We start from the raw sequence: 56070 nt of genomic DNA on the forward strand, positions 1-56070 counted from the left end.
GGTCGATCCGCCCCTCCTCCAGGGCGGCGAGGACGGCGGGGCGGGAGGCGAGGTTCTCAGCGTGGTTGATCAGGGTGCTGGCCTTGCGCGAAGAAATCGAGAGCAACGCGCCGACCTCATCGCCGAGGTAGGGGTATTCGGCGAAATCCGTGCTGACCACCAATTCGGCGAGACGGCGCGCCAGGACCGCGTGCGCGTGATTCACCGCGCGGTAGGCGTCCTCGATTGCGTCGAGGGTCTCATCCGGGGTCATATTCTTATTCTATCCGCCGAAAAATGGTGATCATGGCTCTAAAGGATGAAATGGGGGATCGGTTCTTTCGCTGTCGGTGAACGTGGCTCTATCGCCAAAGTCAGGTGGCGCTCAGAGGGCGTCCCATTCGGTTTCCGGCGCGCGGCGGCCGTGGACACCTCGGCTATCGCGGAGGACGCCCGAAGAGCACGTTCGAGGCCCGCGCCGAGGCCCGAACGAGACAGACTCCGAGGGTCAGTCCATGGCGTCGATCAGGTGCCGCATGGTGTTCTTCGCGAGTGCGGGCCTGATCCGGCCCGCCTCGAAGTCGATGACCGCCTGGAGCGGCATGGTGGCGGCCTGGGCCAGCTGGGCCTGGGTCCAGCCACGGGTTTCCCGGACGTCACGGACGAGCCTGGCGAAGTAGCTCACCTCGTAGGGCAGCAGCGCCTCTGCTTCTGCTTGTCTCGCCATGGTCGTCACAGTAGCCGCCGTGAGTGAGCGAGCTGTTGCAAGTGACTGGCAGGAGTTCCTAGGGTCGTCGGGTGCTCACTGGTCGCTGGCTGCCCGCCACCGTCGTCGTTTCCGCCCTAGCGCTCTCCTCGTGCACGACACCGTCGGCCCCCGACCGGCAGACCGGTCCGGACCGCACCAACATGGTGCTGGCAGACGGCTATGAGCCCGAGACGCTCAACCCGTTGCTCGGTTTCGGTGAGGAGGGTGCGTCCAAGCTCTTCGACGGTCTTGTCGAGCACCGCGCCGACCGCAGTGTGCGGGCCGCGCTCGCCGCCGAGGTGCCGATGCCGTCGCCCGATGGCAAGACCTGGACGGTGAAGCTTCGGACCGACGTGAAGTTCCACGACGGGACGACGTTCGGTTCCGAGGACGTCGTCGCGACCTACCGCGCCGTGCTCGACCCCGCCTTCGCCTCCACGGTGCGCGCCAACTACTCGATGGTGACCGCTGTCGACGCCGATGGGCCGAGCACCGTCCGGTTCACGCTGGCCTATCCCTACGCCCCGTTCGCGCACCGCCTGGTGCTGGGGATCCTGCCGAGCGAGGCGCTGGCGCAGCCAGGCCCGCTCGAGCGTTCTCCGTTCAACACCAAGCCCGTTGGCACCGGCCCGTACAAGCTCACCGAGTGGCGCAAGGGCGAGCGCATGGTGATGGAGGCCAACGACGACTACTTCCTCGGTGCCCCCAAGGTCCGCAAGCTGACCGTGGTGTTCGCGACCGACGACAACACGCGGGCGCAGCGGATGCGGGCGGGTGAGTTCGACGGCACGTCGCTGCCGCCGTTGTACGCCAACGGAATGTCCGACGTGAAGAACGTCCAGGTCATCAAGCACTCCAGCGCCGACTACCGGACCGTCGTGATGCCGATGGCCAACCCGGTGACCGGCGACCGCGCCGTGCGGCTCGCGCTGAACTACGCGATGAACCGGCAGGGCATGATCGACGCGTTGCTCGGCGGCCGGGGCAAGCCCGCGTCCACGCCGATCCCGCAGGCGCTCCCGGAGTTCGTCGAGCCGAGCGCGCAGTTCCGCTACGACAAGGCCGAGGCCGCGCGCGTCCTGGAGCAGGCCGGATGGGTCCTCGGTGGCGACGGCGTGCGGGCGCGTGGCGAGCAGCGGGCGGTCTTCACGCTGATGTACCCGGCGGGGGACTCGGTGCGCAAGGACCTCGCGCAGGCGTTCGCCTCCGATGCCAAGGCCGTCGGGGTCGAGGTCAAGCTGGAGGGGCTCGGCTGGGAGGCCATCGAGCCGAGGATGGGCGCCGACGCGCTGGTGCTCGGCGGCGGCAACCCCTTCGACCCCGATCTCAAGGCGTACCCGCTGCTGCACTCCTCCTTCGCCGCCAACGGTTTCAACAACCCCGGCTCCTACCGCAACCAGCAGGTCGACGCGGCGCTGGACGCCGGGCGCCGGGAGACCGACCCGGCGCAGCGCGTCGCCTACTACCGCCAGTTCCAGCGCGCGTACGCCGCCGATCCCGGCATGGTGTTCCTGGTCTTCCTCGACCACACCTACGTCGTGCGCGACGGCTGGACCGGCTACCAGGAGGTCGTCGATCCGCACACCCACGGCCTGACCTGGGGTCCGTGGTGGAACGTGCAGACCTGGGTGCCGCGCGGGTGAGCCGGGCGCGCGGCATCGGCTCACTGGCGTTGCGGCGCTTGCTGTTCTCGGTTCCAGTGCTCGCCGCGGTCGCCGTCGGGGTGTTCCTGCTCGGCGCGGCATCGCCGTTCGACCCGATCCACCAGTACTACGGCGTGCAGATCTTCAACGCCTCCGCCGAGGAGATCGCACAGGCCAGGGAGTCCTTGGGGCTCAACGACTCCCTGATCGTCCAGTTCGGACGGTGGGCGGGCGACCTGCTGTCCGGCGACCTCGGCGTGAGCCGGTCGTTCCGCCAGCCGGTGGCACAGGTGATCGGCGAACGCCTTCCGTGGACCCTGCTGCTGGTGACCGTGGGGCTGGTGCTCGCGGTGCTGATCGCGCTGGTGCTCGGTGTGCTGGCGGCGTGGCGACAGGGCGGGTGGATCGACCGCTGCGTCACGGCCGTCGGCCACGCTCTGGAAGGCATCCCGCCGTTCGTGCTCGCGCTCGGAGCGATCGCGCTGTTCTCGTTGGCACTCGGGTGGTTCCCGGTCGCCGGCCTCACCGATGCGGGCGCGGAGGCGACGTTCGGCCAGGTGACGCGACACCTCGTGCTGCCGGCCCTGGTGCTGGCGGTCTCCCAGACGCCGTGGCTGGTGCTGCACGTGCGCCAGTCGTTGCTGACCGCACTGGCCGAGGACCACGTGACCGGAGCGCGTGCGCGTGGGTTGGCAGAACACGTCGTCGTGCTGCGGCACGCGCTCCCGACGGCGTTGCTGCCGTTCGTGACCCTTGTCGGAGCACGTGTTCCGGAGTTGGTCACCGGTGCTGTGCTGGTGGAAGAGGTCTTCTCGTGGCCGGGTGTGGCCAGCGCCGTGGTCCGTGCCGCGCTCGCGGTGGACTTCCCGCTGATGGTGATGCTGTCGCTGCTGGCGACCGCGGCCGTTCTCCTCGGCTCGCTGGTCGCTGACGTCGCGGCCGCTGCGCTCGACCCGAGAGTGGGCGTCGATGGTTGATCACAAGCCCCACGAGCAGTGGCGGCCCGTCGGGGGAGTTCGAGCGGGGGCACGACGGGGCGCCGGGGCCAGGGGACGGCTGGTCGGCGGGGCGGTCGCGCTCACGATTCTGGTGCTGGCGGCGGTGTTGTTGCCGTGGCTCGGCGGGTTGGACGAGAGTCTGATCGACTACGGGTCCGTCCGGCTCGCTCCTTCGCTGGAGCACCCCTTCGGCACCGACGCCGCCGGACGTGACCTGCTGCTGCGGGTGTTCGCGGGGTTACGGGTGTCGTTGCTGGTCGCGGCGTCGTGTGCGGTGATCTCGACGGTGCTCGGTGTGGTCATCGGTGGGTTGTCCGGGGCTGTCGGCGGGTGGCCGGACCGGCTGGTCATGCGGTTCGTGGACACGATGAACTCCGTGCCGCACCTGTTGCTCGGCATCGTGATCGTGGCTCTGTACCGGGGAAATCTGACCGCGGTCGTCGCCTCGATCGCGTTGACGCACTGGACCACCGTCGCCCGGATCGTGCGCGCCGAGGTGCTCTCGTTGCGTGAGCGGCCGTTCATCGACGCGGCGATCTCCGGCGGCGCGAGCCGGTGGCGGGTGCTGCACCGGCACCTGGTTCCCGCCGTCGTGCCGCAGGCCGCCATGTCAGCCGTCCTGTTGCTGCCGCACGCGGTGTGGCACGAGACCGCGCTGAGCTTCCTGGGGCTCGGGCTGCCGCCGCACCTGGCCAGCATCGGCAACATCCTCGCCGAGTCGCGGGTGGCGGTGCTGACCGGGGCGTGGTGGGTCGTGGCGTTCCCCTCGGTCGTGCTGATCGCGACGACCCTCGCCGTGTCGGGGTTGGCCTCGGTGTGGCGTGATCGGCTCGTGCCGCGCAGGAGATCGGAGTTGGCGCTGTGACCGAGCTCGACGTTCGCGGGCTCTCCGTCCGCTTCCGGTTGCGGGGAGCCGAGGTCCGGGCCGTGACCGATGCCTCCTTCCGCCTGCGGCCGGGGCGGTTGCTCGCCCTGGTGGGGGAGAGCGGGTGCGGGAAGTCGGTGCTCGCGTCCGCGCTGCTGGGCCTGCTGCCGGGCAACGCGGAGGTGCGCGGGCAGGCGGAGCTGGACGGGCTGGACCTGCTCGCCGCCGACGAGAAGACGTTGTCCACCAAGGTGCGCGGCCGGTTGGTCGGGCTCGTGCCGCAGTCGGCGGCCACGCACCTGACACCCGTTCGCACAGCTCGCAGCCAGCTCGCCGAGGCGGTCCGGGCGCTCAAGCCGGAGCAGGACGTCGACGAGCTGGCCGAGCGGGTCGGGCTGCCGCCGAAGATGCTCGACCTGTACCCGCACGAGCTCTCCGGAGGGACGGCGCAACGGGTGGCGATCGCGATGGCGCTCGCAGGGGATCCGCCGATCATCCTGGCGGACGAACCGACCAGCGGGCTCGACCGCCCGTTGGTGGAACGAACTGTGGACCTGCTCGCGGCACTGGCCGATGAGGGGAGAGCGGTGCTGCTGATCACGCACGACCTCGCGGCCGCGCGGCGGTCGGCGACGGACCTCGCGGTGATGTACGCGAGCAGGCTCGTCGAGCTCGGCCCCGCGCCCGATGTCTTCGCTGATCCTTTCCACCCGTACACCACGGGGCTGCTGGGAGCCCTGCCGGAAGGCGGGTTCCGTCCCATCCCTGGTCACCCGCCGGAGCTGACCAACCTGCCGGACGGGTGCGCCTTCCGGCCGCGTTGCCCGGTTTCCGACTCGTGCGGCGGTGATCCGGAACTGGTTCGCCACGGCGACCGCCTCGTCGCTTGTCGGCGGCCGTGCTGAGCGGCACCGGCCTGGTCGCCGGTTACCGCGGGGGCACCCCGGTTGTGTCCGATGTGGACATCGCGGTCGAACGTGGTGCGGTGCTCGGTCTCGCGGGGCCCAGCGGCTGTGGGAAGTCGACGCTGGCCAAGGTGCTGACGTTGCTGCACCAACCGTGGGCCGGGCGCGTCGAGCTCGACGGCGTCGCGGTGCGGCGGTTCCGGCATGCGGCGCCGCGCGCGCACCGGACCGCCGTCGGCGTGGTGTTCCAGCAGCCGAGGCTGTCGGTCGATCCGCGCTTCACGCTCCGCGAGATCATCGTGGAACCCTTGGCGGCCAACGGTGTGTCGCGTGACGAAGCGGAGCTCGCCGAGCTGGTCGGGCTCACCCATGACCTGCTCGGCCGTCGTCCGCACGAAGTGAGTGACGGGCAGTTGCAGCGGGCGTGCCTGGCGCGAGCGCTGGCGCTGCGGCCGAGGTACCTGGTGTGCGACGAGATGACCGCGATGCTGGACGCGTCCACGACCGCCGCACTGGTCGGCGTTGTGCTGGAGCAGGTTCGTGAGTCGGATGTCGGTGTTCTCGCGATCAGCCATGACGAGTCGCTGCTCGGTGTGTGGGCCGACCGCGTGCACCGGCTGGGGTGACGTCGAGCTTGACGAGCCGGGAGCTGGGAGCCCGTGCCACCGAGGCGGAGATCCACCGGCCGCGCGGGAGCGGACCGGATCGCTGGCTGTTTCGGCGGCCGATGATCTCCTACCGTGGAGGAACGTCCGACAACGGAGGTAGCTGGTGATCGACTTCGACGCCGTCCGCACCGACACGCCCGGTGCCAGGGAACGGGTCTTCCTCGACAGTGCGGGCTCCTCCCTCCCGCCGGAACCGGTGCTCCGCGAGACCATCGCCCACCTGCGCCGCGAGTCCGAGGTCGGCGGGTACCGCGCCGCCGCCGAGCGCGCCGACGACCTGGACAAGGGCTACGCGGTCGCGGCGGGCTTCCTCGGCTGCGCACCGGAGGAGGTCGCCTTCACGGAGAGCGCCACCCGCTCCTGGCTCAACGCCTTCACCGCGGTCCCGCTCACCGAGGGCGACCGCGTGCTGATCAGCGAGGCGGAGTACGGCAGCAACGCCATCGCGGTCTACCACCGCGCCCGTGCGGTCGGCGCACAGGTCGACGTGGTGCCCTCCGACGAGACCGGCACGCTGGACGTGGCCGCACTGCGCGAGCTGCTGGACGAGCGCGTGCGGCTGGTGTCGCTGGTGCACGCGCCGACCAACAGCGGCCTGGTGAACCCCGTGCGCGAGGTGGTCGAAGCCGCACACGACGCGGGCGCGCTCGTGCTGCTCGACGCGTGCCAGGCGGCGGGACAGCTGCGGGTGAACGCCGAGGAGTCCGGAGCCGACCTGATCTCGTTGACCGGTCGCAAATGGCTGCGCGGACCGCGGGGCACCGGCATTCTCGTGGTGCGCGAGGAGGCCGCGAGACGCTTGCGCCCCGTGCAGATCGACCAGCACAGCGCCACCTGGACGATGCCGGACCAGGTGCGGCTGCGGTCGGACGCGCGCGTGCACGAGCTGTGGGAGTTCTCCGTCGCCGACCGCCTCGGGCTGATCGCCGCGCTGCGCTATGCCGACGACCTCGGCATAGACGCGATCGAGCAGGCGGTGCGCGAGCGCGCGGAGACACTTCGTGCGGGCTTGGCCGGGATCGACCGGGTGCGGGTGCACGACCTCGGACGGGTGCGCAGCGGCATCGTGAGCTTCACCGTGGACGGTGTCGCGGCCGACTCGGTGAAGAACGCCTTGCGCGAGCGGCGGGTTACCGTCTCGGCCAGCGGGGCGCACGGCGCGTTGCTGGACATGAGCAAGCGCGGGCTGACGGAGTTCGTCCGCGCTTCGCCGCACTACTTCGTCAGCCCCGAGCAGCTCGACGAGTTCCTCACCGTCGTCGCTGACATCGCCGCGACGTAGGCGTAGACCGCCTCCCGCTGGTAGCCGTCGTCGGCGAACTCGGCCAGCTCGACGTAGAGCTTCGCGTCGACCGGCCAGAACCGCTGGAGGGCTTCGTGCTGGGCGGCGGCGATGGTGCGGGCGCGCGGGTCGTGCGGCGGGATCCCGGCTATCCGCAGCGCGGCGAAACCCTTTGCCAGAGCGGCGAAACGCCGCTGGAGCTCGCCGAGTTCGGGTGGCCAGTTCGGCAGGTTCGGCGGTGGCGGTCCGAACCGGTTGATCAGCTCCCGGTGCCGCCCGAGGTCGTCCAGCGCGGAGTCCACTGCTTCGAGCCGTTCCAGGAGCAGCTCGACGGCCTCGGCGCGACGGGTCAGACGGTCGCGTTCGCGCAGCAGGGACTCCAGGTGGGCGCTGAGGCCGCCCGCCATGTCGGGTCGGCCGTCGAGGATGTCCGAGATCGCGTTCAGCCCGACGTCGAGCTCGCGGAGCAACAGGATCTGCCACAGCCGCCGCAGCGCCGCCTCGTCGTAGTAGCGGCGGCCACCCGCGCTCGTCCGGGACGGGCGCAGCAGACCGATCGCGTCGTAGTGCCGGAGCATCCGGGTGCTCGCTCCGGTGAGCGCGGCCACCTGCTCGATAGGACGATCCACTGTGGACACTCCTCGTTCGGGGAACACGGCGTGACGGTGGGCGTTGACACCGTGTCAGCCGCAACCTCCGGACAGGAGAACGGCCGCCCCCCGGGGCGGAGCGGCCGCTCTCCCTCTTTCCCAGCGGGTCTAGCAGGTCTTGCCGATGACCCTCGGCACGCAGTCCGCGTAGGACAGCAGCAGGTCGACGGCCTTGTCGTTGCGCGCGGTCTCGCGCTCGATCACGGTGTCCTTCGGGTAGAAACCGCCGACGCCGCCCTCGGACGGGTACATCTCGAAGGTGTAGGTCCAGATCTTGTGCTGGCCCCACAGCCAGTCGGTGATGTCGCCGTCGGTGACGTAGAGGTCGCTGCCCTGCTGGGGCGTGTAGCCGTTGGTCTGCGCCATCTGGCGGCCCAGCGTGGAGAACGTCTTCTGCTCGTCGGCGTTGAGGCCGGGAGCCGTGTCGTCCTTGGTGTAGCCGAAGGGCCACAGCACCAGTTCCGAGTACGTGTGGAAGTCGATGTTGGCGGTGATCCGCTGCTTGCCGCCGACCACCCTGGAGTTCACGAAGTCACGGACGCGCTGGGTCTCCGGGGCGGAGAAGGCCGACGGGCCGCGGTAGGTCTCGCTGCCCGAACTGCCGGAGGAACCGCCGCAGCAGCCCCACTTGTAGCCGAAGTTGCGGTTGATGTCGGTGGACTGGGTCTGGCGGTTCTTGCGCCAGCTGCGGAACTGGCCGGTGGCGATGTCGTACTCCGCGCCGTCGGGGTTGACGCTCGGCACGACCCAGATCACCCGCGAGTCCACCACCTTCTTGATCGCGGGGTCGGTCGCGTAGCCGGTGGTGAAGCGCTTCACGATGCGCAGGCACATCTCCACGGTCAGGTGCTCACGCGCGTGGATGTTGCAGTTGAACAGCACCTCCGGCTCGTTCTCGTCGGTGCCGACGTTGTCGCTGATCTTGATCGCCCAGATCTCGCGGCCCTCGTGGCTCTTGCCGATGCTGGAGACCTTGGCGATGTTCGGGAAGTCCGACTCGGCCTTGCGCAGCTCCGCGGTCATCTCCGCGTAGTTGTGATAGCCCTTGTAGCCGGCGGGGAAGTCGTTGGTGGTGACGTCGCGCCCAGGGGTCAGCTTCGCCAGCTCCTGCTGGAGATCGCCTTGGTGCTTGAGTTCGAACCCCTTGTCGCGCAACAACTTTGCCTGCTCGGGAGTGGCGGAGACCGTCATCCGTCTGCCGTGCACGGAGAAGACGTCCACCCCGGTCGCCGCGACCGAGCCGCGCAGCTCGGTCGTCGCGGCGGTGATGTCGTAGATGTCCTGCTTGACGGTCGTCGTCTCGCCCGGTGCCCGCTGTGCCGTCGCGCCCGCGGTGACTCCGCTCGGCAACAACAACGCGATGCAGACTCCGGCCGTCGCCATGATCAGGCCACGACGCTTGCGCATGGATACCTCCGAAAGGTGCAGGGTCGATCGGAGAGTGGTCCTTGCCGAATTGGCTCGCAAGACGAATACCCCGGACGGGTCCGATACTTTCGTAGGGCGACCCGTGTGAAACGGACGGATCGCCCTACGAAGCAACGGTTCTACGAGCAGGTGCCGCCGACGATCCTCGGCACGCAGTCCGCGTAGGTCAGCATCAGCTCGACCGCCTTGTCGTTGCGGGTGGTCTCCCGGTCGATCACCTCGTCCGGCGGGTAGAAGCCGTACTGGCCGCCGAACATCTCGAAGGTGTAGCTCCAGATCTTGTGCTGGCCCCACATCCAGTCCCGCACGCCACCGTCGGTGATGTAGAGGTCGCTGGCCTGCTGGGGCTTGTAGCTGTTGCTGGCCGCCATCTGCGTGCCGAGCTCCTTGAAGGCGCGCAGGTTCTCGGAGTTCAGGTCAGGCGTGGTGTCGTCCTTGGTGTAGCCGTAGGGCCACATCACCAGCTCACCGTAGGTGTGCCAGTCGATGTGCGTGGTGATCTGCTGCTTGCCGCCGACGACCCGCGAGTTGACGAAGTCGCTGATCGCCTTGGTCTCCGGTGCGGAGAACGGGGTGGCGCCGCGGTAGGTCTCACTGCCCGGACTGGACGAGGAGCCGCCGCAGCAGCCCCACTTGTGACCCCAGTTGCGGTTGAGGTCCGTGCCCACCCGGGTCGTCCCCGTGTTGGGCTGCCGGTTGAGCCGCCAGCTCTTGTAGGTCCCGGTGGCGATGTCGAACTCGATGCCGTCCGGGTTGGCCATCGGCAGGACCCAGATCTCCCTGGTGTCCATGAACTTCTTGATCGCGGGGTCGGTGGCGTAGCCGGTGGTGAAGCGCTGCACGATGCGGCGCAGGCACATCTCCGCGGACAGGTGCTCGCGGGCGTGCTGGTTGCAGGTGAAGATCGTCTCCGGCTCGTTCTCGTCGGTCTCGACGTTGTTGCTGAGCTTGACCAGCCAGATGTCCTTGCCCTCGTGGCTCTTGCCGACGCTGGACAGCTTCGCCAGGTTCGGGAAGTCCCTGGCGGTCTTCTGCAGCTCGGCGGTCAGCTCGGCGTAGTTGTGGTAGCCCGCGTCGGCAGGGGGGAAGTCCCTCGGCGTGACGTCCGGACCACTGCGCTCGGCGAGCTGGCGGGCGCGGTCGTCGAGCGCGGTGAGCCGATAGCCCTTGTCGCGCAGGGCTTTGGCCTCACCGGGCAGCGCGGAGACGGTCATCTCCGCGTGGTCGACGCCGAGCACGTCCACGCCGGAGGCGACGACCTCGGTGCGCGCGTCGGTGCCGACGACGTTGTCAACGGAGTACACGGTCTCCGCTTCGGGTAGCTGGGCCAGGCCGTAGGTGGGGACGATCACGGCGAGGCAGGCGCCTACCGCTACGGCTCGCAGGCCGAGACGGATGGCCATGGGGACCTCCAGGGGGTTCACAGGGACAAGGGCGTTCCCACCCGCGCGGGTGGGAACGCCCTTGGTGCTGCTGAGGGGTCAGCAGGTCTTGCCGATCACCCTGGGCACGCAGTCGGCGTACTCCAGGAGCAGGTTGACGGCCTTGTCGTTGCGCGAGGTCTCCCGCTCAATCACGGTGTCCCTCGGGTAGAAGCCGCCGCTCCACGCGTCCTTCGGGTACATCTCGAAGGTGTAGCTCCAGATCTTGTGCACGCCCCACATCCAGTCGTTGATGCCACCGTCTGTGATGTAGAGGTCACTGCTCTGCTGGGGCGTGTACCCGTTGGTCTGGGCCATCTGGCGGCCCAGGGTGGAGAAGGTGCGCGCCTGGTCGGCGTCCAGGCCCGGCGCGGTGTCGGCGTTGGTGTAGCCGTAGGGCCACAGCACCAGCTCGGAGTAGGTGTGCCAGTCGATGTGCGAGGTGATCTGCTGCTTGCCGCCGACGACCCGCGAGTTGACGAAGTCCCGCACCCGCTGGGTCTCCGGCGCGGAGAACGGCGACGGGCCGCGGTAGGTCTCGCTGCCGGTGCTCCCGGAGGAGCCGCCGCAGCAGCCCCACTTGAAGTCCCAGTTGCGGTTGAGGTCGGTGCCGGCGCCCTGGCGGTTCTTGCGCCAGCTGCGGAACTGGCCGCTGGCGATGTCGTACTCCGAACCGTCCGGGTTGACGTTGGCGACGACCCAGATCTCCCGCGAGTCGACGTAGCGCTTGACCGCGGCGTCGGTGGCGTAGGTGGAGGTGAGCCGCTGCACGATGCGCAGGCACATCTCGATGGTCAGGTGCTCCCGGGCGTGCTGCCCGCAGGTGAACAGCACCTCCGGCTCGTTCTCGTCGGTCCCCACGTTGTCGCTGATCTTGACGACGGTGAGGTCGCGGCCCTCGTGGCTCTTGCCGATGCTGGAGATCTTCGCCAGGGCCGGGTAGGCGGCGACGGTCTTGTTCAGCTCGGCGTTGAGCTCGGCGAGGTTGTGGTAGCCCGCGTATCCGGAGGGGAAGTCACGCGTGCCGGGTTCGTTGGGCAGGGGGAGGTCGCCTGGGAGCCGCGAGTGGAACTCGACCTGGAATCCCTTGGCGCGCAGGGCCGTGATCTCGGCAGGGGTCCCGATCACGGTCATCGCGGAGCCGTCGAACCCGAGGACGTCGATCCCCGTGTCGGCCACCGCGGTGCGTTGCTCGGCCGTCGCGGTCCCGTGCACCTGGTACACGGCCCGGCCGCCGGCCTCGGACGGCTTCTCCGACACCGGTGCAGGGCCGGTGGGGGTCGCCGTCGCGATCGCGGGGACCGAGGCCGCCAGCGCCACGCAGGCGCCGAAGGCCACGGCGAGCATTCCCCGCTTCGTGAACGCCCTCGCGTTCCTTGTCAACATCTTGCCTCCGAACGTTGACGGAGTGTGACCAGTGCAGCGTGGCTCAGTTCACTGAGAGTCGACAAGACATAACTTCGGAGCAATAGATTCCTCCTATGAGCTGTAGACCGTTCGGGTTGTGAAATAGACAGAACGCACACCTATCTCGGTTCTGCTCCAAGAGGGCGAACGCCTAGGCTGGGACCAGCGAAAACCAGCCGACCCAAGGACAGCCCTCTCATGCTCAGTCGCATCGACCTCCGTGGTCGTGTCCCGTCCGCCGCCGAGCTGCGCGCCACGCTGCCGCGCGCCGAGGTCGACGTGGACGCCGTGCTGCATCAGGTGCGACCGGTGGTGGACGCGGTGCGCGAGCGCGGCGTCGACGCCGTCCTGGAGTTCGCCGAGCGCTTCGACAAGGTCCGCCCGGAGCGGGTCCGGGTGCCCGAGGCCGAGCTCAGGCGTGCCCTCGCCGAGCTGGACCCCGCTGTGCGCGAGGCACTGGAGACCTCCATCACCCGCGCCCGCCAGGTGCACGCCGACCAGCGCCGCACGGACACCACCACCCGCGTCGTACCCGGTGGCACCGTCACCGAGCGGTGGGTGCCGGTCGCCCGCGTCGGCCTCTACGCGCCGGGCGGGCTCGCGGTCTACCCCTCCAGCGTCGTGATGAACGTGGTGCCCGCGCAGACGGCGGGCGTGGAGTCGCTGGTGGTGTGCTCGCCGCCGCAGGCCGCATTCGGGGGCCTGCCGCACCCGACCGTGCTCGCCGCGTGCGCGCTGCTGGAGGTCACCGAGGTGTGGGCCGTGGGCGGGGCGCAGGCCGTTGCGCTGCTCGCGTACGGCGGAGTGGACACCGACGGCGTCGCACTGGACCCGGTGGACACCGTGACTGGTCCGGGCAACGTCTACCTGACCGCCGCCAAGCGACTGCTGCGCGGCCTGATCGGCATCGACTCCGAGGCAGGTCCCACCGAGATCGCGATCCTCGCCGACCACACCGCCGACCCGGTGCACGTTGCGGCCGACCTGGTCAGCCAGGCCGAGCACGATCCGCAGGCCGCCAGCGTCCTGGTGACCACCTCGCCGGAGCTGGCCGACGCGGTCGACGCGCAGCTCGTCGCACAGGTCGCGGCGACCAAGCACAGCGAGCGGGTGCGCACCGCGCTCAGCGGCAAGCAGTCCGGCTGCATCCTGGTGTCCACAGTGGACGAGGGGCTGCGGGTGGTCGACACCTACGCCGCCGAGCACCTGGAGATCCAGACGGTGGACGCCTCCGCCGTCGCCGCCCGCGTGCGCTCCGCCGGGGCGATCTTCGTCGGCCCGTACTCGCCGGTCTCGCTCGGCGACTACTGCGCGGGCTCCAACCACGTGCTGCCGACCGGCGGCTGCGCGCGGCACTCCTCCGGGCTGAGCGTGCAGACCTTCCTGCGCGGCATCCACGTCGTGGAGTACACCCGCGAGGCGCTCGCGGACGTGGCCGGACAGGTGGTCGCCCTGGCCAACGCCGAGGACCTGCCCGCGCACGGGCAGGCGATCACGGCCCGCTTCGGCGGTGCGTCGTGAGCGCGCCCCTGGGAGCCGAGTTCGGCCTCGAAGGGCTGCCGCTGCGCGAGGACCTTCGCGGGCGCTCGCCCTACGGTGCGCCGCAGCTGGACGTCGCGGTCCGGCTCAACACCAACGAGAACCCGTACCCGCCGCCGCCGGAGCTGGTCGCGGACGTGGCCGAGGCGACGCGCGAGGCCGCCCAGGCGTTGCACCGCTACCCGGACCGGGACGCGGTGGAGCTGCGCACGGCGCTCGCGGAGTACCTGACCAAGGCGACCGGGGTGCGGCTCGCGCCGCAGAACCTGTGGGCCGCCAACGGTTCCAACGAGATCCTGCAGCAGGTCCTGCAGGCGTTCGGCGGTCCGGGCCGCGTCGCGGTCGGCTTCGAGCCTTCGTACTCGATGCACCCGATCATCGCCGCGGGCACCCGCACCGAGTGGCTCTCCGCGCCGCGCAGGCCGGACTTCTCGCTGGACGCCGACGCCGCCGTCGCGCTGATCACCGAGCGCAGGCCCGACGTGGTCTTCCTGACCAGCCCGAACAACCCGACCGGCCAGTCCATCCCGACCGAGGACCTGCGCAGGCTGGTCTCGGCGGCTCCTGGCATGGTCGTGGTGGACGAGGCGTACGCGGAGTTCTCCGCGCAGCCCAGCGCCGTCGAGCTGATCGGCTCCGCCGAGCTGGGCGGGCGGCTGGTCGTCTCGCGCACGATGAGCAAGGCCTTCGCCTTCGCGGGGGGAAGGCTGGGCTACCTGGCAGCGGCGCCCGCCGTGGTGGACGCGCTCCAGCTGGTGCGGCTGCCCTACCACCTGTCCGCGCTGACCCAGGCCGCCGCGCTGGCCTCGCTGCGGCACGCCGACGCCACGCTCGGCTCGGTCGCCAAGCTCGCCGCCGAACGGGACCGTGTGGTGGAGTCCCTGACGGGCATGGGTTTCACCGTGGTGCCCAGCGACGCCAACTTCGTCCTCTTCGGACGGTTCGGCGACGCGGCAACGGCATGGAAGTCCTATTTGGACCGTGGAGTGCTGATCCGGGAGATCGGCATCGCGGGCCACCTCCGGGTGACCATCGGGGTCCCCGAGGAGAACGACGCCTTCCTGGCCGCCAGCAAGGACGTCGCGGCTACGGAGGTAATGCGGTGAACCGGATCGCGAAGGTGGAGCGCACGACCAAGGAGTCCTCGATCCTGGTCGAGCTGGACCTCGACGGCGCTGGCAAGGTCGACATCAGCACGGGAGTGCCGTTCTTCGACCACATGCTGACCGCGCTCGGCGCGCACGCGTCCTTCGACCTGGTCGTACGCGCGACCGGCGACGTGGAGATCGACGCGCACCACACCGTCGAGGACACCGCGATCGTGCTCGGCCAAGCGCTGCGCGAGGCGATCGGCGACGCCGCGGGCATCCGCCGCTTCGGTGACGCGTGGATCCCGATGGACGAGACCCTCGCGCACGCGGCCGTGGATGTCTCCGGCCGCCCGTACTGCGTGCACACCGGGGAGCCCGACCTGCTGGCCGCCTACACCATCGGCAACAACTACCCGTCGGTGCTCAACCGGCACGTCTTCGAGTCGCTCGCCTTCCACGCGAAGATCGCGCTGCACGTGCGGGTGATCCACGGCCGCGATCCGCACCACATCACCGAGGCGCAGTACAAGGCCATCGCGCGGGCGTTGCGGGCCGCGGTCGAGCGGGACCCCAGAGTCACCGGCATCCCCTCCACCAAGGGTGTGCTGTAGCAACGGCTAACCTGCGCGGCATGGACTGGATCTACATCGCGCTGCTCGCCGTCGCTGGGTTCCTCATCGGTGGCGCGTACACGCTGTGGAAGTCGATGAAGCTGGTCGCCATCCTGCTCGTGGTGGGCGCGGTGCTCGCCGGAGCGGGCGCCGTCGCCTGGTGGCTGTCGACGCCCTAGCTCCGCTTGAGGTAGCGGGGTGGCACCGATGCCGTGAGCCAGACGCCGTTGGCGCTGCGCCGGAACTCGTGGCCGTCGGCCGCCATCGCGGCGGCGTCGACCACCAGGACCACCGCGGCGCCACGGCGTCTGCCGACCCGGTTCGCGGTCTCGGTGTCCGCGGACAGGTGCACGTCGTGCCGGTTCATCGGCCGCAGTCCCTCGCGCAGGATCGCGGGCAGGAACCGCTCGACCGTGCCGTGGTAGAGCACGGCGGGCGGCTCGGCAGGCTCCAGGCCGAGGTCGACGGCGACGCTGTGGCCCTGGCTCGCGCGGATGCGGGTTCCCGTTGCATCGAAAGCGAATCGACGCTTGTCGTTGCCCGCGACAACGGCCTCCAGTTCCTCGCGGGAGATGCGCAGCGCCGCGAGCAGATCAGCGACCGCCACCCAGCCCGCAGCGTCCAGGGTGATGCCGATCTCCTCGGGAGCGTGTCGCAGGTGACGTGCCATCCGCTTGGACACGCTCACCATTCGTGCGTGGTTCATACGCCCAAGTGGAGCACTCAACCCACCCCCCGCCAAGGTCTTTGTCCGGCGCCGCGCTGCCGTGTGCGCACGTTGGCCGACGTGGTCAGGGTTTTCGCGTTTTGTAGGCTTAACGCGAAATGGGAGCGCTCTATCGAGCAACAAGGTGACAAAACGCGAAAACGCCGACCACGCCAGGCCACGTCGGCGTGTGCACGGGGGTGGCGCGCCACCTCGGGGCATCGGGACGACTTGCAGGACAGCGGCTAGTCGCGTCCGCCCTCGGCGGCGGCCTTGAGCCTGGGGGCTCCCGGGCCGTGTCTGGCCTGCTGGTCGTCCTCGTTGTACAGACCGCAGAGCTTCATCGACAGGCAGCCGCAGCCGATGCACGTCGCCAGTCGCTGGCGCAGCCGCTGGAGCGCGTCGATGCGGATCTCCAGCTCCTTGTCCCAGCTGCGGGACAGTCGCGTCCAGTCCGCCTTGGTCGGCGTGCGGTTGTCCGGCAGCGTCGCCAGCGCGTCGCGCACGTCCTCCAGGGAGAGACCCACGCGCTGCGCGGATCGGATGAACGCCAACCGGCGCAACACCGAACGCGAGTACCGTCGCTGGTTTCCAGCGGTGCGCTCCGAGCTGATCAGGCCTTTCTCCTCGTAGAACCGCAACGACGTGTGCGGGACGCCGCTGCGCGCGGCGACGTCGCCGATAGTCAGCCATCTGGGCAGTTCCGCCATGATCTGCAGACCCTAGCCTTGACCTCTAGTTAAGTCGAGGTTACAGCCTTGGATCATGACACAGGGGACAGTGACCACGGACTGGTCAGGGCTACCGGCCCTGTTCCGGAGGATGACCGGGGACGAGAAGCACGAGTGGGCGGCGACCTCCACCCTGCCCGCGCTCTGGACGCTCTACGACAAGGTGCTCGACGTCTCGCCTGACCGCGTCGACGACCCGGACCGCGACCGCTTCCTGCTCTCCAAGGGGCACGGGCCGATGGCCTTCTACGCGGTGCTCGCCGCGAAGGGCTTCCTCGATCCGTCCACTTTGGACGACTGGACGGAGTTCGGCTCGCCGCTCGGCCAGCACCCCGACCGGGTCCTGGTGCCGGGGGCGGAGATCGGCAGCGGCTCGCTCGGCCACGGCCTCGCGCTCGGCGTCGGCCAGGCACTCGGCCTGCGCGCCCAGGGCAGGACCCGCCCGCGCGTGTTCGTGCTCGTCGGCGACGGGGAGCTCGACGAGGGCAGCAACCACGAGGCGATCGCGCTCGCGGGCAGGCTCGGCCTGGACCGGCTGACCGTGGTCGCCATCGACAACGGCTCGGCCAGCCACGGCTGGCCCGGTGGCATGGCCACCCGTTTCGCGGTCGAGGGCTGGGACACCGTCTCGGTCGACGGCCGCGACCAGGAGGCGCTGTACCGCGCGTTCACCGAGGAGCACCCCGGCCGCCCGCGCGCCGTGGTCGCCGTGATCAGGAGTGAGGGAGTCGAATGACCGCCGCGGACTTCCAGGGCAAGACTGCCCTGGCGCTCAAGGCCACTGACGTCACCATGCGCGAGGCCTTCGTCGAGACGGTCAGCGCCGCCATGGACACCGATCCCCGGATCGCCGTGGTGACCGCGGACATCTCGGCGGGCAACTTCGGCGCGGCCCGCGCCAGGCACCCGTCCCGCGTGATCAACGTGGGCATCCGGGAGCAGGCGATGATCGGCGTCGCCGGAGGGCTCGCGCTGACCGGGCTGAGGCCGGTGGCGCACAGCTACACGCCGTTCCTGATCGAGCGGCCCTTCGAGCAGATCAAGCTCGACCTCGGCCACCAGGACGCGGGAGCGGTCCTGGTCAGCATCGGCGGCTCTTACGACGACCCGGTCTGGGGCCGCACCCACCAGGCCCCCGGCGACGTGGCGCTGATCGACACGCTTCCCGGCTGGACGATCCACGTGCCGGGCCACCAGGACGAGGTCCGCGAGCTGCTGACCGCGGCTCTGGCCACCGACGACTGCGTGTACCTCCGCCTGTCCACCCGCCGCAACGCGCGGGCGTATCCCACGGGTGCGGGCTTCACCACGGTCCGCTCCGGGAGCAGGGGAGTCGTCGTGGCTGTCGGACCGACCCTGGACGCGGTGCTCGCCGCGACGTCCACAGTGGACGTGACGGTGCTCTACGCGGCCACCGTGCGCCCGTTCGACCACGCCGGGCTGCGCGCCGCGGTGGGCGCGAACCCGAACGTGGTCCTGGTGGAGCCCTACCTCCAGGGCACCTCTGCGCACGAGGTCGCCACCGCGCTGGCCGACACCCCGCACCGGCTGCTGGCCCTCGGTGTGCGTCGCGACAGCGAAGTCCGAGCCTACGGAACGGCGGAGCAGCACGACGTCGTCCACGGCCTCGACCCGGCCGGACTCGCCGAGTCGATAGCCCGCTTCATGCGGTGAGGGAGCTCAGGCGGGGCGATCACTAGCAGACGGAGACGAGCTCGCCGTTCTTCTTCTTGGCGTAGATGGTCGCGCTGTCGCCGCTCATGCTCAGGTGAACGCGGTACTTTCCCTTACCGTGGCACGCGAAGTTAAAACCCACGTTCTTGTTGCTGGCCGGGCTCTTGGCGAGCTTATCAACCTCTTTCCACTTTCCGGTTAGTGAATTCCTTTTGGCGAGCTTGGCGGTGACCTTGCAGCCGCCTTGCACCGTTGCGAGGACCGAGAGGGGGCGGGTCGCGCCGGTCTCGTTGATCGTCGAGGAAGTGGAGCTGAAACTGCACTTCGCGCGCACTGTGGACGCGGAGGCGGCCGGGGCGCTCACCGTGGCGGTGATCAGTGCCGCGAGGGCGACAGCCGACAGAGCTCTGCGCATTCTCGGACCCCTTTTCGGGTATGTCGATGAGGTGGGGGCGAGAGTAGCAAAAAGTCCTCTTATGTCGAATACGAACCATATTTTCGCCGAAGAACTTGGGCCTCCTGGCGCGAAATGGTGCCGCGTGTTGCCATGACGGATCGTGAGGTGTGCCGGGGAACGGGTTCGCGGATGGGCGGGGGTGCCGACTAACCTGGGGGCGTGTCCCGCGTCGTCGTGCTCGACTATGGCTCCGGCAACCTCCGCTCCGCCGAACGCGCTCTGCGTCGCGTCGGCGCCGACGTCGAGGTGACCGCCGACCATCGCGCCGCGCTCGCGGCGGACGGGCTGGTGGTCCCGGGGGTCGGCGCCTTCGGCGCGTGCATGGCCGGCCTGCGCTCCGTGCAGGGACCGCGCATCATCGGCGAGCGGCTGGCCGGCGGGCGTCCCGTGCTCGGGATCTGCGTGGGGATGCAGGCGCTGTTCGAGCGCGGCGTCGAGCACGGCGTCACCGACTCCGGCTGCGGCGAGTGGCCCGGCACCGTCGAACGGCTGCACGCCGATGTGTTGCCGCACATGGGGTGGAACACCGTCCGCGCACCGGAGGGCTCGGCGTTCTTCGCAGGGCTCGACGCCGACACGCGGTTCTACTTCGTGCACTCGTTCGGCGTGCGGAAGTGGGAGCTGGAGGCCGACGGCGCCTTCACGCCGCCGCTGGTGACCTGGGCCAACCACGGTGAGGACTTCGTCGCCGCCGTGGAAAACGGGCCGTTGTGGGCCACCCAGTTCCACCCGGAGAAGTCCGGCGACGCAGGCGCGCACATCCTGCGGAACTGGCTGAACTCGCTCTAGCCAGCCGGTTCGCATGATCATCCGTTTCAACGCATAAGGTATCCCCGTGACTTTCACGCTGTTCCCGGCCGTCGACGTGGTCGAAGGCAAGGCCGTCCGCCTCGTCCAGGGCGAGGCGGGGACCGAGACCTCCTACGGCACACCGCTGGACGCCGCGCTCGCGTGGCAGGACGGCGGTGCCGAGTGGATCCATCTCGTCGACCTGGACGCGGCGTTCGGCCGTGGGGACAACCGGGCGCTGCTGGCCGACATGATCGGCAAGCTCGACGTGAAGGTGGAGCTCTCCGGCGGCATCCGCGACGACGCCTCGCTGGAGGCCGCGCTGGCCACCGGCTGTGCGCGGGTGAACCTGGGCACCGCCGCTCTGGAGAACCCCGAGTGGTGCGCGAAAGTCCTTGCCGCGCACGGGGAACAGGTCGCCGTGGGCCTCGATGTCCGTATCACCGATGCCGGGCACCGCCTCAAGGGGCGCGGGTGGACCTCCGACGGCGGTGATCTGTGGGAGGTGCTGGAGCGCCTGGAGCGCGACGGCTGCACCCGCTACGTGGTCACCGACGTGTCCAAGGACGGCACGCTCCAAGGCCCGAACGTCGAGCTGCTGCGCGAGATCTGCTCCCGCACGGACAAGCCGGTGATCGCATCCGGCGGAGTGTCCAGTGTGGACGACCTGCGGGCGCTCGCCGAGCTGGCCCCGCTCGGCCTTGAGGGTTCCATCGTCGGCAAGGCGCTCTACGCGGGCGCGTTCACGCTTCCCGAGGCCCTCGCCGCCGTCCGCTAGCCCGTGTCCTGCGCGTAGCGACACCACCTCACCCGGGGCCCGCACCCGGGCTCCTCTCATTTCGCGCTATGGGAACTTAACGCGATTTGGGAGCGCTCCCTTGCGCATTAAGGTGACAAAACGCGAAAACCTCGGCGGGGGTGCGGGGGTGGCGCCTCGGGGGATCGGGGCGACTTGCGGGGTCGGCGCTAGCCCTTGCCCTGCTCCCGCAGGAAGATCTCCTTCAGCTCGGCGTGGATCCGGGTTTCGACCTCCTTGCGGGAGGCGCCCAGCCCGGCGACGACCTTCGCGGCGGTCCCCGCCTCCTCGCGCAGCAGCGCCAGCAGGATGTGCTCGGTGTCGATGTGCTTGCTGCTGTGCCGCAAGGACTCCCGCAGGGTGAGCTGGATGACCTTCTTGGCACTCGCGGTGAACGGGATGTGCTCGGGGATGTCCTTCTGCGGCGGGGAGAGCACCGCTTCGACCGCCGCGCGGATCGCCCGCTCGCCCGCGCCCTCGGCGGCCAGCGCCCGCGCCGCGAGCGCCTCCGGCGCGTGCAGCAGGCCGAGCAGGATGTGCTCGGTGCCGATCTCCGGGTTGCCCGCGGACCTGGCCTCCTCCTGCGCGGAGACGAGGACCTTGCGGGCGTCGTCGGTGTAGCGGGCGAAGCTGTCCATGGTCATCTTGTCCATGTCCTTGGGCACGAAGCGCTTCTGCGCCGCCTGCTTGGACACGCCCATGCTCTGGCCGATCTCCGTCCAGGACGCGCCGCCCTTGCGCGCCTGGTCGACGAAGTGGCCGATCAGGTGGTCGGCGAGCTCGCCGAGGCGTTCGCCGGTGAGCACGGCGACGCTGAGGTGGTCCAGCGGCGTCCCGTCCGGGTACTGGGTCTTGACGTAGTCGATCAGGTCGTCGAGTCGGACCGGCGTTGGTGTCATGCGTCAACTGTAGGTTGACGATCCGCGAATCGTCAACCGCAAGTTGACGCTGGCTGTGTCCGCTGCTACGCCTCGCCGGGCCGGAGCGCGATGCCGACCGTTCCGGCCCGCCCCCTGCGCAGCAGGCTGCCCCACAGCACGACCCGCCCGGAGAACGGGAACTTCCTGGCCACCAGTCGCCGCGCGCGCTCGGTGCCGGCCGCGTCCAGCAGGCGCGCGCGGCCCAGAACCGGTGCGCCAGTGGGATTCCCGCGCACATCACAGGGAGCGAGCTCGACGGTGTCGTTGTTGCGGATCCGCTTGACCTTGCCGGAGTCGACCGGGGTCCACACCACCAGCTCGTCGCCGTCGCGCATCACCCACACCGGCGTCGGCACGGGGGTCCCGTCACGGCGGAAGGTGGTCAGCAGCACGTACTTGCCCGAGGAGAGCCGATCGACGTCGTGAGGCACCCGCCACACGCTAGACCTGCGGCGAAATGAGCGCGCGGTGGCACCGTAGGCTTTGCACGTGACGGTTGCGGTGCGAGTGATCCCTTGTCTGGACGTCGACAACGGGCGCGTGGTGAAAGGCGTCAACTTCACCAACCTCGTCGACGCGGGCGATCCCGTCGAGCTGGCGCGGACCTACGACGCCGAGGGCGCCGACGAGCTGACCTTCCTGGACATCACGGCCTCCTCCGGCAGCAGGGAGACCACCTACGACGTCGTGCGCCGCACGGCCGAGCAGGTGTTCATCCCGCTCACGGTCGGCGGCGGCGTGCGCGAGGTCGACGACGTGGACAAGCTGCTGCGGGCGGGCGCGGACAAGGTCAGCCTGAACACGGCGGCCATCGCGCGCCCGGAACTGCTGCACGAGGCGTCGCAGCGGTTCGGCGCGCAGTGCATCGTCCTCTCCGTGGACGCGCGGCGGGTGCCGGAGGGCGCTCAGCCCACCGCGTCCGGCTTCGAGGTCACCACGCACGGCGGCCGGCGCGGCACCGGGATCTGCGCGGTGGAGTGGGCGGCTCGCGGTCAGGAGCTCGGGGTCGGCGAGATCCTGTTGAACTCCATGGACGCCGACGGCACCAAGGCCGGGTTCGACCTGGAGCTGTTGCGGCTGGTGCGCGCCGCCGTGACAGTGCCGCTGATCGCCAGCGGAGGAGCGGGCGCGGTCGAGCACTTCCCGCCCGCCATCGACGCGGGGGCCAACGCCGTCCTCGCGGCCAGCGTGTTCCACTTTGGACAGTTGCGCATCGGCGAGGTCAAGGACGGGTTGCGCGCGGCGGGAGTGACGGTCAGGTGACCGGCGGTCGCAGGCCCGTCGAGCTGTGGGCGGTCCTGGCCTGCCTGCTCGGCTCCGAGCTGGTCTTCCTGGTGACCGGCTTGGTCAGGTGGGCGGCCGAGGGCGGGGCCGACCTGGTCACGCTGCCGCTGCTGCTCGCGGTTCTCGCCGCTGTCGCGACCGGTGGAATCCTTGCGCGCCTTGGCATCGGGCGGATCGGCGCGATCACCGTCGCGATCTTCGCGGCGCTGCTGCACCTGCTGGTGGTGCTCGGCGACGGTCCGGTGTTCGCGCGGATCGTCTCCGGCGTCGTCGCGGCGGCGCAGGTCTACGCCGTCGTGCTGCTGAGCACCGGCCCGATGCGGAAGTTCCTGGAGGGACGATGAGCGAGACCGAGCTGGACCCGGCGGTCGCCGCGCGGCTCAAGCGCAACGCCGACGGCCTGTTCTGCGCGGTCGCGCAGCAGCGCGGCACCGGCGAGGTGCTGATGGTGGCGTGGATGGACGACGAGGCGCTGCGCCGCACGCTCGCGACGCGGCGCGCCACGTACTTCTCGCGGAGCCGTCAGCGGTACTGGGTGAAGGGCGAGACCTCCGGGCACACGCAGCGCGTGCACGAGGTGCGGCTGGACTGCGACGGGGACACCGTCCTGCTCGTCGTGGACCAGGAAGGCGCGGCCTGCCACACCGGGACCCGGACCTGTTTCGATTCCGATATTCTCCTTTCGGCTCCATCCGAATAGACGCTTTTCGCGCTTCAGAATCGGTTATCTCCGGGTTCTCGTGTTCTTCGGAGAAGTGACACTGGCCGCATGATGCGCCCTGCTCTTTCAGTGATCGCTGTGTGTGGAACCCTGTTCATGGGTGTCGGGACCGCCCCCGCATTCGCCGCGGCGAAGTCGGGAGAGGCCACCTACTACGCCCTCTCCGGAACCGGTGCCTGCGGAAAGAAGATCAATGCCTCGACGCAGCTCCTGGTGGCCGTGTCCGCGAAGTGGTTCACGACCGCGAACCCGAACAAAGACCCGATCTGCAAGAAGAGACTGAAGGTCACCTACGGTAAGAAGTCGATTACCGTGCCGGTGCGGGACAAGTGCCCCTCGTGTTCGAAAACCCATTTCGACCTGAGCAAGGCGGCTTTCAAGAAGCTCGCCGGCACCAGCGCGGGTCGAATCGCCATCAAGTGGGAGTTCGTCACGTAGTCCCGAGGTCGCCGGTCAGGTAGCGCTGGAGGTTCGGGGCGACCGCGGCCACCACCGTGTCGTGGTCGGCGGAGGCGAAGGGCTCCAGCTTGATCACGTAGCGGACCAGCCCGATGCCCGCGATCTGCGTCCCGCACAGCGCGGCGCGGAACTCCGGCCGGTCCACGCCGAGGCGCCGCGCGATCGGCCCGAACACCATCGTGGAGATGAACTCGCGCAGCATCTTCGCGGCGTTGTCGTTGCTGGACGCGCTGCGCACCAGCGTGACGAACGCGCCGCCGCCGGTGCCGTCCCACACCTGGAGGAACGTGCGCACCATGCGCTCGGCCAGTTGCTCGGTCGGACCGGACAGCAGCGTCTCGACGAGCTGCTTCGGGTCGACCGGGATCTCGATGGAGGCGGTGAACAGGCCCTCCTTGCCGCCGAACCAGTGGTTGACCATGGCTGGGTCCACCCCGGCGTCGGCGGCGATGCCGCGCACGGTCGCGCCGTCGTAGCCCAGCTCGGCGAAGCCGCGGCGGGCCGCGTCCAGCAGCGCGCGCTTGGTGTCCTCGCCCGCCGGGCGCCTGCCGCGCCTGCGCGGTGAGCTACTCTGCGTCTCGGTGCCCACGTCGGCCTCCTTCCCGCATCCGGTGTCGGCAGATGCCTGACCACTGTTTTCAACGCGTGTGGAAATAATGGGCCGCGTTCGCCCGCCGCGTCAACGACCGGGCACAATGACCCCCATGGTCAGCGTGCTCGGTAGTGCCGCCCGGAGCGCAGGCGCGGCGATGGGGGAGATCAGCCCGAGTCGCGAGGAGTTCCGCGAACTCGCCAGGGACCGCCGGGTCATCCCGGTGGTGCGTCGGCTGCTCGCCGACGGCGAGACCCCGGTCGGGGTCTACCGCAAGCTCGGCGCGGACCGCCCCGGCACGTTCCTGTTCGAGTCCGCCGAGAACGGGCGCTCCTGGTCCCGGTGGTCCTTCGTGGGGGCGCACAGCCCGGCCGCGCTGACCGTGGTCGACGGCCACGCCACCTGGACGGGCACGCCGCCGGTCGGCCTGCCCCGCGACGGCGACCCGCTGGTGGCGCTGCGCGAGACCATGCGGCTGCTGCACACCGACGCGCTGCCCGGCATGCCCCCGCTCACCGGCGGCATGGTCGGCTACCTCGGCTACGACGTGGTGCGCAGGCTGGAGGCGCTGCCCGAGCTCGCCGAGGACGACCTGAAGATCCCCGAGCTGGTGATGCTGCTGGCGATGGACCTCGCCGCGATGGACCACCACGAGGGCACGATCACGCTCATCGCGAACGCGATCAACTGGGACGACACCGACGAGCGCGTCGACGCCGCCTACGACGAGGCCGTGGCGCGGCTGGAGGACATGACCGCGCGGCTGTGCACCTCCGCCGCGCCCAGCGCCGCCGTGTTCTCCCGGCCGGAGCCGGGGTTCACCCGCCGCCGCAGCTCGTCGGACTACACCGCGGCGGTCAACCGTGCGAAGGAGGCGATCCACGCGGGCGAGGCGTTCCAGATCGTCGTCTCGCAGCGCTTCGAGCTGGCGACCCAGGCCGATCCGCTGGACATCTACCGCGTGCTGCGCACCACCAACCCCAGCCCGTACATGTACCTGCTGAACCTCGACGGGTTCAGCATCGTCGGCTCCAGCCCCGAGGCGCTGGTCACCGTCCGCGACGGCAAGGCGACAACGCACCCGATCGCCGGGACGCGGTGGCGCGGGGCCGACGAGGAGGAGGACTCGCTGCTGGCGAAGGACCTGCTGCACGACGAGAAGGAGCGGGCCGAGCACCTGATGCTGGTCGACCTCGCCCGCAACGACCTCGGCCGCGTCTGCAAACCCGGTTCGGTCACCGTGGTCGACTTCTTCCGCATCGAGCGCTACAGCCACGTCATGCACATCGTGTCCACTGTGACCGGTCAGCTCGCCGAGGACCGCACGGCCTACGACGCGGTCGCGGCGTGCTTCCCGGCAGGCACGCTCTCCGGCGCGCCGAAGCCGCGTGCGATGGAGCTGATCGAGGAGCTCGAACCGACCCGCCGCGGCCTCTACGGCGGCGTCGTCGGCTACCTGGACTTCGCCGGTGACGCCGACACCGCCATCGCCATCCGCACCGCCCTGGTGCGCGAAGGCGTTGCCTACGTGCAGGCCGGAGCGGGCATCGTCGCCGACTCCGACCCGGTCGCCGAGGACCAGGAGTGCCTGAACAAGGCGCGCGCGGTGCTCTCGGCCATCGCGACGGCGGACACGATGGGGCTGGCCGTTGATGGGGTCAGTGGTGGCTGAAACCGTTGAGGCGCAACGCGTCACCCCCGTCCGCGGTCTCTTGTGGACAGTCGTGCTGCTGTTGCTCGCCTCGGCCGGGCTGCTCTGGGGTTCCTCCACGCTGCAGTGGTTCAGCGAGACCGACCCCGCCGCGGCGCTGCGGGCTTCGCAGGACCGGCCGACGGGCGCCGACCAGGTTCCCGCGCTGGTCCCGCTGGCGTTGCTCAGCCTCGCCGGGATCGCGGGCGCGGTGGCAACGGCGAGCTGGCCGCGCAGGCTCTTCGGCGGGCTGTTGGCGCTGGTCGGCGGCGGTTCTGTCGGGCTGTGGTTCGTCGGGGCGCTGGACAGCGTCGGCACCACGGCGGGGGCGCAGACGGTGGTCGGACCGCTGCTCGGGCTGGCCGGGCTGACCCTGCTCGGCGTCGCCGGGCTGGTCCTGCTCTTCGGTGGCGGCCGGATGCCCGCGATGGGTGCCCGCTACGCCACGGGGAGTAACGCCAAGGCCGCCGATCCCGACCGGGAGGTGTGGGACGCGCTCGACTCGGGGCGTGATCCCACGGTCACAGCGCGAAAAGAACCTTGATACCCAGGACGGATTCGGTGACCCCAGACCAAAAGCGGCACCATCCCAGAGTTAGCATCCATGGACGCCTCACGGCCACCGTGATGAGGACGGTTGCTATCGGGTGCGGCAGGAACGAACCGATTCGAGCGGCGGGACGAGCCACCACCGGCCGGCCCGGACGAACGGATCATGCGGAGGAGTGCGCGTGAACGTCCTGGAGTCGATCCTCGAAGGCGTCCGCGCCGACCTGGCCGCCCGCGAAGCCCTGACACCGCTGTCGGTGGTCAAGGAGCTCGCCGCGCAGGCGCAGCCGCCGAGGGACGTCATGGCCGCGCTGCGTGCCCCCGGTGTCGGGGTGATCGCCGAGGTCAAGCGCCGCAGCCCGTCCAAGGGCGAGCTGGCGGGCATCGCCGATCCGGCCGAGCTGGCAAGGGACTACGAGGCCGGCGGCGCGCGGGTGATCAGCGTGCTGACCGAGGAGCGCCGCTTCGGCGGCTCGCTCGCCGACCTCGACTCCGTCCGCACCGCGGTCGACGTTCCCTTGCTGCGCAAGGACTTCATGGTCAGCCCGTACCAGATCCACGAGGCAAGGGCGCACGGCGCGGACATGATCCTGCTGATCGTGGCGGCCCTGGAGCAGAACGTGCTGGAGGCGCTGCTGGACCGCGCCGAGTCGCTGGGCATGACCGCGCTGGTCGAGGTGCACACCGCGGAGGAGGCCGACCGCGCGCTGGAGGCGGGCGCCCAGGTGATCGGGGTGAACGCGCGCGACCTGACCACCCTGGAGGTGGACCGCGACTGCTTCGGCCGGATCGCGCCAGGACTGCCCAGTGAGATCATCAAGATCGCCGAGTCCGGCGTGCGCGGCCCTGGTGACCTGATGACCTACGCGGGCTTCGGCGCGGACGCCGTTCTCGTCGGCGAGGGCCTTGTCACCAGCGGCAACCCGCGCAGTGCGGTCACCCAGCTGGTCACCGCCGGTTCGCACCCGGCATGCCCCCGCCCCAGTCGCTGAGAAGAGAGAGCTCGATGACCTACGACGAGGACAGGGACAAGCACGGGCCGGACGAGCGCGGGCACTTCGGTCCCTACGGCGGCCGGTTCATGCCCGAGGCGCTGATGGCCGCGATCGACGAGCTGTCGGCTGCCTACGACAAGGCCAGGCTGGACCCGGAGTTCGTCGCGGAGTTCCAGCGGCTGCTCGCCCAGTACGCCAACCGCCCCTCGCTGCTGACCGAGGCGCCGAAGTTCGCCGAGCACGCGGGCGGCGCGCGGATCTTCCTCAAGCGCGAGGACCTCAACCACACCGGCTCGCACAAGATCAACAACGTGCTGGGCCAGGCGCTGCTGACCAAGCGGATGGGCAAGAAGCGGGTCATCGCCGAGACCGGCGCCGGCCAGCACGGCGTCGCCACCGCGACCGCGTGCGCGCTGCTCGACCTGGACTGCGTCGTCTACATGGGCGAGGTGGACACCGAACGGCAGGCGCTCAACGTGGCGCGGATGCGGCTGCTCGGTGCCGAGGTCATCCCGGTCAAGACCGGCTCGCGCACGCTGAAGGACGCGATCAACGAGGCGCTGCGCGACTGGGTCGCCAACGTCGAGGACACGCACTACCTGCTCGGCACGGCGGCGGGACCGCACCCGTTCCCGATGATGGTGCGCAACTTCCACAAGGTGATCGGCGCCGAGGCCCGCGCCCAGATGCTCGACCAGGTGGGCCGCCTGCCCGACGCCGTCGCGGCCTGCGTCGGCGGCGGCTCCAACGCGATCGGCATCTTCCACGGCTTCCTCGACGACGCCGACGTGCGGCTGGTCGGCCTGGAGCCCGCGGGGCACGGTGTGGACTCCGACAAGCACGGCGCGACCCTGACCCAGGGCGAGCCGGGCGTGCTGCACGGCGCGTTCTCGTACCTGCTCCAGAACTCCGACGGGCAGATCACCGAGGCGTACTCGATCTCGGCGGGCCTGGACTACCCCGGTGTCGGCCCGGAGCACTCCTACCTCAAGGACATCGGCCGCGCGGAGTACCGCGCGGTCACCGACGCGGAGGCCATGGAGGCGCTGCGGCTGCTCTCGCGCACCGAGGGCATCATCCCGGCGATCGAGTCCTCCCACGCGCTCGCGGGCGCGATCAAGCTCGGGCAGGAGCTGGGGCCGGAGGGCGTGATCCTGGTCTGCCTGTCCGGTCGGGGCGACAAGGACATGGACACCGCCGCCCAGTATTTCAACCTCGTGGGGGAGAACGCCTGATGTCGGTTCTGACGCAGATGTTCGCCGACTGCCGCGCGCAGGACCGTGCGGCGCTGATCGGCTACCTGCCCGCGGGCTTCCCGACCGTCGAGGGCTCCCAGCAGCACCTGGCCGCGATGCTGGACTCCGGCTGCGACCTGGTCGAGGTCGGCCTGCCGTTCTCCGACCCGGTGATGGACGGTCCGACCATCCAGGCGGCGGCGGACACCGCGCTGGGCAACGGCTTCCGCGTGCGCGACCTGTTCTCGGTGGTGGAGTCGATCTCCTCCGCCGGCGGCCGCGCGGTGGTGATGACGTACTGGAACCCGGTGCACCGCTACGGCGTTGACGCCTTCGCCCGCGACCTGGCCGCGGCGGGCGGCCTCGGGCTGATCACGCCCGACCTGATCCCGGAGCAGGCCGACGACTGGATGGCGGCCTCGACCGCCCACGGCCTCGACCGCGTCTTCCTGGTGGCGCCGTCGTCCACCGAGGAGCGGATCGCGCTGACCGCGGCGGCCAGCAGCGGCTTCCTCTACGCGGCCTCGATCATGGGCGTGACGGGTGCCCGCGACGCGGTGAGCAGCCAGGCCCCGGAGCTGGTCCAGCGGACCCGAGCGCACACGGACCTGCCGATCGGCGTGGGCCTCGGCGTGCGCTCCGGCCCGCAGGCGGCCGAGGTCGCGGCTTTCGCCGACGGCGTGATCGTGGGCTCGGCCTTCGTCAACGCGGCGAACTCCGGCGAGGCGGCCGTCCGCGCCCTCGCCACCGAGCTCGCCGAGGGCACCCGCCGCACCCCCGTCACCGCCTGACCCCGCCACCTCCGCTGGCGCCGTTTTCGCGTTTTGTAGGCTTAATGCGATTTGAATCGTTTCATTCGCGCATTAAGCCTACAGAACGCGGGTTTTCCACCACGTCAACCCAGCGCTGCGGCCAAGCCGGTGGCGGAGTGACGGGGTAGCCCACGGGAGTGGACTGGTAGCGGCTACGGTGGTCCGCGTGACTGGAACGGTCTCCGCGATCCTGGCAACGATCCCCAGCCCCGACCGTGGGGTCTGGAACATCGGCCCGGTGCCGCTACGCGCGTACGCACTCTGCATCATCGCGGGCATCGTGGTGGCCATCGCCTGGGGCGAACGCCGCTTCGTCGCCAGGGGTGGTGAGCGGGGCGCCGTCACCGACATCGCCGTGTTCGCCGTTCCGTTCGGCCTCGTCGGCGGGCGGCTCTACCACGTCGCAACGGACTGGCCGAAGTACTTCGGTCCCGGCGGCAACCCGATCGACGCGCTGAAGATCTGGCAGGGCGGCCTCGGCATCTGGGGCGCCATCGCGCTGGGCGCGGTCGGCGCGCTGATCGCCTGCCGCAAGCGCGGGATCCCGCTGCCCGCCTTCGCCGACGCGGTCGCGCCCGGCATCGTGGTGGCGCAGGCCATCGGGCGGCTCGGCAACTGGTTCAACCAGGAGCTCTACGGCGGTCCGACCGACCTGCCGTGGGGCCTGGAGATCTACCGCAGGATCGACCCGGTCACCAACCTGGAGGACCCGCTCGGCGGCGTTGCCATCGACCACACGCCGATCGCGGTGGTGCACCCGACGTTCCTCTACGAGCTGCTGTGGAACCTCGGCGTGGCGCTGCTGATCGTCTGGGCCGACCGCAGGTTCCGCCTCGGCCACGGCCGGGTGTTCGCGCTGTACGTCGCGGGCTACACCGCGGGCCGGTTCTGGATCGAGATCATGCGTGAGGACCACGCCACGCTGATCGCCGGTATCCGCATCAACGTCTTCACCTCGGTCATCGTCTTCGCCGGTGCCGTGATCTACCTGGTGCTGGCCAAGAAGCGCGGCGAACGCGAGGACCTCGCGGCGCTGCGGGAGGCGCACGAGGCCGCTCAGGGCACGCCGGAATCGGCCCAGGAGGCCGAGGACGAGAGCACCGCCGAGAAGCCCGAGGAGACTTCCTCGGCCGACCCCGCGAAGACCGAGAAGACCTGATCCGCGCCGTCGCCCCCTAACATGAGTCCCCATGCGCATCCTCGTCGTCGAGGACGACGACCGAGTGGCACGCGGACTGGTCACCGCGTTGCAACACGCCGGCTACGACGTCCACCGGGTGGCGACCGCGGCGGCCGCACTGCAGGCGGGCCACGCCGACGTCGTCCTGCTTGACCTGGGCCTGCCCGACGCCGACGGGCTCGACCTGCTGCGCAGGCTGCGGCAGACCGAGGGCATGGCGATCATCGCGGTGACCGCGCGCGGCGAGGAGCGGGAGCGGGTGCTCGGGCTGCGCAGCGGTGCCGACGACTACGTGGTCAAACCCTTCGGCACCGCGGAGCTGCTCGCCAGGGTGGAGGCGGTGCTGCGCAGGACGCGGTCCGCGCGCGCCAACGCCGAGTCCGAGGGCGCGGAGACCATCGAGGTCGGCAAGCTCAGCGTGGACACGGCCGCCCGGGTGGCCACTGTGGACGGTGAGCAGATCCTGTTGACCCGCAAGGAGTTCGACGTGCTCGTGCTGCTGATCGCGCGGCCGGGCAGCGTGGTCAGCAGGGACCACATCCTGGACCAGGTCTGGCACACCAGCTGGGAGGCGCGCTCGCGCAGCCTGGACACCCACATCGCCACCCTGCGCGGCAAGCTCGGCGAGCACGTCCGCATCGAGACCGTGCGCGGCGTCGGTTACCGCCTGGCCAGGTAGCGGTGCTGCGCAGGCTGCTCGGCGTCCTGGTGCCGCTGCTGGTGGTGCTGGCCGCCGCGCTGGGCATCCCGCTGGCGATGGCCTTCGCCGAGAGCGAGACGCAGCGGATGTACCTCGACCGCCTCGCCGACGCCAGCCGGTTCGCCTCGCTCGCCGACAACGCGCTGTCCTCCGGCCGCACCAGCGGGTTGCGCGACGAGATGGTCCGCTACGACGCGCTCTACAACAGCCCCGCCGCGCTGGTCGCGCCGGGCGGCCGGATCATCCTGGCGTCGCGGGAGAACTTCGACCTCACCGTGCCGACGGTGCACAAGCAGCTGGAGCTGGCCTTCGCGGGCTACCGCCCGGACCCGCCGCAGGTGGTGTGGCCGTGGCGGGAGGAGCCGCTGGTCGTGGTCGAGCCGGTCGGCCGGGACAGCGAGGTGGTCGCCTCGGTGGTGACGCTGGCCTCCACGGAGTCGCTGCGCGCGCAGATCGTCCAGGTCTGGTGGCTGCTGGTGCTGGTCGGCCTGGTCCCGTTGCTGGCGCTGGTCGCGGTGGCGTGGCCGATCTCGCGGTGGGTGCTGCGGCCGATCCACCAGCTCGACGAGGCGACCGCGCGGGTGGCCAGCGGCAAGCTCGACACCCGCGCGGACGTGGACGGCCCGCCGGAGCTGCGGCGGCTCGCGGTGTCCTTCAACAGCATGGTCGACGTGGTCGGCAGGGCACTGCGCCGTCAGCGCGCGTTCGTCGCGGACGCCTCGCACCAGCTGCGCAACCCGTTGGCCAGCCTGCGGCTCGCGGTGGAGAACCTCCAGCCGCACCTGGACTCCGACGCGGCGCGCCAGGCCCACGAGATCGCCGTCGAGGAGGCGGCGGAGATGGGCCGCGTCCTCGACGCCCTGCTCGCGGCGACCCGCCTGGACAGCGCCGCCGCGGCGGAGCCGGTGGAGCTGGACACCCTTGTCGCGACGCACGAGCCCGCGTGGGCGGCGTCGGCGCTGCGGGCGGAGATGGAGCTCTTCGTCGACATTCCCCAGGGACTGCGCGTGCTGGAGCCGCCGGGTGGCCTTGGCAGCGTGCTCGACGAGCTGGTCGGCAACGCGGTGCGGCTCTCAGGGGGCAGCGAGATCGTCGTGCGCGCGGAGCGGGTGGCCGACATGGTCGAGCTGCACGTCATCGACGACGGCACGGGGTTGCCGGAGGACGAGCGAGCGCAGGCGCTGAGCCGCTTCTGGCGCTCACCGAGGCACCAGAACATCGCGGGCACCGGTCTGGGCCTGGCGATCTGCGCTGAGCTGGTCACGGCGGCGGGCGGCGAGCTGGAGCTGCTCTCCCCGGGCCCGCACGGCCTGGACGCGGTGGTCCGCCTGCCCGCCGACTGACCCCCGCGAACGCGAAGCGGAGGGTCAGCCCTTGACCGCGCGGAACCAGCGTGCGGCTCCGGTGTGCAGGGGGACCGGGCCGGTGGCGATGCCGGTGCGGACGTTGATGCGGCGTGCCTCCGGGCGGTCCGCCGCGATCGTGGGGGCCTCGGTGAAGACCGTGCGGGTCACCGTCTCCACCACGTCCTCGGGGACGTCCTCGCGCGCCAGCAACAGGTTCGGGGTCACCACCGTCGGGCACGGCGGGACCGCGCCGTAGGTCGTCGCCGGGATGGTCGCGGGGAGGTAGTAGCCGTTGGGGATCCGGGCCAGGGCCTGGGCCTGCGCGCTCAGCGGCACCAGGCGGATCGGGGTGCCGCGCTCCAGGTCCGTGATCGCCGGGGTCGGGATGCCGGTCAGCGTGAAGAACGCGTCCAGCTCGCCGCGGGCCAGCGCCACCGCGGAAGCCTGCTGGTTGAGCAGCAGCGGGGTGAAGGTCGAGCCGGTGACCCGCCGCAGGTTGGCGACGATGAACTCCGTTCCCGAGCCGCGCGCGCCGATGGAGACCCGCTTGCCCCGCAGGTCCTCCAGGTCCTGGATCGGTGAGGACGCCAGCACCACCAGGTGCAGGAAGCTGTCGTAGAGCCGCCCGACCGCGCTGATGCCGTGTATCGAGGTGTTCGGGTGCTCGGAGATCGAGTCCAGTGAGGACAGTGCGAGGTGCGCCTCGCCGCTGTTGAGCAGGTGCAGGTTCTCCACCGAGGCGCTGCTCGGCCGCGCCCGCACCGGGATCTCCGGCAGCGCCCTGCCCAGCAGGGTGGCCAGTGCCGCGCCGATCTTCTGGAACACCGCGCCGTCCGGCCCCGTCGCCAGCACCAGTTCCCGCAGGTCGGAGCGTGGTCTGGGAGAGCAGCCAGCGACCACGCCCAGCCCCGCCGCCGCGAGCAGCGTGCGACGGTTCACCGCGCGCCGAGTCATGGCCGCAGGTTAGCCTGCGCCCGCCCCCGGCAGTACCGCTGAAACGTGTCAGTGTCCCTTGAGAACAAGAATGGGCGGTCACACACGTGTTGCGGCTACGTCAGCTGCGTCTGAAGTTTCGCCCCAGCCCGTTGTCCCGCGCTTTCACCAGCGGTCAACATTCCAGCCCAGCGCGAGGATTCCCCCGACCACCCAGCCCGAGGAGGGACGATGGCCGACGCCGCGACGGACGGTGCTGTCACACCGAAGACCACGCGGAAGCCGATCTACCGGCACCTGTACTTCTGGGTACTGGTCTCGATCGCACTCGGTGTGCTCGTCGGGCTGGTCTTCCCCAAACAGGCCTCGGAGATGAAGTGGCTCGCCGACTTCTTCGTGAACCTGGTGAAGATGGTCATCGCACCGACGATCTTCTGCACGATCGTGGTGGGCATCGCGGGGCTGGGCAACCTCGCCAAGGCGGGCGGGCTGGCGCTGCGCACCATCCTCTACTTCACCGCGATGACGTTGCTGGCGCTGGTCATCGGCCTGGTCGTCGTCAACGTGTTCAAGCCGGGCGCCGACCTGAACATGCCGATCAACGCCGGTGAGGCCGCGGACACCATCTCCAAGGCCAAGGACACCGACGGGTTCACCGGGTTCATCCTGCACCTGGTCCCGGAGTCCTTCGTCGGCGCGTTCACCTCCGGCCAGCTGATCCAGGTGCTCGTGGTCGCGGTGCTCGTCGCGGTCGCCGTGTCCTTCATGGGCGAGCGCGGCAAGAAGGTCATCGACGCACTGGACACCGTCTCCAAGGTGATGTTCGGCGTGATCAAGGTCGTGATGTACGCGGCCCCGATCGGCGCGTTCGGCGGCATGGCCTTCACCATCGGCAAGTACGGCAGCAAGGTGCTGACCGGCCTGGCGTTCCTGATGATCGCCTTCTACGCGACCTGTGTGCTGTTCGTGGTCGTGGTGCTGGGCGTCGTCGCCCGCATCACCGGGTTCAGCGTGCTCAAGTTCGTCCGGTTCATCAAGGACGAGCTGCTGATCGTGCTCGGCACCTCCTCCAGCGAGGCCGTGCTGCCCAGGATGCTGGTGAAGATGGAGGCGGCGGGCGCGCAGAAGTCCGTCGTGGGCTTGACGATCCCCACCGGCTACTCGTTCAACCTGGACGGCACCTGCATCTACCTGACCATGGGCGCGATCTTCATCGCCCAGGCCACCGGGGTGGAGCTGTCGCTGTGGACGCAGCTCGGCCTGCTGCTGTTCATGCTGCTCTCCAGCAAGGGCGCCGCGGGCGTCACCGGTGCAGGCCTGATCACGCTGGCCGCCTCCCTCCAGGCGTTCGGCGACACCATCCCGGTGGTCGGCATCGCGCTGATCGTGGGCATCGACCGGTTCATGTCCGAGGCCCGCGCGCTGACCAACCTGATCGGCAACGGCGTGGCGACGCTGGTCGTGGCCCGCTGGCAGAACGCCCTGGACCGCGACCGCCTCAACGAGGTCCTGGACAACCCGTCCCTTGTGGACATGGACGAGCTGATGCGCGCCGACACCCGAACTCCCGCCCCCGCGGCCGCCAAGTAACGCCATTCGCGGGCTTATGGACCTTTTCGAGCGCGCTCAGGCGTCCATAAGCCCGCGAATGGCCGTCAGGTGCGGACGGGGGTGACGACGGGGGTGCCGTCGGGGGCGGTGAGGATCGTGACGTTGGCGCTGTAGTGGGTGGAGATGCGGTCGGCGGTCAGGACCTCCGCGGGGGGGCCGACCGCCACCACGTCGCCGTGGTCGACCAGGATCAGCTCGTCGGCGTACTGGGCGGCCAGGGTCAGGTCGTGCAGGGTGCTGACCACGGTGGTGCCGTCCGCGCGGCGCAGCCGGTCGACCAGCTCCAGCAACGACTGCGCGTGGCCGACGTCCAGCCCGGTCGTCGGCTCGTCGAGCAGCAGCAGTCCGGCCTGTTGCGCCAGAACCCTTGCCAGCACGGCACGTTGGCGCTCCCCGCCCGAGAGTGTCCGGAGTGGACGGTCGGTGAGGTGCTCCAGGTCGAGCCGGGCCAGCACCTCGCCGACGACGGCGAGGTCCGACCGGCCCTCACGCGCGAGCAACCCGAGGTGCGGGGTGCGGCCGAGCAACGCGTAGTCGGTGACGGTGAGCCCTTCCGGCACCACCGGCGTCTGCGGCGAGTAGCCGACCGCACGAGCCCTTTCCCGCGCGCTCATCGCGGAGATCGGCGCGCCGTCCAACAGGATTTCCCCGGTGTGCGCGGCAATTCCGGTTATCGCTTTGAGCAAGGTCGACTTGCCCGCACCGTTCGGGCCGATGATCGCCAGCCACGAGCCCCGGGGCAGTCGGGCGGTCACCTCGCGCACCACCATCCGGCCCTTGTAGCCCGCGGAGACCGAGCGCAGCTCCAGCTCCGCCATCACGCACCGCCCTTGCGAGAAGCCCGCAGCACGAAGGCGAAGAAGGGCGCACCGGTGAACGCGGTGATCACGCCGATGGGCAGCTCCGACGGCGCCATCACGGTGCGCGCCAACACGTCCGCCGCCGCGAGGAAGATCGCCCCGCCCACCAGCGACAATGGCACGAGCACGCGGTAGCTGCCCGCGACCATCAACCGGATCACGTGCGGCACGACGATGCCGACGAAGCCGATCAGGCCGCTGACCGAGACGGCGGCCGCGGTCGCCAGCGACGCCGCGACGAGCACGACCAGCCGCACCCGCGCCGGCCGCAGCCCCAGTGCTCCTGCCTCCTCGTCGCCGACGCCGAGCACGTCGAGCAGCCGGGCGCTCGCGCACAGCACCGCCGACGCCACGACCACGTACGGCAGGATCAGCAGGACCTCGTTCCAGCCCGTGGTGCCGAGGCCGCCGAGCATCCAGTTGTAGATGATGCGCAGGTTCTCGACGTTGAGCTGCTGGACGAAGGTCTGCACCGCGGTGAGGAACGACGCGACCGCGACACCGGCCAGCACCAGCGTGGCGGTCCCGCCGCCCGCCGAGCGGCCCAGCGCCCAGGTCAGGCCGACGCCGCCGAGCGCGCCGAGGAAGGCCGCGAGCGGCAGCGGCCCGATCGCCCAGCCCTGGACGAGCTCCTGCTGCGCCGGGACCGCGAACACCACGAGCGTCGCCGCGAGTCCCGCTCCGGCCGCCGCACCCAGCAGGTACGGGTCGGCGAGCGGGTTGCGGAAGACACCTTGGAAGGCCGCGCCGGAGATCGCGAGCGCCCCGCCGACCAGGCAGCCGAGCACCACCCGCGGCACCCGCAGCTGCCACAGGATCGCGGCCTCCTGCTCCGACAGCGGGGACACGCCGCCGGTGAGCTGCGCCCAGAACTCGGCGAGCACCCGCTGCCAGCCGAGGTCGATCGCGCCGAGCAACACCGACGCGACCACCACGGCCAGCAACAGCGCGCACCCGGTCCCGAGCTGCCGCCAGGTCAGCCTGGTCGGCCGCAACCCCGTCACTTGGCGGCGGCTGCCGAGACGGCGGAGGAGACGGTGCGGACCAGGTCCACCACGCGGGGACCCCAGCGGGAGGCGATGTCGTCGTCCAGCGCGACCACGCCGTTGTTCTTCACGGCGGTCAGGCTCTGCCAGCCGGGGCGCGCGGCCACGGTCCGCGCGTTCTGGCCGCAGCACTTGGTGTCGGCCAGGAAGATCAGGTCGGGGTTGGCCTTGACCAGGTACTCGGCGCTCAGCTGCGGGTACCCGCTTCCGCTCTTGTCGGCCTCGTCGGCGATGTTGGTCAGCCCGAAGCGGCCGTAGACCTGGCCGATGAAGGTCTTGGAGGTCACGCTGTACAGCGAGTTGTCCAGCTCGTGGTAGTAGCTCAGCGGCCGGGCGGGCTTGCGGGTGTCGGTGACGATCTTGTCGATGTCCGCGCGCATCCTGGTGGCGAGCGCCTCGCCCTCGGCCGCGTGGCCCGTGGCCTTGCCGATCGCGCTGACCTGCGCGTAGGTGTCCTCCAGCGTCGTGGCGGCCGGCACCAGCAGGACCTGGATCTTCAGCTGCCCCAGCCCGGTGACCAGGTTGTCGGTGTCGTTGGAGGCCAGCACCAGGTCGGGCTTCTGGTTGGCGATCGCCTCCAGGTTCGGCTTGAAGCCGGAGAGCGTGGTCTTGGGCGCCTCGGCGGGGAAGGTGGACTGGTCGTCCACGGCGACGACCTGCTTGCCCGCACCGACCGCGTACAGCGTCTCGGTGCTGCTGGGGTTGAGCGAGATGATCCGCTCCGGCCGCTTCTCCAGCTTCAGCCCCGTGGTGCCGCCGGGGACGCTGACCTCGACCGGGAACCCGGTCGCCGCGCCGGAGGACGGGGCGGGGGCGTTGGCGGGCTCGCGGGTGGCGCACCCGGTCAGCCCGGCAACGGCCACGAGGGCCAGGGCGGCGGTGATGCGGCGGAACTGCACTCGTCTCACGTCCTCGGTGCGGCCGGCGCGGGGGCGTGGTCCTCGCGAAGCCAGGCCGGCGGCCGTGGTCATCCGAGCACCCCTGCTCCGGGAGTGGGTTCGGTGTCGAACACGCAGCGGTTGGCGACCTGGCTAGGCCGGCGGGACGAGCCGACCATCACAGTTGCGGGACAGCGCCGGAGTCGCACCGGACTTCGCTACCGAGCGGGCGATGCGGAAGTTACCAGTACACTGGAAGCTCCCTGGGCATCTTGCCAGGTAGACTAACCAGTACAACTGTACTGTTGTGTCGGGCGCTACATCGTGTCGATCACACGAATCGTTACGCCCGACGCGGGATGTCACCCAGAAGATGGTGCCTCCTTATTTCCGGGCTGTTACAGTCCCCGTAACAAACACGCTGCCTGTGGCACATTCAGGCGCTTCTTTTGCAACGGCGACTCCGCCCGGCGGAGTCGTGAGCGGGCCACCGTCGTCCCGCAGCCCCCACCACTGGACTGCACGAGGACGACGAGGGAGGTCTGCGCGTGATCTTCTCCGCCATCCCTGGCCGGCAAGGTCTGTACGACCCGAGCGAGGAACGCGACGCCTGTGGTGTCGCGATGGTGGCCGACATCAAGGGCCGCCGTTCCCACGGGATCGTGACCGACGCGTTGACGGCTCTGGCGAACCTGGAACACCGCGGCGCGGCCGGTGCCGAGCCCACCAGCGGCGACGGCGCGGGCATCCTGCTCCAGCTGCCCGACGCGCTGCTGCGGGCCGAGTGCGCCGAGCTGGACCTGCCCGCGCCGGACGAGCACGGCGAGGCCCGCTACGCCGCGGGCATGGGCTTCCTGCCCGCCGATGCCGAGCGCCGTGCCGAGGCCGTCGCGCTCATCGAGCGCATCGCGGGAGACGAGGGCCTGCGAGTGCTGGGCTGGCGCGAGGTTCCGGTCGACCCCGACGCCGCCGACGTGGGCCCCACCGCCCGGTCGGTCATGCCGCACTTCGCCCTGTTGCTGGTCGCGGGCGTGCCGGACGAGGCGGGCCGATCTCCCAGCGGCGTCGAGCTGGACCGGCTGGCCTTCTGCCTGCGCAAGCGCGCCGAGGTGGAGAGCGAGCGCGCGGGCTGCGGCGTGTACTTCCCGTCGCTGTCCTCGCGGACGCTGGTCTACAAGGGGATGCTGACCACCGAGCAGCTGCCCGCGTTCTTCCCGGACCTGCGCGACGAGCGGCTGGAGAGCGCCATCGCGTTGGTGCACAGCCGGTTCTCCACCAACACGTTCCCGTCGTGGCCGCTGGCGCACCCGTTCCGCTACGTCGCGCACAACGGCGAGATCAACACGATCCGGGGAAACCGCAACCGGATGCGCTCGCGGGAGGCCCTGCTCGCCAGCGACCTGATCCCGGGCGACCTCAGCCGCCTGTTCCCGATCTGCACGCCCGACGGCTCGGACTCGGCCTCCTTCGACGAGGTGCTGGAGCTGCTGCACCTCGGCGGCCGCAGCCTGCCGCACGCGGTGATGATGATGATCCCGGAGGCGTGGGAGAACAACGCCACCATGGATCCGGCGCGACGGGCGTTCTACCAGTTCCACGCCAGCCTGATGGAGCCGTGGGACGGCCCCGCGTGCGTCACTTTCACCGACGGCACCGTCGTCGGCGCGGTGCTCGACCGCAACGGCCTGCGCCCGGCGCGCTGGTGGCAGACCAGCGACGACCGCATCGTGCTGGCCAGCGAGACCGGCGTGCTGGACGTGCCGCCCGCCGAGGTGGTCGCCAAGGGCCGCCTCCAGCCGGGCCGGATGTTCCTGGTGGACACCAAGGCCGGTCGCATCATCGACGACGCGGAGTTCAAGTCCGAGCTCGGCGGGAAGCTGCCCTACGACGAGTGGGTGCACGCGGGCCTGCTCCAGCTGGCCGACCTGCCCGACCGCGAACACGTGGTGCAGAGCCACGAGTCGGTCGTGCGCCGCCAGCTCACCTTCGGCTACACCGAGGAGGAGCTGCGCGTCCTGCTCTCGCCGATGGTCACCGGCGGTGTGGAACCGCTGGGCTCCATGGGGTCCGACACCCCGGTCGCCGCGCTCTCGCAGCGCCCCCGGCTGCTCTACGACTACTTCAAGCAGAACTTCGCGCAGGTCACCAACCCGCCGCTGGACGCGATCCGCGAGGAGATCGTCACCTCGGTCGCCCGCGTGATGGGCCCGGAGCAGAACCTGCTGGAGCCAGGTCCGGCGTCGTGCAGGCACATCGAGCTGCCCTACCCGGTCATCGACAACGACGAGCTGGCCAAGCTCATCCACGTCAACGACGACGGCGACCTGCCGGGCTTCGCCTGCACCGTCCTTTCCGGACTGTACGAAGTGGACGGTGGAGGGCTCGCGCTCGCCGAGGCGGTCCAGCGGGTCCGCCGCGAGGCATCGGAGGCCATCGCCGCCGGGGCGCGCACGCTCGTGCTCTCCGACCGCGACTCCGACCACAAGCGCGCCCCGATCCCCTCGCTGCTGCTGGTCTCCGCGGTGCACCACCACCTGGTGCGCACCAAGGAGCGGCTGCGGGTGGCGCTGGTGGTGGAGAGCGGCGACGCCCGCGAGGTGCACCACATCGCGCTGCTGCTGGGCTTCGGCGCCGCCGCGGTCAACCCGTACCTGGCCTTCGAGACCATCGAGGACATGATCTCGCACGGGGCGATCACCGGGATCGCGCCGGAGAAGGCGATCAAGAACTACGTGCAGGCGCTGGTCAAGGGCGTGCTCAAGGTGATGTCCAAGATGGGCATCTCGACCGTGGGCGCCTACACCGCCGCGCAGGTCTTCGAGGCGCTGGGCCTGTCCCAGGACCTGGTCGACGAGTACTTCTGCGGCACCACCTCCAAGCTCGGCGGCGTCGGCCTGGACGTGCTCGCCGCGGAGGCCGCGGCCCGGCACCGGATGGCCTACCCGGACAACCCGACCGACCGGGCGCACCGCAAGCTCGACGTGGGCGGCGAGTACTACTACCGCCGCGAGGGCGAGCTGCACCTGTTCAACCCGGAGACGGTGTTCCTGCTCCAGCACGCCACCAAGACCCGCCGCCAGGAGGTCTACCGCCGCTACACCGAAGAGGTGGAGGCGTTGGCGCGCAAGGGCGGCACGCTGCGCGGGCTGTTCAAGCTGCGCACCGAGGCGCGAGAGCCGATCCCGATCGAGGAGGTCGAGTCGGTCACCTCCATCGTGAAGCGGTTCAACACCGGCGCGATGTCCTACGGCTCTGTCTCGGCAGAGGCGCACGAAACCCTTGCCATCGCGATGAACCAGCTCGGCGGCCGCTCCAACAGCGGTGAAGGCGGCGAGGACCCGGAGCGGCTCTACGACCCGGAGCGGCGCTCCGCGGTCAAGCAGGTCGCCAGCGGTCGCTTCGGCGTCACGAGCGAGTACCTGGTCAACGGCACCGACATCCAGATCAAGATGGCCCAGGGCGCCAAGCCCGGTGAGGGCGGTCAGCTGCCCGGCTACAAGGTCTACCCGTGGATCGCGCGGACCCGGCACTCCACGCCGGGCGTCGCGCTGATCTCCCCGCCGCCGCACCACGACATCTACTCGATCGAGGACCTCGCCCAGCTCATCCACGACCTGAAGAACGCCAACGAGCAGGCCCGCATCCACGTGAAGCTGGTCAGCGAGGTCGGCGTCGGCACGGTCGCGGCGGGTGTTGCCAAGGCGCACGCGGACGTGGTGCTCATCTCCGGGCACGACGGTGGCACCGGCGCCTCGCCGCTGACCTCGCTCAAGCACACCGGGACCCCGTGGGAGATCGGCCTCGCCGAGACCCAGCAGACGTTGATGCTCAACGGTTTGCGGGACCGGATCACCGTCCAGGTCGACGGCGCGATGCGCACCGGCCGCGACGTGATCGTGGCCGCGCTGCTGGGCGCGGAGGAGTTCGGCTTCGCCACCGCGCCGCTGATCGTGGCGGGCTGCGTGATGATGCGCGTCTGCCACCTCGACACGTGCCCGGTCGGCATCGCCACCCAGAACCCGGAGCTGCGCAAGCGCTACGCGGGCAAGGCCGAGTTCGTGGTGAACTTCTTCGAGTTCATCGCAGAGGAGGTGCGCGAACACCTTGCGGCGCTTGGCTTCCGCACGCTGGACGAGGCCATCGGGCACGCCGAGCTGTTGGACACCGACGGCGCTGTCGAGCACTGGAAGGCCTCCGGTCTGGACCTGTCCCCGGTCTTCGCGACGCCGGAGACCCCGTACGGGGCGGCGAAGCGGCGGCTGCGCGGCCAGGACCACGGCCTGGAGCTGGCGCTGGACCGCACGCTGATCCAGCTCGCCGAGGCGGCGCTGGAGGACGCGCACCCCGTCCGCCTGGAGCTGCCGGTGCGCAACGTCAACCGGACCGTCGGCACGCTGCTGGGCTCGGAGGTCACCCGCCGCTTCGGCGGCGCGGGCCTGCCGGAGGACACCATCCACGTGCGCCTCACCGGCTCCGCGGGCCAGTCGCTCGGCGCGTTCCTGCCGCCGGGCATCACCCTGGAGATGGTCGGCGACGCCAACGACTACGTCGGCAAGGGCCTCTCCGGCGGCCGGATCGTGGTGCGGCCGGCGCCGGAGTCGAACTTCGCGGCGGAGCAGCAGGTGATCGCGGGCAACGTGATCGGCTACGGCGGCACCCGCGGCGAGATCTTCCTGCGCGGGCGGGTCGGCGAGCGCTTCTGCGTGCGCAACTCCGGGCTGGTCGCGGTGTCCGAGGGCGCGGGCGACCACGCCTTCGAGTACATGACCGGCGGCCGCGCGGTGGTGCTCGGGCCGACCGGGCGCAACGTCGCGGCGGGCATGTCCGGCGGTATCGCCTACGTGCTCGACCTCGACCCCGGCCGGGTCAACACGGCGATGGTGGAGCTCCAGCGGCCGCACGCCGATGACCTGAAGTGGCTGCGCCAGGTCGTGGAGCGCCACCACCGGCTCACCGGCTCGGCGGTGGCCGCGTCGCTGCTCGGCGACTGGCCCCGGCGTTCCTCGGCGTTCACCAAGATCATGCCGAGGGACTACCAGCGCGTCCTGGAGGCGGAGCGCTCCGCGCGCGCCGAGGGCCGAGACGTCGACGCGGCGATCATGGAGGCGTCCCGTGGCTGACCCGAACGGTTTCCTGAAGCACTCCCGCGCCGAGGCCGCCAAGCGCCCGGCCGACGACCGGCTCGGCGACTGGGCCGAGGTCTACGCCGCGATCGAGCAGCCCGAGCGCGACGAGCAGGTGCGCACCCAGGCCAGCCGGTGCATGGACTGCGGCATCCCGTTCTGCCACTCCGGTTCGGCGGGCTGCCCGCTGGGCAACCTGATCCCGGAGTGGAACGACCTGGTGCGCCGGGGCGACTGGGAACAGGCGTCGGAGCGGCTGCACGCCACCAACAACTTCCCCGAGTTCACCGGGCGGCTGTGCCCGGCCCCGTGCGAGGCGGCCTGCGTGCTGTCGATCTCGCACGACTCGGGCGGCGCGGTGGCGATCAAGCGCGTCGAGCAGGCCATCGCCGACGTCGCCTGGGAGTCCGGCACGGTGCAGACGCTGCCGTCGGGCGTCTCCAGCGGCAAGAAGGTCGCCGTTGTCGGCTCCGGCCCCGCGGGCCTCGCCGCGGCGCAGCAGCTGACCAGGGCGGGCCACGAGGTCACCGTCTTCGAGCGCGACGACCGGCTCGGCGGCCTGCTGCGCTACGGCATCCCCGAGTTCAAGATGGAGAAGAAGGTCCTCGACCGGCGGCTCGCGCAGCTGCGCGCCGAGGGCACCCGCTTCGTCACCAACTGCGAGGTCGGCGTCGACCTGCCGGTCGACAAGCTGCGCGAGGAGTTCGACGCGGTGGTCCTCGCGGTCGGCGCGCTGCGCGGCCGTGACACGCCGGAGACCCCGGGCCGGGAGCTGCGCGGGGTGCACCTGGCGATGGAGCACCTGGTGCCCGCCAACAAGTTCTGCGAAGGCGACGGCCCGGCCGCGATCGACGCTGCCGGCAAGAACGTCGTGATCATCGGCGGTGGCGACACCGGTGCGGACTGCCTCGGCACGGCCCACCGCCAGGGCGCGACCCGCGTCTACCAGCTCGACCAGTACCCGCAGCCGCCGACGGTCCGCGACGACGACCGTTCACCGTGGCCGACGTGGCCGTGGGTGCTGCGCAGCTACGCCGCGCACGAGGAGGGCGGCGAGCGGCTCTTCGCGGTCGCTGTGGAGTCCTTTGTGGACGACGGGACCGGACAGGTGAAGGCGGTGCGGCTGCGCAAGGTCCGCGTCGAACGCGACGCCTCCGGTCGCCGCCAGGTGGTGCCGCAGTCGGAGGAGGTCGAGGAGATCCCCTGCGACCTCGCGCTGCTGGCGATCGGCTTCGAGGGGGTCGAGCACATGCGCCTGCTCGACGACCTGGGGCTGACGCTGACCCCGCGCGGCACGCTCTCCTGCGGCACCGACTGGCAGACCAGCACGCCGGGCGTGTTCGTCTGCGGTGACGCGCACCGGGGTGCCTCGCTGGTGGTGTGGGCCATCGCCGAGGGCCGCTCGGTGGCCAGCGCGGTGGACACCTTCCTCACCGGCGCCTCCGACCTGCCCTCACCGGTGCACCCCACCGCGATCCCGCTCTCGGTGGTGTAGCCCGCTCTCTCCGGCTGACGGGCCCCAGGACAACGACGTCCTGGGGCCCGTTTTCGCGGTCAGGCGCTCTTTCGTCGTAGTCCGGTTGCGGCCGTTCGAGTGGTGACCGGACAAGTGATCGCGCATCCAACTTCCTAATGACCCGACCTCGTGGCGGGTGCGCTCACAGTCCATAGGACGAAGCTATGGGCAGGTGAGATTGTTCGGAGTTGAACCTTCTTGTCAGGCTTCCCCGGCCGTGTGGTCCTCCGGTGCGAAAGGGGAGTCGGAAGATGGTGGAAACCGCGCTGCGGAGCGAGGTCGCGGTGGCCGTGCTCCGGCTCCTGATGGCCTACCAGCGCCAGCTCCCGAGCGGTGACACCTGCCGGGAACTGCCCTGTGCCGCCTGCGACGAGCCGCATCTGCGCAAGATCACCGCGGCCATGGCGACGGGTCGGGAGATCCAGCTCGTGCTGCCCGCGTTCCCGGCCAAGTCACCGAACCGGGCGAAGACCATCAGTCATCTCCCGGACATGGCGGAACGAGTGGCGCTGGAGTTCCTCCAGTCCCTCTGCGATCGAATCGAACGCCTCTACCCGCCGGGCGCGCGCTTCGTCATCTGCTCCGACGGGCGGGTCTTCGGCGATCTGATCGGGGTGCCCGACGAGGCCGTCACCGCCTACCGGCGCGAACTGGTCGCGATGATCGACCAGATCGGCGCGGAGCGGCTGGACGTCTTCGACCTCGACGACGTGCACCTCGGCGTCGACGACCACGCGGCGATGCGCGAGCACCTCGTCACCCACTACGCGCAGTCGCTGGAGTCGGTGCGGGCCGAGGTCAAGGCCGGTGACAAGGCGCTGAGCATCTACCGGGGGATGACCCGGTTCCTGTTCGAGGACCAGCTCGGTCCCGGCTACGAGGGCAGCAGGGCAGCGGCGCTGCGCGAGGCACGTCGCCGCGCGTACGGGGTGATCCAGCGCAGCCGCGCGTGGGGCTCGCTGCTCGCGGAGCGCTTCCCGGACGCGGTCCGGCTGTCCATCCACCCGCAGCCGTGCGGCGCGGACAAGCTCGGAATCCTGCTGATGGAGACCGCCGACGGCTGGCTCACCCCGTGGCACGGCGTCGCCGTGGTCACCGACGGGCGGACCGAGCTGGTCAAGCGCTCCGACGCCGAACGGCTCGGCGCCACCCTCGTCCGGCGGGGCGGTCGCCCCAGTCACTACGTCCTGTCCCGCCTCACCGGCTGAAGGAGCGCGTCGTGTCACAAACCCTTGTCCAGACGGAGAAGATCGGGCCGTTCGGAGTGCTGGTCCGGGCCGAGCGGGCCAGGCAGAACCCCGCGACGCTCGCGCCGGAGGCACTGCGCGCGCTCACCCGCGAGCACCACATCGTGGTGCTGCGCGGATTCCGCACCTTCGCCGACGCTGACGAGCTGACCGAGTGGAGCGGCACGCTCGGCGAGATCATGATGTGGCCCTTCGGCGCCGTGCTTGAGCTCGTCGAGGCCGAAGCCCCGACCGACCACATCTTCGACCACAGCTACGTCCCCCTGCACTGGGACGGCATGTACAAGCCGCTGATCCCGGAGTTCCAGGTCTTCCAGTGCGTCAGCTCACCGGGCAACGGCAACGGTGGCCGCACCACGTTCAGCGACTCCAGCGGTGTGCTGGCCACCGCCGACCCCGCGACCGTCGAGCGGTGGAGCCAGATCACCGTCACTTACCGGATCCAGAACAAGGTGCACTACGGCGGCCAGGCGGTTTCGCCTCTGGTGGTCCCACATCCGACGACCGCTGTGCCGACGATGCGCTTCAACGAGCCGCCGATCGCCGACGACGAGACGTTCCTCAACCGACCGAGCCACAGCTTCGACGGCGTCGCCGACGACGAGGTGCCGACCTTGGTCGAGGAGCTGCGGAAGGCGCTCTACGACCCGCGCCACTACTACGCGCACGACTGGGTCGACGGCGACCTGGTGATCACGGACAACTACACGCTGCTGCACGGCCGCGAGGCGTTCACCCACCGCGCGCCTCGGCACCTGCGACGCGTGCACGTGCTCGGCGACCCGCCGTTCGAGAACCCCGCGTTGGGCTGAGATGACTCTGCCAAGGCTCGAACCCGCAAGCGGTATTTCGGTGAAGACCCGCTCGGTGGTCGTGCTCGCCCTGACCGCGGGAACCTTCCTGTTGGCGTTCTGGGCTTTCGGCCGCGTCGATCCGCACTACTACTACACGGTCGGCGTGCGCTCGATGAGCACCAGCTGGCACGCGTTCCTCTACGGTGCCTTCGATCCGGCTGGTTCGATCTCGGTCGACAAGGTGCCCGGCGCCCTGTGGTTGCAGGCGTTGTCAGTGCGCGTGTTCGGCTTCCACACCTGGGCCGTGTTGCTGCCGCAGGCGCTTGCCGTAGCGGCAACGGTTCCGGTGTTGTGCTCTGCGGTGCGGCTGTGGATCGGGACGAAGGCGGGACTGGTCGCTGGCGCGGTCTTCGCACTGACACCGATCACGGTGGTGTTGGCGCGGGTGAACATTCCCGACACGTTCCTGGTGCTGTGCATGGTGTGCGCGGCACTGGCGATGACCAAGGCGATCAAGAGCGGTCGCTGGCCGCAGCTGCTGATCGCCGCGGTGTGGGTCGGGATCGGTTTCCAGATGAAGATGACGCAGGTGTTCCTTGTGTTGCCCGCACTGGGAACCGCCTACCTCGTCGCCGCTCCGGGCGGCCTCGCGCACCGCATCGGCCGCAGCCTCGCTGCCGGTGTTCTCGCGCTCGCGGTCAGCTCCGTGTGGCTCGTCGCGGTGGCGCTGACGCCCGCAGCCGACCGCCCGTACGTGGACGGCAGCACCCACAACTCGGTGTGGGAGATGGCTTTGCTGTACAACGGCTTCGGCCGCTTCGTGCACGGCAACGACACGACCGCCGAGGTGAGCAGCTTCCTCGCGGACTTCGGCGGGGCGCCCGGCGTGTTCCGCCTGTTCAACGCCGAGGTGGGTGCCCAGGTCAGCTGGCTGCTCCCGCTCGCGCTGCTGGCTCTGGTGCTCGGCCTCGTCGCCAGGAGGTCCCACCCCCGCACCGACTCCGTCCGCGCCGGGCTCCTCCTGTGGGGCACCTGGCTCCTGACCCACGCGGCCGTCTTCTCCGCCGCCTCCGGCATCCACCCCTACTACACCGCGGCCCTGACCCCCGCCCTCGCCGCCCTCACCGCTTTCGCCATTCGCGGGCTTATGGACCTTCGCGAGCGCGCTCAGAGGTCCATAAGCCCGCGAATGGCGCTTTTGGGCGCGGGGGTGTGGGTGGTTGTGCTGAGTGTGCGGGAAGGGATGGCGTGGGTCGGGGTGGTGAGCGCCGGGGGTGTGCTGGTGGCGCTCGCGATCCGGCGGCCGGTGCTGGGGGTGGTGGCCCTGGTGGTGGCGCCCGGAGTGTTCACCGTGATCGCTTCGGGGAAGAGCTTTGACGGCTTGTCGGCTTTGAACCCCGTTGCGGGGGAGGCGAATCCCCTGCCCGCCGCAGGGATGGCCGCGATGCACGGGCTGCCGGCCGACACGCCGTTCCCTCCCGGTATGGGGGACATGAACATGATCACTCCGAATGCGGGCGTGCTGCGCTATGTGACCCAGCACCACGCGGGGGAGCGGTACCTGTTCGCCGTGCCAACCGCGAACACCGCCGCGCCGTACCTGCGAGCCGGGTACAGCGTGTTGCCGATGGGCGGGTTCACCGGGGCCGCCGCTGTTCCGTCCATTGTGGAGCTTCAGGAGCTCGTGCGCTCCGGGCAGGTGCGGCACGTGCTCATCGGCGGGTTCCACGGCGGCATGGGCGGTTCCGTGTCGATCGAACGCCAGGAGTGGGTCGCGAAGACCTGCGCGCCCGTGCCCGCTGGTGAGTACCAGGGTGCTTCCGGTCCCTCCGGGCCGCCGGGACACCCGGAGCTTCTTTTCGACTGCAAGCCGGGAGGCTCGCGATGAGTTCCGACACCACCACCGTGAGACCGCTGCCGAAGCCGTTGGCGTGGTTGTCCCGCAACGCGGTGTGGATCGCGCTGGTGTCCGTCACCGGCTTCGCCGCGATCTCCGCGTTGCACTGGGCGCTGACCGGCTTCGTGATCATGACCGACTTCATCGACCTCACGGTCTACGAGGCCGGGGCGCGTGCGCTGGTGGACGGAGCGCCGCTGTACGAGGGCAAGATCGACGGCGGGATGTACTCCTACACCTATCCGCCGTTCTCCACGCTGCTGTTCGCGCCGATGGTGCTCGGGCCGCTGTGGTTGTGGAAGCTGTTGGTGTTCCCGGTCAACACGGTGCTCGTGGCGTGCGCGGTCTGGCTGTCGCTGCGGATCATGGGACACGCGGGCGACCGCGACACCCGCCGCGTCACGCTGGCCCTGACGGCGCTGCTGTTCTGGGTCGAGCCGGTCGCGTGGACGATGTACCTCGGCCAGGTCAACCTCGTGCTGTTGGTGGTGCTGCTGTTCGGGCTGCACAAGCGGACCGAGCTGTGGCTCGGTCTCGCGGTCGGCCTCGCCGCCGGTATCAAGATCACTCCGGCGATCTTCGTGATCTACTTCCTGGTCACCCGGCGGTACCGGGCTGCCGCCACCGCCGTCGCCACGTTCCTGGGCACGGTGCTGGTCAGCCTCGTGGTCACGCCGGGCGACACCCTGCGGTACTGGAGCGGCACGTTCCTGCGCACCGAGCGGGTCGGCGAGGTCGCCATCCAGATGAACCAGTCGCTCAACGGCCTGCTCGCCCGACTGTTCACAGTGGACAAACCGCCCACGGTGCTGTGGCTGGGCGTCGCCCTGCTCGCCGCGCTCGCCGGACTGTCCGTCGCGGTCCTCGCGCACCGGCGCGGGAAGACGCTGCTCGGCTTCACGCTCGTCGGCATGACCGGGGCCGCCGTGTCGCCGATCTCCTGGAGCCACCACTGGGTGTGGTTCGTCCCGCTCGTGGTCGTCGCCGCGCACGGCTGGCAGCGGACGCGCCGGGACGCCGCCGCGCTCGCGGTGTTCACGGCGGTGACGTTCGCGTGGCCGATGCACCTCGTCACCGGGCACCGCATGGACATCCCGGCGCTCGGCGTGATCGGCATCCCGGAGTGGAACGGCCTCGGCAACCTCTACACCAACGTGTACGTGTTCCTCTTCGGCGCAACCTTGGTGTGGGTGTGGCGTCAGCTCAGCACCCGAACCACGGCCGTGCCGGGAACTCTCGCAGGTAGCTGAGCCGGGCCGGAGTTCGTTGGCAGCAAACAACTACTCCGACCCCGGATGACTGGGCTCCGCGCGCTGGTGCAAGATCCACAGCTGTTTGCCGTCGACCTCGAATGTGGATGCGGACCAGTGAGCGAGACCAAGCCTGGGTGGGGCGCTGCCACTCGTTGCCCTTCGGACTGCTTGCCCGAGTCCGGTGAGACCCCGGCGGTTTCGTTGCCGCTGCGGGCTTTCCGGCTCATGTCGGTGTTCTTCGTGTTCCTCGCGGCCCTGCCGGTGCTCGCCGTGCTGCCACTGTTCGGCACACGCCGACGTATCGCGCGTCTTCGGTCGCTGGCGTGCCTTCTGGTGCGGGCACTCGGAATCCGCGTCGTGCACACGGGACCTCGCGGTGGTTCCGCGCTGTTGGTCGCCAATCACCTCTCCTGGTTGGACGGGGTTGCTTTGCTTGTGCAGCAACCGATTCACCTGGTCAGCGACGCGCGGGTCCGCGCGGAGCCGGTGCTCGGGCCGCTGCTCCACCGGGGCGGCGCGATCTTCCTGGACCGCGAGCGACCGAGCGCGCTGCCCGCGACCGTTGACGAGATGGCCGACGCGTTGCGCGCGGGCCTGCCGGTGGGCGCGTTTCCGGAGGGCGCGCGGCGATGCAGCTCCCCGGGCGGCCCCTTCGCGCCCGCGGCCTTCGAGGCGGCGATCCGGGCGGGAGTGCCGGTGCGCCCGACCCTGATCGAGTACCGCCTGCCCGATGGGCGCGCCACCTCCGCCGCCGCCTTCCTCGGCGAGGAGACGCTGCGGGACAACGTGCGCAGGCTGGTCGCGATGCGTGGCCTGGAGGTCCACGTGCGCGCGCTGCCCGTCCTGGACCCGTCCCGCTACCGCTCGCGCGGTGCGCTGTGCCGCGCCGCCAAGGCGGCCATCGACCGCGCCGCCACGCCCACCCCGGACGCCTGCGCCGCGGCCAACCCGCGACCGGTCGTCCCGGAGAAGCGGCTCATCACCGCGGAAGAACTGATCTCCACCTCCTCCTGACGAGCACTGCCCGGCTCAGCCGCCCGCGACGGACGGGATGATGTGGATCTCGGCGCCGTCGTTGAGCTCGGTGCCCGTTCCGGCCAGGCGGCGGCACTCCTCGCCGTCGACGAAGAAGTTCACGTATCGCCGCAGTCCGCGCTGTTCGTCGCGCAACCGCCGGTCCAGCAACGGGTAGCGGCCCGCGACGACGTCCAGCACGTCGCCCAGCGTGGCGGGTGCGGTCATCTCCAGCTCGAACTTCGCGGCGCCGTCGGCCGTCGCGCGCAGCACGCCCGGCAGCAGCACGGTGACTCGCATGCGGGCCTCCTCAGACCGAAGCGGCGCGGACGCAGAGCACGTCCGGCAGGTGCCGGGCGATCAGCGACCACGAGTCCCCCTCGTCGGCGCTGCCGTAGACCTCGCCGGTGCGGGAGCCGAAGTAGATCCCGGCCGGATCGGCGTCGTCCGCGCACATGGCGTCCCGCAGCACGGCCGACCAGAACCCGTCCTCGGGCAGACCGGCGGTGAGCGCGGTCCACGAGTCACCGCCGTCCTCGCTGCGGTAGACCCGGCAGCGCCCGTCTGGTGGGAAGCGCAGCGCGTCGGCGGTCAGCGGGAACGTGTAGACCACCTCCGGCCGGTGCGGGTGCACCACCATCGGGAAGCCGAAGTCGCTCGGCAGCCCCTCCGCGATGGACTGCCACGTCCGCGCGCCGTCGTCGCTGCGGTAGACGCCGTGGTGGTTCTGGGCGAAGAACCGCTCCGGCCGGTCCGGGTGCTGGGCGATCTTGTGCACGCACTGGCCGAACTCCGGCTCCGGGCCGGGCAGGAAGTAGGCGCTGATGCCGCGGTTGCTGGCCGCCCAGCTGCGCCCGCCGTCGGTGGTCCGGTACACCCCGCCGGTGGACATCGCGACCGTGACCTGGTCGGGGTCCCGCGGGTGCGGCAGCACCGAGTGGATCGCCTGACCGCCGAAGCCGGGTGTCCAGTCCGCGCGGTGCGGGTGGTCCCACAGCGCCCTGACCAGCTCGTAGGTCCGGCCGCCGTCACCGGAGCGGAACAGCGCCGACGGTTCGACGCCCGCGTAGACCACCTCCGGCTGCGAGCTCGGTCCCGGGGCGAGCTGCCACACCTGGCCGAGGGTGGCCCCGGTGTCCTCGGGGAAGGCCACCGGGGCGTGGTCCGGCTCCTGCCAGCTCGCGCCGAGGTCGTCGCTGGTCATCACGCTCGGCCCGAAGTGCTCGCTGTGCACGCCCGCGAGCAGCCGGGGAGTGCCGCGCCGGGTGTCCACCGCCACCGAGTACACCGCCGTCATCGGGTGGTGCGGGCCGGTGAGCGACCAGCTGGCCCTGCCGTCGGTGCTCCTGGCCAGCCACAGGCCCTTGCGGGTGCCGATCGCCAGCAGAACCATCACAACCTCCGAGTGTCGATCATGGAGTGACCCAGGTCACTCTCGGACGCTACGCCCGACCCCCGACAGTCACGGAGAACCTGCCCCGATAGCGTCGCTGACCATGGACTTCGGCGGGTTCGGCGAGCACGCGATCGACTTCTTCGACGGCCTGGAGGCGGACAACTCCAAGGCCTTCTGGACCGACAACAAGCAGACCTACGTCGAGGACGTGCGCGGCCCGATGGAGGCGCTGCTGGCCGCGCTGGAGCCGGAGTTCGGCGCGGGCAAGGTCTTCCGTCCCTACCGCGACGTCCGTTTCAGCAAGGACAAGACGCCGTACAAGACGCACTGCGGCGGTGTCGTCGAGCAGGGGCGCGGGGGCGGGGCCTACTACGTGCAGATCAGCCCGGCCGGGCTGCTGGTGGGCGGGGGCTCGTTCGCGATGGCCCCGGACCAGCTCGCGCGCTACCGGACCGCCGTGGCCGAGGACCGCAGGGGTGAGGCGTTCCGGCAGCTGCTGCGCAAGCTGGAGCGGGCCGGGTGGGAGGTCAGGGGCGACCGGCTCAAGACCCGGCCGAGGGGCTTCGACGCCGACCACCCGCGCATCGAGCTGCTCAAGCACCGCTCGATCTACGTCGTGCGCGAATGGGAGCCGGACGACGTGCTGCACGAGCCCGAGTGCCTGGACCGGGTCCGCACGGCGTGGCGCGAGCTGGCCGGGATCAACGACTGGGCCGCCGACCACATCGGGGTCAGCGACAGTCGTTTCTAGAGAGACCGAAAAGTCCACCCGTACGGGTGGCGTCGGTTCAGGCTTCCTCGTCGGCCGGTCGACGAAGGTACTTCGCGCGCTGGCGTTTTCCGCGCGCCGAGGTGGCCCACGCGTGCAGCAGCGTTCCCGCCGCGAGCCCCGCCCAGTCGGTGACGATGTCGAAGACCTCGAACGAGCGGTCGATCGGCAGCGTCGCCTGCAGGACCTCCGAGGCGATCGCGTACAGGAACAGGCCGATGGCCAGCGGAATCGGCCGCAGCCGGGCGAGCAGACCGGTGGCGGCGAGCACCGCGAACAGGCCGAAGTGGATGACCTTGTCGGTGCCGTAAGGCGCGACGGGAACGCCCGATCTCGGCATGAACAAGATCACTACGCTGAGCAACACCGCGGTGACGAAGGGCAGAACACGAAGGCTCACGACAAAGATCCTGGCCTGGATTGCGGTATCGGTACAGCAATCGGGTCTAGGCTGCTCGGACGTGAGCCGACGTGCGAAGATCGTTTGTACCCTCGGTCCGGCGACCGCGACCCCGGAGAAGCTCCGTGACCTGGTCGAAGCGGGCATGGACGTGGCCCGGCTGAACTTCAGCCACGGGAGCCACGCCGACCACAAGCAGGTCTACGACATGGTCCGCCAGGCAGCCGACGACGCTGGTCGCGCCGTGGGCATCCTCGCCGACCTGCAGGGCCCCAAGATCCGCCTCGGCCGGTTCGCCAACGGACCGGTGATGTGGGAGACCGGTGACCGCGTGCGGATCACCGTCGAGGACGTGCCTGGGACCCACGACCGGGTCTCCACCACCTACAAGGGCCTGGCCAACGACGCCAAGCCGGGCGACCGGATGCTGGTCGACGACGGCAACGTGGGGCTGACCGTGGTGGCCGTCGAGGGCCAGGACGTGGTCTGCGACGTGACCGAGGGCGGGAAGGTCAGCGACAACAAGGGTCTGTCGCTGCCGGGGATGGACGTCTCCGTGCCCGCGCTGTCCGACAAGGACATCGAGGACCTGGAGTTCGCCCTGAGCCTGCGGGTGGACATCGTCGCCCTGTCCTTCGTCCGGTCCCCCGCCGACATCGACCTGGTCCACCAGGTGATGGACCGGGTGGGCAACGGCAGGCTGCCGGTCGTCGCCAAGCTGGAGAAGCCCGAGGCCGTCGACAACCTGGAGGCCATCGTGCTGGCCTTCGACGGGATCATGGTCGCCCGCGGTGACCTGGGCGTGGAGCTGCCGCTGGAGTACGTGCCGGTGGTGCAGAAGCGGGCCATCCAGATCGCCCGCGAGAACGCCAAGCCGGTGATCGTCGCGACCCAGATGCTGGAGTCCATGATCGGCAACTCCCGGCCGACCCGCGCCGAGGCCTCCGACGTGGCCAACGCGGTGCTCGACGGCACCGACGCGGTGATGCTCTCCGGCGAGACCAGCGTCGGGCGCTACCCGATCGAGGTGGTCAAGACGATGAGCCGGATCGTCGAGGTCGCCGAAACCGAGATCACCCCCGACGCCGTGCCGCCGCTGTCGCACGTGCCGAGGACCAAGCGGGGCGTCATCTCCTACGCCGCCCGCGACATCGGCGAGCGGCTGAACGCCAAGGCCCTCGTCGCCTTCACCCAGTCCGGCGACACGGTGCGCAGGCTCGCCCGCCTGCACACGCCGCTGCCGCTGCTGGCCTTCACCCCGGAGGCGGACGTGCGCAGCCAGCTCGCGATGAGCTGGGGCGTCGAGACCTTCCTGGTGCCCGAGGTCGGCTCGACCGACCAGATGATCCAGCAGGTCGACCACTCGATGCTGGCCATGAGCGGCCGCTACCAGCCGGGCGACCTTGTGGTCATCGTCGCAGGGTCCCCGCCGGGGACGGTGGGCTCGACTAACCTCATCCGCGTACACCGTCTGGGTGAAGAAGACCACGCCTGAGTCCTTGAGGAGCTCCCCGTGACCGAAGTCGCCCGCGCCGCGGCGGCGGACCCCGCGGGGATCTCCTCCGCGGTCCCGGTTCCCCTGGCCGCCGACGGCGTTCCGCACGGCCAGCCCGTGCTGGACCGCCTGGTGGCCCTGCTCGACCTGGAGCGGGTCGAGGAGAACATCTTCCGCGGCGTCAGCCCCGCGGAGTCGCCGGTGCGCGTCTTCGGCGGCCAGGTCGCCGGTCAGGCCCTGGTCGCCGCGGGCCGCACCGTGCCTGCGGACCGGGGGGTGCACTCGCTGCACTCCTACTTCATCCGCGGCGGCGACCCGAGCATCCCGATCGTCTACGAGGTCGACCGCATCCGGGACGGCCGCTCCTTCACCACCCGCCGCGTGGTGGCCGTCCAGCGCGGCAAGGCGATCTTCGCGCTGTCCGCGTCCTTCCAGCTGCAGGAGGAGGGCCTGGACCACGGCGACGAGATGCCGTCGGTGCCGGACCCCGAGACGCTGCCGACCTACGGCGAGTTCGTCCTGCCGTACCGGGACAAGCTCGGCCCGTGGGCCAAGCTGCCCCGGCCGATCGAGCTCCGGCACGTGACCACCCCGCCGTGGCTGACCGGCGAGCCGGGCGACGCCCGCAGCCAGGTCTGGATGAAGGCCGACGGCCGGGTGCCGGACGAGAACCTGTTGCACGTGTGCCTGCTGGCGTACATGTCGGACATGACGCTGCTCGACTCGGTCCTCGCCCGGCACGGCGTCTACTGGGGCGATGTCATCGGCGCGAGCCTGGACCACGCGATGTGGTTCCACCGCCCGTTCCGCGCCGACGAGTGGGTCCTCTACGACTCGGAGTCCCCCAGCGCCTCCGGTGGGCGCGGCCTCGCCAACGGCCGGTTCTTCTCCCGCGACGGCCGGCTCATCGCGACCGTCGTGCAGGAGGGCCTGCTCCGCCCCGTCCGCCGCTGAGCCCGGTCAGCAC

Annotated in this window: 57 protein-coding genes (1 of these 57 only partly in view); 37 read left to right on the forward strand and 20 right to left on the reverse strand. The window is 70.4% G+C overall.

Annotated features, from left to right (window positions below):
- Together ACFFQA_RS04615 and ACFFQA_RS04620 are read right to left on the reverse strand one after the other, a co-directional pair.
- Window positions 1-253: hypothetical protein (locus ACFFQA_RS04615; RefSeq protein WP_377850348.1), on the reverse strand; the 253-nt coding region annotated here is incomplete at its 3' end.
- Window positions 254-487: 234 nt separating this feature from the next.
- Complete coding sequence (locus ACFFQA_RS04620) at window positions 488-706, reverse strand: helix-turn-helix domain-containing protein (protein WP_377850349.1); 219 nt, start codon at window positions 704-706, stop codon at window positions 488-490.
- 71 nt (window positions 707-777) lie between these two features.
- Between ACFFQA_RS04620 and ACFFQA_RS04625 the strand changes: the two genes are divergently transcribed.
- The 6 genes from ACFFQA_RS04625 to ACFFQA_RS04650 all read left to right on the forward strand — a co-directional run bounded on the left by ACFFQA_RS04625 (window position 778) and on the right by ACFFQA_RS04650 (window position 7088).
- Window positions 778-2370, forward strand: a complete 1593-nt coding sequence (locus tag ACFFQA_RS04625; protein WP_377850350.1) for an ABC transporter substrate-binding protein — start codon at window positions 778-780, stop codon at window positions 2368-2370.
- On the forward strand, window positions 2334-3347 hold the full coding sequence (locus tag ACFFQA_RS04630; protein WP_377850351.1) for an ABC transporter permease: 1014 nt from the start codon (window positions 2334-2336) through the stop codon (window positions 3345-3347). Before ACFFQA_RS04625 ends, ACFFQA_RS04630 begins: the two co-directional genes overlap by 37 nt.
- On the forward strand, window positions 3340-4233 hold the full coding sequence (locus tag ACFFQA_RS04635; RefSeq protein WP_377850352.1) for an ABC transporter permease: 894 nt from the start codon (window positions 3340-3342) through the stop codon (window positions 4231-4233). Before ACFFQA_RS04630 ends, ACFFQA_RS04635 begins: the two co-directional genes overlap by 8 nt.
- Window positions 4230-5138, forward strand: a complete 909-nt coding sequence (locus tag ACFFQA_RS04640) for an ABC transporter ATP-binding protein (RefSeq protein ID WP_377850353.1) — start codon at window positions 4230-4232, stop codon at window positions 5136-5138. Before ACFFQA_RS04635 ends, ACFFQA_RS04640 begins: the two co-directional genes overlap by 4 nt.
- Window positions 5120-5764: an ABC transporter ATP-binding protein gene (locus ACFFQA_RS04645; RefSeq protein ID WP_377850354.1), complete on the forward strand. Its 645-nt coding sequence runs from the start codon at window positions 5120-5122 to the stop codon at window positions 5762-5764. Before ACFFQA_RS04640 ends, ACFFQA_RS04645 begins: the two co-directional genes overlap by 19 nt.
- Window positions 5765-5909: 145 nt before the next feature.
- A complete protein-coding gene (locus ACFFQA_RS04650; protein WP_377850355.1) occupies window positions 5910-7088 on the forward strand; it encodes an aminotransferase class V-fold PLP-dependent enzyme in 1179 nt (392 codons plus the stop codon).
- Here the strand turns inward: ACFFQA_RS04650 and ACFFQA_RS04655 are convergent.
- The 4 genes from ACFFQA_RS04655 to ACFFQA_RS04670 form a co-directional block, all read right to left on the reverse strand.
- On the reverse strand, window positions 7022-7717 hold the full coding sequence (locus ACFFQA_RS04655) for a MerR family transcriptional regulator (RefSeq protein ID WP_377850356.1): 696 nt from the start codon (window positions 7715-7717) through the stop codon (window positions 7022-7024). The genes ACFFQA_RS04650 and ACFFQA_RS04655 overlap by 67 nt on opposite strands.
- A gap of 129 nt (window positions 7718-7846) precedes the next feature.
- Complete coding sequence (locus ACFFQA_RS04660; RefSeq protein ID WP_377850357.1) at window positions 7847-9145, reverse strand: M14 family metallopeptidase; 1299 nt, start codon at window positions 9143-9145, stop codon at window positions 7847-7849.
- 140 nt (window positions 9146-9285) lie between these two features.
- Window positions 9286-10569, reverse strand: coding sequence for a M14 family metallopeptidase (locus tag ACFFQA_RS04665; RefSeq protein WP_377850358.1), 1284 nt, complete (start codon window positions 10567-10569; stop codon window positions 9286-9288).
- Window positions 10570-10647: 78 nt separating this feature from the next.
- On the reverse strand, window positions 10648-11901 hold the full coding sequence (locus ACFFQA_RS04670) for a M14 family metallopeptidase (RefSeq protein ID WP_377850489.1): 1254 nt from the start codon (window positions 11899-11901) through the stop codon (window positions 10648-10650).
- 291 nt (window positions 11902-12192) lie between these two features.
- On the opposite strand from ACFFQA_RS04670, the gene hisD reads away from it, so the two are divergent.
- From hisD to ACFFQA_RS04690, 4 genes are read left to right on the forward strand one after another with little or no spacing between them, the layout of a single operon-like run.
- Window positions 12193-13515, forward strand: a complete 1323-nt coding sequence (hisD, locus tag ACFFQA_RS04675) for a histidinol dehydrogenase (protein ID WP_377850360.1) — start codon at window positions 12193-12195, stop codon at window positions 13513-13515.
- Window positions 13512-14639, forward strand: a complete 1128-nt coding sequence (locus ACFFQA_RS04680; protein ID WP_377850361.1) for a histidinol-phosphate transaminase — start codon at window positions 13512-13514, stop codon at window positions 14637-14639. The genes hisD and ACFFQA_RS04680 overlap by 4 nt, the downstream gene beginning before the upstream one ends.
- Window positions 14636-15235, forward strand: coding sequence for an imidazoleglycerol-phosphate dehydratase HisB (gene hisB / locus ACFFQA_RS04685; protein ID WP_377850362.1), 600 nt, complete (start codon window positions 14636-14638; stop codon window positions 15233-15235). The genes ACFFQA_RS04680 and hisB overlap by 4 nt, the downstream gene beginning before the upstream one ends.
- Window positions 15236-15255: 20 nt before the next feature.
- Complete coding sequence (locus ACFFQA_RS04690; protein ID WP_377850363.1) at window positions 15256-15414, forward strand: CG2302 family histidine operon protein; 159 nt, start codon at window positions 15256-15258, stop codon at window positions 15412-15414.
- Here ACFFQA_RS04690 and ACFFQA_RS04695 read toward each other — a convergent pair.
- Together ACFFQA_RS04695 and soxR are read right to left on the reverse strand one after the other, a co-directional pair.
- Window positions 15411-15941: an RNA 2'-phosphotransferase gene (locus ACFFQA_RS04695; protein WP_377850364.1), complete on the reverse strand. Its 531-nt coding sequence runs from the start codon at window positions 15939-15941 to the stop codon at window positions 15411-15413. The genes ACFFQA_RS04690 and ACFFQA_RS04695 overlap by 4 nt on opposite strands.
- A 245-nt stretch (window positions 15942-16186) precedes the next feature.
- On the reverse strand, window positions 16187-16651 hold the full coding sequence (soxR, locus tag ACFFQA_RS04700) for a redox-sensitive transcriptional activator SoxR (protein ID WP_377850365.1): 465 nt from the start codon (window positions 16649-16651) through the stop codon (window positions 16187-16189).
- A 55-nt stretch (window positions 16652-16706) separates the two neighbouring features.
- Between soxR and ACFFQA_RS04705 the strand changes: the two genes are divergently transcribed.
- Window positions 16707-17408 carry a thiamine pyrophosphate-binding protein gene (locus tag ACFFQA_RS04705; protein ID WP_377850366.1) on the forward strand — a complete coding sequence of 234 codons (702 nt, stop codon included), beginning with the start codon at window positions 16707-16709 and terminating at the stop codon, window positions 17406-17408.
- Window positions 17405-18346, forward strand: a complete 942-nt coding sequence (locus ACFFQA_RS04710; protein ID WP_377850367.1) for a transketolase family protein — start codon at window positions 17405-17407, stop codon at window positions 18344-18346. The genes ACFFQA_RS04705 and ACFFQA_RS04710 overlap by 4 nt, the downstream gene beginning before the upstream one ends.
- A 22-nt stretch (window positions 18347-18368) precedes the next feature.
- Here the strand turns inward: ACFFQA_RS04710 and ACFFQA_RS04715 are convergent, their stop codons facing one another.
- Window positions 18369-18761 carry a hypothetical protein gene (locus ACFFQA_RS04715; protein WP_377850368.1) on the reverse strand — a complete coding sequence of 131 codons (393 nt, stop codon included), beginning with the start codon at window positions 18759-18761 and terminating at the stop codon, window positions 18369-18371.
- Window positions 18762-18962: 201 nt separating this feature from the next.
- Between ACFFQA_RS04715 and hisH the strand changes: the two genes are divergently transcribed.
- Window positions 18963-19592: an imidazole glycerol phosphate synthase subunit HisH gene (gene hisH, locus ACFFQA_RS04720; RefSeq protein WP_377850369.1), complete on the forward strand. Its 630-nt coding sequence runs from the start codon at window positions 18963-18965 to the stop codon at window positions 19590-19592.
- A gap of 46 nt (window positions 19593-19638) precedes the next feature.
- Window positions 19639-20370, forward strand: coding sequence for a bifunctional 1-(5-phosphoribosyl)-5-((5-phosphoribosylamino)methylideneamino)imidazole-4-carboxamide isomerase/phosphoribosylanthranilate isomerase PriA (priA, locus tag ACFFQA_RS04725; RefSeq protein WP_377850370.1), 732 nt, complete (start codon window positions 19639-19641; stop codon window positions 20368-20370).
- Between the two features lie 188 nt (window positions 20371-20558).
- Here the strand turns inward: priA and ACFFQA_RS04730 are convergent, their stop codons facing one another.
- Both ACFFQA_RS04730 and ACFFQA_RS04735 read right to left on the reverse strand, forming a co-directional pair.
- On the reverse strand, window positions 20559-21287 hold the full coding sequence (locus ACFFQA_RS04730; RefSeq protein ID WP_377850371.1) for a Clp protease N-terminal domain-containing protein: 729 nt from the start codon (window positions 21285-21287) through the stop codon (window positions 20559-20561).
- Between the two features lie 65 nt (window positions 21288-21352).
- A complete protein-coding gene (locus ACFFQA_RS04735; RefSeq protein ID WP_377850372.1) occupies window positions 21353-21739 on the reverse strand; it encodes a PPOX class F420-dependent oxidoreductase in 387 nt (128 codons plus the stop codon).
- Window positions 21740-21797: 58 nt separating this feature from the next.
- Between ACFFQA_RS04735 and hisF the strand changes: the two genes are divergently transcribed.
- From hisF to ACFFQA_RS04755, 4 genes are all read left to right on the forward strand, one after another.
- Window positions 21798-22571: an imidazole glycerol phosphate synthase subunit HisF gene (gene hisF / locus ACFFQA_RS04740; protein WP_377850373.1), complete on the forward strand. Its 774-nt coding sequence runs from the start codon at window positions 21798-21800 to the stop codon at window positions 22569-22571.
- Window positions 22568-22936, forward strand: a complete 369-nt coding sequence (locus ACFFQA_RS04745; RefSeq protein WP_377850374.1) for a hypothetical protein — start codon at window positions 22568-22570, stop codon at window positions 22934-22936. The genes hisF and ACFFQA_RS04745 overlap by 4 nt, the downstream gene beginning before the upstream one ends.
- Window positions 22933-23292 carry a phosphoribosyl-AMP cyclohydrolase gene (gene hisI, locus ACFFQA_RS04750; RefSeq protein ID WP_377850375.1) on the forward strand — a complete coding sequence of 120 codons (360 nt, stop codon included), beginning with the start codon at window positions 22933-22935 and terminating at the stop codon, window positions 23290-23292. The genes ACFFQA_RS04745 and hisI overlap by 4 nt, the downstream gene beginning before the upstream one ends.
- Before the next feature lie 69 nt (window positions 23293-23361).
- Window positions 23362-23751, forward strand: a complete 390-nt coding sequence (locus ACFFQA_RS04755) for an RlpA-like double-psi beta-barrel domain-containing protein (protein ID WP_377850376.1) — start codon at window positions 23362-23364, stop codon at window positions 23749-23751.
- Here ACFFQA_RS04755 and ACFFQA_RS04760 read toward each other — a convergent pair.
- The gene (locus tag ACFFQA_RS04760; protein ID WP_377850377.1) at window positions 23744-24361 is read right to left on the reverse strand and encodes a TetR/AcrR family transcriptional regulator; all 618 of its coding nucleotides are present in this window, start codon (window positions 24359-24361) and stop codon (window positions 23744-23746) included. The genes ACFFQA_RS04755 and ACFFQA_RS04760 overlap by 8 nt on opposite strands.
- A 115-nt stretch (window positions 24362-24476) precedes the next feature.
- On the opposite strand from ACFFQA_RS04760, the gene ACFFQA_RS04765 reads away from it, so the two are divergent.
- The 8 genes from ACFFQA_RS04765 (at window position 24477) to ACFFQA_RS04800 (ending at window position 32868) form a co-directional block, all read left to right on the forward strand.
- Window positions 24477-26036: an anthranilate synthase component I gene (locus ACFFQA_RS04765; RefSeq protein ID WP_377850378.1), complete on the forward strand. Its 1560-nt coding sequence runs from the start codon at window positions 24477-24479 to the stop codon at window positions 26034-26036.
- Window positions 26029-26598 (forward strand): Trp biosynthesis-associated membrane protein, encoded by a 570-nt coding sequence (locus tag ACFFQA_RS04770; RefSeq protein ID WP_377850379.1) that lies wholly within the window; start codon window positions 26029-26031, stop codon window positions 26596-26598. Before ACFFQA_RS04765 ends, ACFFQA_RS04770 begins: the two co-directional genes overlap by 8 nt.
- A gap of 187 nt (window positions 26599-26785) precedes the next feature.
- On the forward strand, window positions 26786-27595 hold the full coding sequence (trpC, locus tag ACFFQA_RS04775; protein ID WP_377850380.1) for an indole-3-glycerol phosphate synthase TrpC: 810 nt from the start codon (window positions 26786-26788) through the stop codon (window positions 27593-27595).
- A 14-nt stretch (window positions 27596-27609) separates the two neighbouring features.
- Entirely contained in the window at window positions 27610-28833 is a 1224-nt protein-coding gene (trpB, locus tag ACFFQA_RS04780; RefSeq protein WP_377850381.1) for a tryptophan synthase subunit beta, read from the forward strand.
- Complete coding sequence (gene trpA / locus ACFFQA_RS04785; RefSeq protein WP_377850382.1) at window positions 28833-29624, forward strand: tryptophan synthase subunit alpha; 792 nt, start codon at window positions 28833-28835, stop codon at window positions 29622-29624. The genes trpB and trpA overlap by 1 nt, the downstream gene beginning before the upstream one ends.
- A gap of 178 nt (window positions 29625-29802) precedes the next feature.
- Entirely contained in the window at window positions 29803-30804 is a 1002-nt protein-coding gene (lgt, locus tag ACFFQA_RS04790; protein ID WP_377850384.1) for a prolipoprotein diacylglyceryl transferase, read from the forward strand.
- 31 nt (window positions 30805-30835) lie between these two features.
- Window positions 30836-31504, forward strand: a complete 669-nt coding sequence (locus tag ACFFQA_RS04795) for a response regulator transcription factor (protein WP_377850385.1) — start codon at window positions 30836-30838, stop codon at window positions 31502-31504.
- A gap of 2 nt (window positions 31505-31506) precedes the next feature.
- Window positions 31507-32868 carry a HAMP domain-containing sensor histidine kinase gene (locus tag ACFFQA_RS04800; protein ID WP_377850386.1) on the forward strand — a complete coding sequence of 454 codons (1362 nt, stop codon included), beginning with the start codon at window positions 31507-31509 and terminating at the stop codon, window positions 32866-32868.
- 24 nt (window positions 32869-32892) lie between these two features.
- Here the strand turns inward: ACFFQA_RS04800 and ACFFQA_RS04805 are convergent, their stop codons facing one another.
- A complete protein-coding gene (locus tag ACFFQA_RS04805; RefSeq protein WP_377850387.1) occupies window positions 32893-33825 on the reverse strand; it encodes a TAXI family TRAP transporter solute-binding subunit in 933 nt (310 codons plus the stop codon).
- 210 nt (window positions 33826-34035) lie between these two features.
- Between ACFFQA_RS04805 and dctA the strand changes: the two genes are divergently transcribed.
- Window positions 34036-35394 (forward strand): C4-dicarboxylate transporter DctA, encoded by a 1359-nt coding sequence (gene dctA, locus ACFFQA_RS04810; RefSeq protein ID WP_377850388.1) that lies wholly within the window; start codon window positions 34036-34038, stop codon window positions 35392-35394.
- A 65-nt stretch (window positions 35395-35459) separates the two neighbouring features.
- Here dctA and ACFFQA_RS04815 read toward each other — a convergent pair whose 3' ends face one another.
- The 3 genes from ACFFQA_RS04815 to ACFFQA_RS04825 are packed head-to-tail and all read right to left on the reverse strand — an operon-like array spanning window position 35460 to window position 38229.
- Window positions 35460-36233 (reverse strand): ABC transporter ATP-binding protein, encoded by a 774-nt coding sequence (locus ACFFQA_RS04815; protein WP_377850389.1) that lies wholly within the window; start codon window positions 36231-36233, stop codon window positions 35460-35462.
- A complete protein-coding gene (locus ACFFQA_RS04820) occupies window positions 36233-37279 on the reverse strand; it encodes a FecCD family ABC transporter permease (RefSeq protein ID WP_377850390.1) in 1047 nt (348 codons plus the stop codon). The genes ACFFQA_RS04815 and ACFFQA_RS04820 overlap by 1 nt, the downstream gene beginning before the upstream one ends.
- Window positions 37276-38229, reverse strand: coding sequence for an ABC transporter substrate-binding protein (locus ACFFQA_RS04825; protein WP_377850391.1), 954 nt, complete (start codon window positions 38227-38229; stop codon window positions 37276-37278). The genes ACFFQA_RS04820 and ACFFQA_RS04825 overlap by 4 nt, the downstream gene beginning before the upstream one ends.
- Window positions 38230-38747: 518 nt before the next feature.
- On the opposite strand from ACFFQA_RS04825, the gene gltB reads away from it, so the two are divergent.
- The 7 genes from gltB (at window position 38748) to ACFFQA_RS04860 (ending at window position 51043) form a co-directional block, all read left to right on the forward strand.
- Window positions 38748-43319 carry a glutamate synthase large subunit gene (gltB, locus tag ACFFQA_RS04830; protein ID WP_377850392.1) on the forward strand — a complete coding sequence of 1524 codons (4572 nt, stop codon included), beginning with the start codon at window positions 38748-38750 and terminating at the stop codon, window positions 43317-43319.
- Window positions 43312-44817, forward strand: a complete 1506-nt coding sequence (locus tag ACFFQA_RS04835; protein ID WP_377850393.1) for a glutamate synthase subunit beta — start codon at window positions 43312-43314, stop codon at window positions 44815-44817. Before gltB ends, ACFFQA_RS04835 begins: the two co-directional genes overlap by 8 nt.
- 272 nt (window positions 44818-45089) lie before the next feature.
- The gene (locus tag ACFFQA_RS04840) at window positions 45090-46046 is read left to right on the forward strand and encodes an L-tyrosine/L-tryptophan isonitrile synthase family protein (RefSeq protein ID WP_377850394.1); all 957 of its coding nucleotides are present in this window, start codon (window positions 45090-45092) and stop codon (window positions 46044-46046) included.
- Between the two features lie 11 nt (window positions 46047-46057).
- A complete protein-coding gene (locus ACFFQA_RS04845; RefSeq protein ID WP_377850395.1) occupies window positions 46058-46897 on the forward strand; it encodes a TauD/TfdA dioxygenase family protein in 840 nt (279 codons plus the stop codon).
- 40 nt (window positions 46898-46937) lie between these two features.
- Window positions 46938-48767, forward strand: coding sequence for an ArnT family glycosyltransferase (locus ACFFQA_RS04850; RefSeq protein ID WP_377850396.1), 1830 nt, complete (start codon window positions 46938-46940; stop codon window positions 48765-48767).
- Complete coding sequence (locus tag ACFFQA_RS04855) at window positions 48764-50026, forward strand: glycosyltransferase 87 family protein (RefSeq protein WP_377850397.1); 1263 nt, start codon at window positions 48764-48766, stop codon at window positions 50024-50026. The genes ACFFQA_RS04850 and ACFFQA_RS04855 overlap by 4 nt, the downstream gene beginning before the upstream one ends.
- A gap of 171 nt (window positions 50027-50197) precedes the next feature.
- On the forward strand, window positions 50198-51043 hold the full coding sequence (locus ACFFQA_RS04860) for a lysophospholipid acyltransferase family protein (RefSeq protein ID WP_377850398.1): 846 nt from the start codon (window positions 50198-50200) through the stop codon (window positions 51041-51043).
- Window positions 51044-51058: 15 nt separating this feature from the next.
- On the opposite strand, the gene ACFFQA_RS04865 is transcribed toward ACFFQA_RS04860, so the two are convergent.
- Window positions 51059-51343, reverse strand: coding sequence for a MoaD/ThiS family protein (locus ACFFQA_RS04865; protein ID WP_377850399.1), 285 nt, complete (start codon window positions 51341-51343; stop codon window positions 51059-51061).
- Window positions 51344-51353: 10 nt separating this feature from the next.
- Window positions 51354-52439 carry a WD40/YVTN/BNR-like repeat-containing protein gene (locus ACFFQA_RS04870; protein ID WP_377850400.1) on the reverse strand — a complete coding sequence of 362 codons (1086 nt, stop codon included), beginning with the start codon at window positions 52437-52439 and terminating at the stop codon, window positions 51354-51356.
- A gap of 100 nt (window positions 52440-52539) precedes the next feature.
- Between ACFFQA_RS04870 and ACFFQA_RS04875 the strand changes: the two genes are divergently transcribed.
- Complete coding sequence (locus tag ACFFQA_RS04875) at window positions 52540-53190, forward strand: DUF2461 domain-containing protein (RefSeq protein ID WP_377850401.1); 651 nt, start codon at window positions 52540-52542, stop codon at window positions 53188-53190.
- A 37-nt stretch (window positions 53191-53227) separates the two neighbouring features.
- Here the strand turns inward: ACFFQA_RS04875 and ACFFQA_RS04880 are convergent, their stop codons facing one another.
- Window positions 53228-53755, reverse strand: a complete 528-nt coding sequence (locus ACFFQA_RS04880; protein ID WP_377850402.1) for a VanZ family protein — start codon at window positions 53753-53755, stop codon at window positions 53228-53230.
- On the opposite strand from ACFFQA_RS04880, the gene pyk reads away from it, so the two are divergent.
- Complete coding sequence (gene pyk, locus ACFFQA_RS04885) at window positions 53670-55103, forward strand: pyruvate kinase (protein WP_377850403.1); 1434 nt, start codon at window positions 53670-53672, stop codon at window positions 55101-55103. The genes ACFFQA_RS04880 and pyk overlap by 86 nt on opposite strands.
- An 18-nt stretch (window positions 55104-55121) precedes the next feature.
- On the forward strand, window positions 55122-56057 hold the full coding sequence (tesB, locus tag ACFFQA_RS04890; protein WP_377850404.1) for an acyl-CoA thioesterase II: 936 nt from the start codon (window positions 55122-55124) through the stop codon (window positions 56055-56057).
- Window positions 56058-56063: 6 nt separating this feature from the next.
- Here tesB and ACFFQA_RS04895 read toward each other — a convergent pair whose 3' ends face one another.
- Window positions 56064-56070, reverse strand: partial view of an alpha/beta hydrolase gene (locus ACFFQA_RS04895; protein WP_377850405.1) — the end only. The gene runs 1373 nt beyond the window's last position; 7 of the gene's 1380 nt are visible here — the last part of the coding sequence; the start codon falls outside the window, past its right edge; its stop codon occupies window positions 56064-56066.

The sequence above is a fragment of the Allokutzneria oryzae genome (assembly GCF_042429765.1).
Lineage (GTDB): Bacteria > Actinomycetota > Actinomycetes > Mycobacteriales > Pseudonocardiaceae > Allokutzneria > Allokutzneria oryzae.

What these genes read in the sequence shown, in the direction of transcription:
- dctA (WP_377850388.1), top strand. Translation starts at nt 34,036, where the DNA reads ATGGCCGACGCCGCGACGGACGGTGCTGTCACACCGAAGACCACGCGG.
- trpA (WP_377850382.1), top strand. Translation starts at nt 28,833, where the DNA reads ATGTCGGTTCTGACGCAGATGTTCGCCGACTGCCGCGCGCAGGACCGT.
- ACFFQA_RS04665 (WP_377850358.1), bottom strand. Translation starts at nt 10,569, where the DNA reads ATGGCCATCCGTCTCGGCCTGCGAGCCGTAGCGGTAGGCGCCTGCCTC.
- ACFFQA_RS04710 (WP_377850367.1), top strand. Translation starts at nt 17,405, where the DNA reads ATGACCGCCGCGGACTTCCAGGGCAAGACTGCCCTGGCGCTCAAGGCC.
- hisI (WP_377850375.1), top strand. Translation starts at nt 22,933, where the DNA reads ATGAGCGAGACCGAGCTGGACCCGGCGGTCGCCGCGCGGCTCAAGCGC.
- ACFFQA_RS04660 (WP_377850357.1), bottom strand. Translation starts at nt 9,145, where the DNA reads ATGCGCAAGCGTCGTGGCCTGATCATGGCGACGGCCGGAGTCTGCATC.
- ACFFQA_RS04805 (WP_377850387.1), bottom strand. Translation starts at nt 33,825, where the DNA reads ATGACTCGGCGCGCGGTGAACCGTCGCACGCTGCTCGCGGCGGCGGGG.
- soxR (WP_377850365.1), bottom strand. Translation starts at nt 16,651, where the DNA reads ATGGCGGAACTGCCCAGATGGCTGACTATCGGCGACGTCGCCGCGCGC.
- ACFFQA_RS04635 (WP_377850352.1), top strand. Translation starts at nt 3,340, where the DNA reads ATGGTTGATCACAAGCCCCACGAGCAGTGGCGGCCCGTCGGGGGAGTT.
- ACFFQA_RS04855 (WP_377850397.1), top strand. Translation starts at nt 48,764, where the DNA reads ATGAGTTCCGACACCACCACCGTGAGACCGCTGCCGAAGCCGTTGGCG.
- ACFFQA_RS04715 (WP_377850368.1), bottom strand. Translation starts at nt 18,761, where the DNA reads ATGCGCAGAGCTCTGTCGGCTGTCGCCCTCGCGGCACTGATCACCGCC.
- ACFFQA_RS04865 (WP_377850399.1), bottom strand. Translation starts at nt 51,343, where the DNA reads ATGCGAGTCACCGTGCTGCTGCCGGGCGTGCTGCGCGCGACGGCCGAC.
- ACFFQA_RS04815 (WP_377850389.1), bottom strand. Translation starts at nt 36,233, where the DNA reads ATGGCGGAGCTGGAGCTGCGCTCGGTCTCCGCGGGCTACAAGGGCCGG.
- ACFFQA_RS04755 (WP_377850376.1), top strand. Translation starts at nt 23,362, where the DNA reads ATGATGCGCCCTGCTCTTTCAGTGATCGCTGTGTGTGGAACCCTGTTC.
- ACFFQA_RS04880 (WP_377850402.1), bottom strand. Translation starts at nt 53,755, where the DNA reads ATGCCCGCTTCGACCAGGTCACGGAGCTTCTCCGGGGTCGCGGTCGCC.
- trpB (WP_377850381.1), top strand. Translation starts at nt 27,610, where the DNA reads ATGACCTACGACGAGGACAGGGACAAGCACGGGCCGGACGAGCGCGGG.
- ACFFQA_RS04620 (WP_377850349.1), bottom strand. Translation starts at nt 706, where the DNA reads ATGGCGAGACAAGCAGAAGCAGAGGCGCTGCTGCCCTACGAGGTGAGC.
- ACFFQA_RS04695 (WP_377850364.1), bottom strand. Translation starts at nt 15,941, where the DNA reads ATGAACCACGCACGAATGGTGAGCGTGTCCAAGCGGATGGCACGTCAC.
- hisD (WP_377850360.1), top strand. Translation starts at nt 12,193, where the DNA reads ATGCTCAGTCGCATCGACCTCCGTGGTCGTGTCCCGTCCGCCGCCGAG.
- ACFFQA_RS04875 (WP_377850401.1), top strand. Translation starts at nt 52,540, where the DNA reads ATGGACTTCGGCGGGTTCGGCGAGCACGCGATCGACTTCTTCGACGGC.
- ACFFQA_RS04690 (WP_377850363.1), top strand. Translation starts at nt 15,256, where the DNA reads ATGGACTGGATCTACATCGCGCTGCTCGCCGTCGCTGGGTTCCTCATC.
- ACFFQA_RS04765 (WP_377850378.1), top strand. Translation starts at nt 24,477, where the DNA reads ATGGTCAGCGTGCTCGGTAGTGCCGCCCGGAGCGCAGGCGCGGCGATG.
- ACFFQA_RS04705 (WP_377850366.1), top strand. Translation starts at nt 16,707, where the DNA reads ATGACACAGGGGACAGTGACCACGGACTGGTCAGGGCTACCGGCCCTG.
- ACFFQA_RS04840 (WP_377850394.1), top strand. Translation starts at nt 45,090, where the DNA reads ATGGTGGAAACCGCGCTGCGGAGCGAGGTCGCGGTGGCCGTGCTCCGG.
- ACFFQA_RS04795 (WP_377850385.1), top strand. Translation starts at nt 30,836, where the DNA reads ATGCGCATCCTCGTCGTCGAGGACGACGACCGAGTGGCACGCGGACTG.
- ACFFQA_RS04730 (WP_377850371.1), bottom strand. Translation starts at nt 21,287, where the DNA reads ATGACACCAACGCCGGTCCGACTCGACGACCTGATCGACTACGTCAAG.